This window comes from Bacillus sonorensis NBRC 101234 = KCTC 13918 (genome assembly GCF_001592005.1).
Classification (GTDB): domain Bacteria; phylum Bacillota; class Bacilli; order Bacillales; family Bacillaceae; genus Bacillus; species Bacillus sonorensis.
The window spans coordinates 1-57,671 of record NZ_BCVZ01000019.1; the positions used below are offsets into that span (position 1 = coordinate 1).

General features: G+C 47.0%; 54 protein-coding genes, 1 pseudogene, 1 riboswitch and 1 other annotated feature (1 of these 57 running past the window's edge). Of the genes and pseudogenes, 9 read left to right on the forward strand and 46 right to left on the reverse strand.

Annotated features, from left to right (window positions below):
• Positions 1-293 precede the first annotated feature (293 nt).
• From tnpA to zapA, 14 genes and pseudogenes are all read right to left on the reverse strand, one after another.
• A pseudogene (gene tnpA, locus BTR1S_RS17260) lies at positions 294-783 on the reverse strand (IS200/IS605 family transposase).
• Positions 784-966: 183 nt separating this feature from the next.
• Positions 967-2,199, reverse strand: a complete 1,233-nt coding sequence (locus BTR1S_RS17265) for an aspartate kinase (protein ID WP_029419138.1) — start codon at positions 2,197-2,199, stop codon at positions 967-969.
• A 148-nt stretch (positions 2,200-2,347) separates the two neighbouring features.
• Positions 2,348-2,527, reverse strand: a riboswitch (Lysine riboswitch).
• Positions 2,528-2,591: 64 nt separating this feature from the next.
• Entirely contained in the window at positions 2,592-4,364 is a 1,773-nt protein-coding gene (uvrC, locus tag BTR1S_RS17270; protein ID WP_029419139.1) for an excinuclease ABC subunit UvrC, read from the reverse strand.
• Between the two features lie 155 nt (positions 4,365-4,519).
• Complete coding sequence (gene trxA, locus BTR1S_RS17275) at positions 4,520-4,834, reverse strand: thioredoxin (protein WP_006637910.1); 315 nt, start codon at positions 4,832-4,834, stop codon at positions 4,520-4,522.
• A 211-nt stretch (positions 4,835-5,045) separates the two neighbouring features.
• The gene (locus tag BTR1S_RS17280; protein ID WP_029419140.1) at positions 5,046-6,023 is read right to left on the reverse strand and encodes an electron transfer flavoprotein subunit alpha/FixB family protein; all 978 of its coding nucleotides are present in this window, start codon (positions 6,021-6,023) and stop codon (positions 5,046-5,048) included.
• Positions 6,024-6,076: 53 nt separating this feature from the next.
• Positions 6,077-6,850 carry an electron transfer flavoprotein subunit beta/FixA family protein gene (locus BTR1S_RS17285; RefSeq protein WP_006637912.1) on the reverse strand — a complete coding sequence of 258 codons (774 nt, stop codon included), beginning with the start codon at positions 6,848-6,850 and terminating at the stop codon, positions 6,077-6,079.
• Between the two features lie 31 nt (positions 6,851-6,881).
• Positions 6,882-7,658 (reverse strand): enoyl-CoA hydratase, encoded by a 777-nt coding sequence (locus BTR1S_RS17290; RefSeq protein WP_006637913.1) that lies wholly within the window; start codon positions 7,656-7,658, stop codon positions 6,882-6,884.
• Between the two features lie 2 nt (positions 7,659-7,660).
• Positions 7,661-8,260: a fatty acid metabolism transcriptional regulator FadR gene (gene fadR, locus BTR1S_RS17295; RefSeq protein ID WP_029419141.1), complete on the reverse strand. Its 600-nt coding sequence runs from the start codon at positions 8,258-8,260 to the stop codon at positions 7,661-7,663.
• 136 nt (positions 8,261-8,396) lie between these two features.
• Positions 8,397-10,076 carry an AMP-binding protein gene (locus BTR1S_RS17300; RefSeq protein WP_029419142.1) on the reverse strand — a complete coding sequence of 560 codons (1,680 nt, stop codon included), beginning with the start codon at positions 10,074-10,076 and terminating at the stop codon, positions 8,397-8,399.
• 205 nt (positions 10,077-10,281) lie between these two features.
• Entirely contained in the window at positions 10,282-10,686 is a 405-nt protein-coding gene (locus BTR1S_RS17305; RefSeq protein WP_006637916.1) for a DUF350 domain-containing protein, read from the reverse strand.
• Between the two features lie 17 nt (positions 10,687-10,703).
• Positions 10,704-13,061 carry an endonuclease MutS2 gene (locus tag BTR1S_RS17310; protein ID WP_029419143.1) on the reverse strand — a complete coding sequence of 786 codons (2,358 nt, stop codon included), beginning with the start codon at positions 13,059-13,061 and terminating at the stop codon, positions 10,704-10,706.
• 16 nt (positions 13,062-13,077) lie between these two features.
• A complete protein-coding gene (gene polX, locus BTR1S_RS17315; RefSeq protein ID WP_006637918.1) occupies positions 13,078-14,793 on the reverse strand; it encodes a DNA polymerase/3'-5' exonuclease PolX in 1,716 nt (571 codons plus the stop codon).
• 130 nt (positions 14,794-14,923) lie between these two features.
• Entirely contained in the window at positions 14,924-15,460 is a 537-nt protein-coding gene (locus BTR1S_RS17320; protein WP_006637919.1) for a CvpA family protein, read from the reverse strand.
• A gap of 8 nt (positions 15,461-15,468) precedes the next feature.
• Positions 15,469-15,726: a cell division protein ZapA gene (gene zapA, locus BTR1S_RS17325; protein WP_006637920.1), complete on the reverse strand. Its 258-nt coding sequence runs from the start codon at positions 15,724-15,726 to the stop codon at positions 15,469-15,471.
• A 150-nt stretch (positions 15,727-15,876) separates the two neighbouring features.
• On the opposite strand from zapA, the gene rnhC reads away from it, so the two are divergent.
• Positions 15,877-16,818, forward strand: coding sequence for a ribonuclease HIII (gene rnhC / locus BTR1S_RS17330; RefSeq protein ID WP_029419144.1), 942 nt, complete (start codon positions 15,877-15,879; stop codon positions 16,816-16,818).
• A gap of 373 nt (positions 16,819-17,191) precedes the next feature.
• Here rnhC and BTR1S_RS17335 read toward each other — a convergent pair whose 3' ends face one another.
• Both BTR1S_RS17335 and BTR1S_RS22145 read right to left on the reverse strand, forming a co-directional pair.
• Positions 17,192-17,629 carry an SMI1/KNR4 family protein gene (locus BTR1S_RS17335; protein ID WP_029419145.1) on the reverse strand — a complete coding sequence of 146 codons (438 nt, stop codon included), beginning with the start codon at positions 17,627-17,629 and terminating at the stop codon, positions 17,192-17,194.
• Positions 17,630-17,917: 288 nt separating this feature from the next.
• Entirely contained in the window at positions 17,918-18,145 is a 228-nt protein-coding gene (locus BTR1S_RS22145; RefSeq protein WP_053071197.1) for a hypothetical protein, read from the reverse strand.
• Positions 18,146-18,678: 533 nt separating this feature from the next.
• Between BTR1S_RS22145 and BTR1S_RS17345 the strand changes: the two genes are divergently transcribed.
• Positions 18,679-19,479, forward strand: coding sequence for a zinc-dependent metalloprotease (locus BTR1S_RS17345; RefSeq protein ID WP_006637924.1), 801 nt, complete (start codon positions 18,679-18,681; stop codon positions 19,477-19,479).
• Between the two features lie 50 nt (positions 19,480-19,529).
• On the opposite strand, the gene pheT is transcribed toward BTR1S_RS17345, so the two are convergent.
• The 3 genes from pheT to BTR1S_RS17365 all read right to left on the reverse strand — a co-directional run bounded on the left by pheT (position 19,530) and on the right by BTR1S_RS17365 (position 24,102).
• Entirely contained in the window at positions 19,530-21,944 is a 2,415-nt protein-coding gene (gene pheT, locus BTR1S_RS17350; RefSeq protein ID WP_029419146.1) for a phenylalanine--tRNA ligase subunit beta, read from the reverse strand.
• A gap of 15 nt (positions 21,945-21,959) precedes the next feature.
• Complete coding sequence (gene pheS, locus BTR1S_RS17355) at positions 21,960-22,994, reverse strand: phenylalanine--tRNA ligase subunit alpha (protein WP_006637926.1); 1,035 nt, start codon at positions 22,992-22,994, stop codon at positions 21,960-21,962.
• A 361-nt stretch (positions 22,995-23,355) separates the two neighbouring features.
• Complete coding sequence (locus tag BTR1S_RS17365; RefSeq protein ID WP_029419148.1) at positions 23,356-24,102, reverse strand: TrmH family RNA methyltransferase; 747 nt, start codon at positions 24,100-24,102, stop codon at positions 23,356-23,358.
• Positions 24,103-24,217: 115 nt separating this feature from the next.
• Between BTR1S_RS17365 and sspI the strand changes: the two genes are divergently transcribed.
• Positions 24,218-24,433 (forward strand): small acid-soluble spore protein SspI, encoded by a 216-nt coding sequence (gene sspI, locus BTR1S_RS17370; RefSeq protein ID WP_006637929.1) that lies wholly within the window; start codon positions 24,218-24,220, stop codon positions 24,431-24,433.
• A gap of 32 nt (positions 24,434-24,465) precedes the next feature.
• On the opposite strand, the gene cstA is transcribed toward sspI, so the two are convergent.
• Complete coding sequence (gene cstA / locus BTR1S_RS17375; protein ID WP_029419149.1) at positions 24,466-26,262, reverse strand: carbon starvation protein CstA; 1,797 nt, start codon at positions 26,260-26,262, stop codon at positions 24,466-24,468.
• 180 nt (positions 26,263-26,442) lie between these two features.
• Here cstA and BTR1S_RS17380 point away from each other — a divergent pair, with 180 nt between their 5' ends.
• Genes BTR1S_RS17380 through BTR1S_RS17390 form a run of 3 tightly spaced genes read left to right on the forward strand, consistent with a single transcriptional unit; the run spans position 26,443 to position 28,962 of the window.
• Positions 26,443-27,036 carry a TetR/AcrR family transcriptional regulator gene (locus BTR1S_RS17380; RefSeq protein ID WP_006637931.1) on the forward strand — a complete coding sequence of 198 codons (594 nt, stop codon included), beginning with the start codon at positions 26,443-26,445 and terminating at the stop codon, positions 27,034-27,036.
• An 11-nt stretch (positions 27,037-27,047) separates the two neighbouring features.
• Entirely contained in the window at positions 27,048-27,527 is a 480-nt protein-coding gene (locus BTR1S_RS17385; RefSeq protein ID WP_006637932.1) for a PH domain-containing protein, read from the forward strand.
• Positions 27,514-28,962 (forward strand): PH domain-containing protein, encoded by a 1,449-nt coding sequence (locus BTR1S_RS17390; protein WP_029419150.1) that lies wholly within the window; start codon positions 27,514-27,516, stop codon positions 28,960-28,962. The genes BTR1S_RS17385 and BTR1S_RS17390 overlap by 14 nt, the downstream gene beginning before the upstream one ends.
• 3 nt (positions 28,963-28,965) lie before the next feature.
• On the opposite strand, the gene BTR1S_RS17395 is transcribed toward BTR1S_RS17390, so the two are convergent.
• The 11 genes from BTR1S_RS17395 to BTR1S_RS17445 all read right to left on the reverse strand — a co-directional run bounded on the left by BTR1S_RS17395 (position 28,966) and on the right by BTR1S_RS17445 (position 41,701).
• Positions 28,966-29,367: a hypothetical protein gene (locus tag BTR1S_RS17395; protein WP_255265726.1), complete on the reverse strand. Its 402-nt coding sequence runs from the start codon at positions 29,365-29,367 to the stop codon at positions 28,966-28,968.
• A gap of 89 nt (positions 29,368-29,456) precedes the next feature.
• Positions 29,457-30,965 (reverse strand): arabinosylfuranosidase ArfA, encoded by a 1,509-nt coding sequence (arfA, locus tag BTR1S_RS17400; RefSeq protein WP_029419152.1) that lies wholly within the window; start codon positions 30,963-30,965, stop codon positions 29,457-29,459.
• A 33-nt stretch (positions 30,966-30,998) separates the two neighbouring features.
• A complete protein-coding gene (locus BTR1S_RS17405; protein ID WP_029419153.1) occupies positions 30,999-31,841 on the reverse strand; it encodes a carbohydrate ABC transporter permease in 843 nt (280 codons plus the stop codon).
• Complete coding sequence (gene araP, locus BTR1S_RS17410) at positions 31,842-32,786, reverse strand: arabinooligosaccharides ABC transporter permease AraP (RefSeq protein ID WP_006637937.1); 945 nt, start codon at positions 32,784-32,786, stop codon at positions 31,842-31,844.
• A gap of 30 nt (positions 32,787-32,816) precedes the next feature.
• A complete protein-coding gene (gene araN / locus BTR1S_RS17415) occupies positions 32,817-34,088 on the reverse strand; it encodes an arabinooligosaccharides ABC transporter substrate-binding protein AraN (protein ID WP_269154342.1) in 1,272 nt (423 codons plus the stop codon).
• Between the two features lie 39 nt (positions 34,089-34,127).
• Positions 34,128-35,300, reverse strand: coding sequence for a sn-glycerol-1-phosphate dehydrogenase (locus BTR1S_RS17420; RefSeq protein ID WP_051056679.1), 1,173 nt, complete (start codon positions 35,298-35,300; stop codon positions 34,128-34,130).
• Between the two features lie 39 nt (positions 35,301-35,339).
• Complete coding sequence (gene araD / locus BTR1S_RS17425; protein WP_006637940.1) at positions 35,340-36,026, reverse strand: L-ribulose-5-phosphate 4-epimerase; 687 nt, start codon at positions 36,024-36,026, stop codon at positions 35,340-35,342.
• A gap of 19 nt (positions 36,027-36,045) precedes the next feature.
• Positions 36,046-37,734 (reverse strand): ribulokinase, encoded by a 1,689-nt coding sequence (gene araB / locus BTR1S_RS17430; RefSeq protein ID WP_006637941.1) that lies wholly within the window; start codon positions 37,732-37,734, stop codon positions 36,046-36,048.
• 14 nt (positions 37,735-37,748) lie between these two features.
• The gene (araA, locus tag BTR1S_RS17435) at positions 37,749-39,230 is read right to left on the reverse strand and encodes an L-arabinose isomerase (RefSeq protein ID WP_029419155.1); all 1,482 of its coding nucleotides are present in this window, start codon (positions 39,228-39,230) and stop codon (positions 37,749-37,751) included.
• A 271-nt stretch (positions 39,231-39,501) separates the two neighbouring features.
• Entirely contained in the window at positions 39,502-40,413 is a 912-nt protein-coding gene (gene abnA, locus BTR1S_RS17440) for an arabinan endo-1,5-alpha-L-arabinosidase AbnA (RefSeq protein ID WP_081605374.1), read from the reverse strand.
• A gap of 202 nt (positions 40,414-40,615) precedes the next feature.
• The gene (locus tag BTR1S_RS17445) at positions 40,616-41,701 is read right to left on the reverse strand and encodes a M42 family metallopeptidase (protein WP_029419156.1); all 1,086 of its coding nucleotides are present in this window, start codon (positions 41,699-41,701) and stop codon (positions 40,616-40,618) included.
• Between the two features lie 176 nt (positions 41,702-41,877).
• On the opposite strand from BTR1S_RS17445, the gene BTR1S_RS17450 reads away from it, so the two are divergent.
• Positions 41,878-42,279, forward strand: a complete 402-nt coding sequence (locus BTR1S_RS17450) for a hypothetical protein (protein WP_006637944.1) — start codon at positions 41,878-41,880, stop codon at positions 42,277-42,279.
• A gap of 12 nt (positions 42,280-42,291) precedes the next feature.
• On the opposite strand, the gene BTR1S_RS17455 is transcribed toward BTR1S_RS17450, so the two are convergent.
• From BTR1S_RS17455 to lrgA, 6 genes are all read right to left on the reverse strand, one after another.
• Positions 42,292-42,561, reverse strand: coding sequence for a DUF1294 domain-containing protein (locus BTR1S_RS17455; RefSeq protein ID WP_029419157.1), 270 nt, complete (start codon positions 42,559-42,561; stop codon positions 42,292-42,294).
• A gap of 61 nt (positions 42,562-42,622) precedes the next feature.
• A complete protein-coding gene (rplT, locus tag BTR1S_RS17460) occupies positions 42,623-42,982 on the reverse strand; it encodes a 50S ribosomal protein L20 (RefSeq protein WP_006637946.1) in 360 nt (119 codons plus the stop codon).
• 32 nt (positions 42,983-43,014) lie between these two features.
• A complete protein-coding gene (rpmI, locus tag BTR1S_RS17465) occupies positions 43,015-43,215 on the reverse strand; it encodes a 50S ribosomal protein L35 (protein ID WP_006637947.1) in 201 nt (66 codons plus the stop codon).
• 17 nt (positions 43,216-43,232) lie between these two features.
• Positions 43,233-43,751 carry a translation initiation factor IF-3 gene (gene infC, locus BTR1S_RS17470; RefSeq protein WP_087962510.1) on the reverse strand — a complete coding sequence of 173 codons (519 nt, stop codon included), beginning with the start codon at positions 43,749-43,751 and terminating at the stop codon, positions 43,233-43,235.
• A gap of 68 nt (positions 43,752-43,819) precedes the next feature.
• Positions 43,820-43,953: a sequence feature (ribosomal protein L20 leader region), on the reverse strand.
• A gap of 136 nt (positions 43,954-44,089) precedes the next feature.
• The gene (gene lrgB / locus BTR1S_RS17475) at positions 44,090-44,773 is read right to left on the reverse strand and encodes an antiholin-like protein LrgB (RefSeq protein WP_006637949.1); all 684 of its coding nucleotides are present in this window, start codon (positions 44,771-44,773) and stop codon (positions 44,090-44,092) included.
• 21 nt (positions 44,774-44,794) lie between these two features.
• Entirely contained in the window at positions 44,795-45,208 is a 414-nt protein-coding gene (gene lrgA / locus BTR1S_RS17480) for an antiholin-like murein hydrolase modulator LrgA (protein WP_006637950.1), read from the reverse strand.
• Between the two features lie 252 nt (positions 45,209-45,460).
• On the opposite strand from lrgA, the gene BTR1S_RS17485 reads away from it, so the two are divergent.
• Positions 45,461-47,032, forward strand: a complete 1,572-nt coding sequence (locus tag BTR1S_RS17485) for an alkaline phosphatase D family protein (protein ID WP_029419158.1) — start codon at positions 45,461-45,463, stop codon at positions 47,030-47,032.
• Positions 47,033-47,043: 11 nt separating this feature from the next.
• On the opposite strand, the gene BTR1S_RS17490 is transcribed toward BTR1S_RS17485, so the two are convergent.
• From BTR1S_RS17490 to BTR1S_RS17500, 3 genes are all read right to left on the reverse strand, one after another.
• Entirely contained in the window at positions 47,044-47,766 is a 723-nt protein-coding gene (locus tag BTR1S_RS17490) for a LytR/AlgR family response regulator transcription factor (RefSeq protein ID WP_006637952.1), read from the reverse strand.
• Positions 47,759-49,525 carry a sensor histidine kinase gene (locus BTR1S_RS17495; protein WP_006637953.1) on the reverse strand — a complete coding sequence of 589 codons (1,767 nt, stop codon included), beginning with the start codon at positions 49,523-49,525 and terminating at the stop codon, positions 47,759-47,761. Before BTR1S_RS17495 ends, BTR1S_RS17490 begins: the two co-directional genes overlap by 8 nt.
• A 186-nt stretch (positions 49,526-49,711) precedes the next feature.
• Positions 49,712-49,939 (reverse strand): DUF3923 family protein, encoded by a 228-nt coding sequence (locus BTR1S_RS17500; protein WP_029419160.1) that lies wholly within the window; start codon positions 49,937-49,939, stop codon positions 49,712-49,714.
• Positions 49,940-50,465: 526 nt separating this feature from the next.
• Here BTR1S_RS17500 and BTR1S_RS17505 point away from each other — a divergent pair.
• Complete coding sequence (locus BTR1S_RS17505) at positions 50,466-51,263, forward strand: HAD family hydrolase (protein WP_006637955.1); 798 nt, start codon at positions 50,466-50,468, stop codon at positions 51,261-51,263.
• 45 nt (positions 51,264-51,308) lie between these two features.
• On the opposite strand, the gene thrS is transcribed toward BTR1S_RS17505, so the two are convergent.
• From thrS to nrdR, 6 genes are all read right to left on the reverse strand, one after another.
• The gene (thrS, locus tag BTR1S_RS17510; protein ID WP_029419161.1) at positions 51,309-53,240 is read right to left on the reverse strand and encodes a threonine--tRNA ligase; all 1,932 of its coding nucleotides are present in this window, start codon (positions 53,238-53,240) and stop codon (positions 51,309-51,311) included.
• A gap of 342 nt (positions 53,241-53,582) precedes the next feature.
• Positions 53,583-54,425 carry a putative sporulation protein YtxC gene (gene ytxC / locus BTR1S_RS17515; protein ID WP_006637957.1) on the reverse strand — a complete coding sequence of 281 codons (843 nt, stop codon included), beginning with the start codon at positions 54,423-54,425 and terminating at the stop codon, positions 53,583-53,585.
• Between the two features lie 78 nt (positions 54,426-54,503).
• Positions 54,504-55,136: a TVP38/TMEM64 family protein gene (locus BTR1S_RS17520; protein ID WP_006637958.1), complete on the reverse strand. Its 633-nt coding sequence runs from the start codon at positions 55,134-55,136 to the stop codon at positions 54,504-54,506.
• A 27-nt stretch (positions 55,137-55,163) separates the two neighbouring features.
• Complete coding sequence (gene dnaI, locus BTR1S_RS17525) at positions 55,164-56,096, reverse strand: primosomal protein DnaI (RefSeq protein ID WP_006637959.1); 933 nt, start codon at positions 56,094-56,096, stop codon at positions 55,164-55,166.
• Between the two features lie 20 nt (positions 56,097-56,116).
• A complete protein-coding gene (gene dnaB / locus BTR1S_RS17530; RefSeq protein WP_029419162.1) occupies positions 56,117-57,532 on the reverse strand; it encodes a replicative helicase loading/DNA remodeling protein DnaB in 1,416 nt (471 codons plus the stop codon).
• A 118-nt stretch (positions 57,533-57,650) separates the two neighbouring features.
• Positions 57,651-57,671 carry the final stretch of a transcriptional regulator NrdR gene (gene nrdR / locus BTR1S_RS17535; RefSeq protein ID WP_006637961.1) on the reverse strand. 438 nt of this gene lie beyond the right edge of the window, so 21 of the gene's 459 nt are visible here — the last part of the coding sequence; its start codon lies beyond the right edge, outside the window — the gene reads right to left on this strand; its stop codon occupies positions 57,651-57,653.

A 57,671-nucleotide genomic window follows, 5' to 3' on the forward strand; every position in this document is an offset into this window, starting at 1 on the left:
ATACTTTTTGATTAAGTTCCATATTTTTTCACCCCCTTTATATGGTAACTATATCATACTGTTTATCTTTTGAAAATACTGTTAAGGAAATTTTAAGGTTTTTATCTCCCTTTTTCATACTATTTTTCCAGAGGTAATAGATGAGTTTTTCAAATTTCTAATAAATACTTGATCCAATTTAAGAAATAAATAATCATCACCCGTGATAACAGGGGGTTTTCTCTACGGTTGAAAGCCTTCGTTACTGACCAAACCCTAAAAGGCTTCTGAATGGTTCGCTCTGTGTACTACTTTTACTGGCCAGACCTCAAAGGCCCTCTTCCTATTTTCTTTTTCTTAACCTCTTCGCCTGTAAATGGGATTAATGTATTCCATCATCGTTAATTGTTTCCGTAACGATATCATTTTGTATCTGACTTCATATATATTCTTCTATTACCTTTTTGTTGCTTCCGACTTTTTCTACATAATATCCTGTACACCAAAATTTACTGTTCCCATAACTGTATTTCAAGTTTGAAGACGGGCAAATATTATCAAGCTGCTTTTTCCTTTTAAATATCCTACAAATGAAGACACAATTAATTTGGGTGGAATACTTACCAACATATGTACATGATCTTTATACATTGTCACTTCAATAATCTTCACACCTTTTCTTTCACATAATGTACATAGTATTTCTCCGATGTCTTTTTTAATTTTTCCATAAATAACTTGTCTTCGGTACTTTGCGCAATTACAAGTGATAGCTTTCAATCCAAGTGTGTGTCTCCTAACTATTAGTGTCTTTTGACAAAAACTCCTCCATTTGCTGATATTTTAGTTGGCGAGCCAAAGCACCCAGGGAGAGTTTTTCTTAATACCACACTGAAAGCTTTTTGGAACACTAAACCTTGCCTAGAGTTTTTCTTTTTCATAAAGAGAAAGACTGGAGATTTCTCTCCAGTCTTTCGGAATTGGGTATTAATTCGCGGAAACGCTTATTTTCGACAGTTCAAAAGCATCATGCAGCGCTTCAACAGCTTTCACCATATCGCCTTCGCTGACGACAGTCGAAACTTTGATTTCGGATGTGCTGACCATTTTGACCTGGATGTTTTTTTCCGCCAGCACAGCGAACATTTCCGCTGCTACCCCCGGGTTGGAGATCATGCCTGAACCGACGATCGACACTTTGGCAAGCCTGTTTTCCGTTTCAATCTGTTCATAGTCGAGCGCGTCTTTGTATTCTTCGAGAACTTCGACCGTCCGTTTTAAGTCTTCCGTTTTCACGGAGAAAGAAATCGACGTTTTGCTTGTGCTTGTCACCGATTGAATGATGATGTCAACGTTGATGTTCTGTTTGGCGAGCGTTGTAAAAATCGTTGACAGCGTCGTCAAGCCGCTCGCCAGGCCGCATACGGTCACGCGTGTGATCTGATCTTCAAATGCAATGCCTCTTACGATTAAATTCTGTTCCATAGATGATTCCTCCTCGATTAATGTGCCGGCTTCTTTTTCGGTGCTTGAACGGACTTCCAAAGGCACCTGATAGTTTTTCGCAAATTCAACAGCTCTCGGATGCAGGACGCCTGCTCCAAGATTGGCAAGCTCAAGCATTTCATCGTAGGAGATTCCGGCCAGCTTCCGCGCTGTTTTCACATAGCGGGGATCGGTTGTGAAAACCCCCGGTACATCGGTGTAAATGTCGCATTTATCGGCTTTCAGGGCAGCTGCGAGGGCAACGGCTGTCGTATCTGATCCGCCTCTGCCGAGCGTTGTGATTTCACCTTCCGCTGTGATGCCCTGGAATCCGGCGACAACGGCGATTTTTCCTTCATTCAGGCGCTCTTTCAGCTTGGCTGTATCAATGTTCGTAATCCTTGCGTTGCCGTGAATATTTTCGGTTTCGATGCCGGCCTGCCAACCTGTATAGGAAACCGCATCATACCCCTTGTTCTGCAAAGCCATTGTCAACAGTGAAATCGTCACCTGTTCTCCTGTTGTCAGCAGCATATCCATTTCCCTGCTGCTCGGCTGTCCGGTGATTTCCTTAGCAAGCGCGACGAGGGAGTCCGTCGATTTGCCCATCGCCGAAACGACGACGACAACATCATGACCGCGCTGTTTTTCCTCGATGACGCGGTTTGCGACATTCAATATTTTTTCCACTGACCCTACGGAAGTTCCGCCAAATTTTTGAACGATGAGACCCATCAAAAACCACCCTTTTTGTTTTCGTTCGTGCTTGTTTATGTATGAAGAGGAAAGCTTGACCGGCGGGCTGTACAGTTTTTTCGTACAAAAAAAGCAATGAGAGAATTCCCTCATTGCTTTAACCAACAAAAATGCCGATGATCTTAAACAACGAGATAGCCCTCCAAGAAATGATTTCTTGACAGCCTTACATTTATTCAATGTAAAGCCAGCAGGAAAAACGAATGGATTTTTCCCCGCTTCGGCGACGCTCCCCTTTCGGCTTTCTTCATCGGAATCCATCTTCCTCATCAAGCCTACTCTTGAAGTTCGCACCTCTATCTTCACCATATCACACGATCTTATTATGAAATTAGTACAAATTCTATCAGATTCTTTTTAAAAGTTCAACATTATTTTTTCAAAGCCTCTTCAATCAGCTGCGCCGTTTTCAGAGGTATGCCGAGCTTGCGGATATCTTCGGCGCTCGCTTCCTTCATTTTCTTAACGGAACCGAAATGTTTTAACAGCAGTTTTTTCCGCTGTTCGCCGACGCCCGGTATGCCGTCGAGCACCGATTGAAATGCGCTTTTTCCCCTGAGCTGCCTGTGGAAGCTGATCGCAAACCTGTGCACTTCGTCCTGAATGCGCTGAAGCAGGTAAAATTCCTGGCTGTTCCGCTCAAGCTGGACGATCTCAAGGGGATCACCGATCAAAAGGTTGGATGTTCTGTGTTTATCGTCTTTCACCAGACCGGCAACTGGGACATCGAGACCCAGTTCATTTTCCAGAACGTCAAGGGCAGCAGACACCTGCCCCTTTCCGCCGTCGATCAAAATTAAATCAGGCAGCGGCAGATTTTCTTTCAGCACCCTTGTATATCTTCTTCTGATGACTTCGCGCATTGATCCGTAGTCGTCAGGACCTTCAACCGTCTTGATCTTATATTTGCGGTACTCTTTTTTATGCGGTTTTCCGTCGAGAAATACAACCATGGCCGAAACAGGGTCCGTTCCTTGAATATTTGAATTATCAAACGCTTCAATTCTGTAAGGCGTGTAGATGCCCAGCGCTTTGCCGAGCTTTTCAATCGCGCCGATCGTCCGCTCTTCGTCCCGTTCAATGAGCGAAAACTTCTCTTTCAAAGCGAGCTTTGCATTTTTATGGGCAAGGAGCAGCAGATCTTTCTTCGCTCCTCTTTTCGGCTGGCGCACGTTCACGTCCAAAAGCTCCTCAATCATGTCCTTATCGACGCTGTCAGGCACCAAAATTTCCTTCGGAAGAAAATGGTTGTTTTTTGAGTAAAATTGCCCGATGAACGTCAAAAACTCCTCATCTGCTTCCCTGTATAGAGGAAACATGCTGACATCCCTTTCAATCAATTTACCTTGCCTGATGAAGAAGACCTGGACGCACATCCAGCCCTTGTCATACGAATAGGCAAATACATCGCGGTCAACCATGTCATTCAGCATCATTTTCTGTTTTTCCATCGTTGACTCGATATGGGCAATTTGATCGCGGAATTCTTTCGCCCGTTCAAACTGCAGGTTTTCCGAGGCTTCAAGCATTTTTGCTTCAAGTTCTTTCTTGACTTCATTGTAGCCGCCCTTTAAAAAGCGGGTAATTTCTTCTGTGAGCTGTCTGTTTGTCTCCTCAGACACATCATATACGCATGGCGCCAGACATTGTCCGAGATGATAGTACAAACAGACGCGGTCCGGCAGTTTGGCGCACTTTCTGAGCGGATAGAGGCGGTCCAGCAGCTTTTTTGTTTCCCTCGCAGCCTGGACATTGGGGTACGGCCCGAAATAGCGGCCTTTGTCTTTTTTGACCTTCCTTGTGACAATCAGCTTCGGATGCCGCTCGTTCGTGATTTTAATAAACGGGTAGCTTTTATCATCTTTCAGCATCACATTATATTTCGGATCGTACTTTTTGATTAAATTCATTTCAAGAATGAGCGCTTCGATGTTCGAGGATGTGACAATGTATTCGAAGTCTTCAATTTCACTGACAAGACGCTGTGTTTTGGCATCATGGGACCCGCTGAAATAGGAGCGGACCCTGTTTTTTAAGATTTTCGCTTTCCCGACGTAGATGACGGTATCCTGCCTGTCTTTCATTAAGTAGCAGCCAGGCTGATCCGGGAGAAGGGCCAGCTTTTCTTTGATTTTTTTGTTCATCAAAAATCCTTCCTTGTTTCGGCGTTTTTCATACTTTCAGTTTATCATGACCGACCACATGTTCTCCACAATTGGAGGCCTCACCTGGGAGAAAATCGGCATATCCATATGAAAAAAGCGATCCCTCTGGAATCGCCTTTTTCTCCGTTTATATCTTACAAATGTTTGTTGACAAGCTCTTCAAGCGCTTCTTTTGGCTTAAAGCCGACGGATGTTTCAACAACTTCGCCGTCCTTGAATATGAGAAGAGTCGGGATGCTCATCACACCGTATTTGCCGGCTGTTTCCTGGTTTTCGTCAACATCGATTTTTACGATTTTCAGTTTGTCGCCCATTTCCTGATCCAGCTCTTCAAGTACAGGAGCGATCATTTTGCATGGTCCGCACCAAGGAGCCCAAAAATCGGCGAGAACGACGCCTTCACTTGTTTCAGATGAAAATGTTTGATCAGTTGCTTTTACGATAGCCATTCTTTCATTCCTCCAATTGTGAAATTATGCTTTTTAGTATAGCATCTCCCTTTGGTTCACGCTAACATAATGCTTGAGTATACGTTTCCCTATCCGCAGAGTTTTAGACATACTGATTTTCAGCTGCTGGCAAAAATGCGGGATACCCCATTTTATTTCCGGCTGATGGTGAATGTGCCTAACAAAAAACCGGCCTTGCCGGCCGGTTTTTTCAAGTGCTGACGCTCAGCTTTTTAAATTCTTCAGTCAAAAGAGGGACGATTTCAAACAAATCTCCGACAATGCCGTAGTCTGCAATCTTGAAAATATCAGCTTCAGGATCTTTGTTGATGGCGACGATGATTTTGCTGTTTGACATCCCGGCGAGATGCTGAATCGCTCCCGAGATCCCGCAGGCGATATAAAGATCCGGTGTCACGACTTTCCCGGTTTGGCCGATTTGCAGGGAATAATCGCAGTAATCTGCATCACACGCCCCCCTTGAAGCCCCGACTGCACCCCCGAGCACATCCGCCAGTTCCTGCAGCGGCTTGAAGCCGTCAGCGCTTTTCACCCCGCGTCCGCCGGCGACGATGATTTTCGCTTCGGATAAATCGACGCCTTCGGATGTTTTTTTCACCACGTCTTTAATGATCGTTCTGATGTCTGTTATATTGACCGGCATGCTTTCGACCGCGCCCGTCCGGCTTTCGTCCTGAGCGAGCGGTGCAATGTTGTTCGGCCTGATCGTCGCGAAAATCGTTTCGTCTTCAGAAATGATCTTTTCAAACGCTTTCCCTGAATAGATCGGCCTCGTAAAGACGACATTCCCCCCAGCCACGCTGACGTCGATGGCATCTGAGATCAGCCCCGTCCCTAAGCGGGCCGCAAGCTTCGGAGTAAAGTCTTTTCCCATTGATGTATGTCCGGCGATGATGGCATCAGGGTTTTCTTTTTCGAGGATCGGCAAAAATGCTTGCGCATAGCCGTCCGATGTGGAATGCTTGAGCATCTGATCCTCGGCCGTCAGCACCTTATCAGCGCCGTGCTGAATCAGTTCGGACGCATATTGTGAAACGCTTTCACCGATCAGAACCCCGATCACCTCTCCTCCTTCGGCAATCGTTTTCCCCGCGGCGATCGCTTCAAAGGTGACATTTCTTAATGAGCCGTCCCGGCATTCTCCCAATACGATAACTTTTTTGCTCATACCCATTTCCCCCTGTATTTTGATGACCGTGTTTTGGCTTTCCCTTTTTCGCCTCAAATCACTTTGGCTTCGCTTCTCAGCAGCGACACAAGGTCTGCCGCCTGCTGCTCCGGTTCTCCCGCAAGGATTTTGCCGGCTTCTTTTTGCGGAGGCAGAAAGCGTTCGATCGTCTTTGTTTTCGCGGCAACATCTTCTTCGTCAATATCGAGGTCGTCAAGCTCAAGTTCATCAAGAGGCTTTTTCTTCGCTTTCATAATCCCCGGAAGCGAAGGATAGCGCGGTTCATTTAAGCCCTGCTGGGCGGTTGCGACAAGCGGAAGTGACGTTTGAACCACTTCAAGATCCCCCTCTGCATCGCGTTCCGCTTCAACATCGCTGCCGTTTACCGTCAGCTTTGTGATCGTTGTGACGCACGGAATGCCAAGCAGCTCGGCCAACCGCGGCGCAACCTGGCCCGATCCGCCGTCAATCGCCACATTTCCGCCGAGAATGATGTCGTATTCCCTATCTTTCAAATAATGATAAAGGATGACTGATGCTGTATATTGGTCGGCGTCTTCCAGGTCGTCTTCAATATTGATCAAAACGGCTTTGTCGCACCCCATCGCAAGGGCTGTTCTAAGCTCTTTTTCAGCTTCCTCTTCACCGACGGTGACGACCGTAATCTCGCCGCCGTGCTTCTCCTTTAATTGGAGCGCTTCTTCAATCGCGTATTCGTCGTACGGGTTGATGATGAACTCCGCTCCGTCCTGACTGATTTCCCCTTGTTCAATCTGAATTTTTTCTTCCGTGTCAAACGTGCGCTTCATTAAGACGTAAATGTTCATATTCACTTTATCCCCCTTGTTTTTCCGTTTGTTACTCCCCTTTGAAATGCGGCTTGCGCTTCTCCAGAAAGGCTTGAATCCCTTCTTTTGCGTCTTCTGAACGGAACGCTTCGCCAAAGTGCTTTCCTTCAAGCTTCAGGCTTCCTTCATAGGAATAAACCTTGCTTGAATAGAGAAGCTCGATCACATAAGCAAGCGTCTGCGGGCTTTTTTCGGCAAATTTCCCGGCCAGCTCTTTCGCTTTCTGAAGGACTTCTGCCTCGTCTTTCGCCAAAATGGTGACGAGTCCGTAGGCAAACGCTTCTTTTCCGGAAATCGGCTCAGATGTTCCGATCATTTCAAGCGCCTTGGCCGTGCCAACATACTTCGGAAGCCGCTGTGTCCCCGCAAATCCCGGAATAATTCCCAGGTTCAATTCCGGAAGGCCGAGCTTTGCATCCTCTGTGGCAATCCGGATGTGGCAGGCCATCGCCAGCTCAAGACCGCCGCCGAGAGCAGCCCCGTGAATGGCGGCGATGATCGGCTTTGGAAACGACTCCACCTTTTCAAACATCTGCTGTCCTTTATCGGCAAGAGCCGAATAATCAGATCCGTCCATCAATGAAGTAAATTCTTTAATATCGGCACCCGCCGAGAAAAATCTTCCTTCTCCGTGTATGATGATGCTTCTTATATTCCGGTCCTCGGCAAGCTGGTCAAGACTTGCTGAAAGGTCGTCGAGCACTTTTGTAGAAAGCGCATTTGCCGGCGGATGCTGAATCGTTATGACGGCAACATGGCCGCCTTTTGTCAATGATAATGTACCCATGATTATTTCTCCTCCTTGTTCCCATGGCTGAAACCGTGGATCAGCAATTCGTGAATGCTGTCTGCCAGCTGCGGCAGATCATATTTTTGGTCGTTCATCACCCAGGTTGTCACGGTCTCATCGACGGTTCCGAAAATCATCTGTTTCGCCAGCCGTACATCGAGCGTGCTTTTGAATTCCCCCGCCTCGATTCCTTCGGTGATGATGTCCTCTAAAATCGTTAAATAGCCCTTCAGGATTTCGTTGATTTTCAGGCGGAGCTCCCGATGCGACTGTCTTAATTCAAGCTGGGTCACAATCGCCAGATGCCTGTCTCCGCTGAGCAGCTCAAAGTGCTTTCTGATGAACAACGCGAGCTTCTCAGTGGCCGAGTGCTTTGTTTTCATTTCCTCGTTCATTTGTTCAATAAATTGGCCCATTTTTACTTTGAACAGCGAAATAAGAATATCCTCTTTATTCTTAAAATAAAGATAGATGGTTCCGTCCGCCACGCCGGCCTGCTTGGCAATCTTTGAAACCTGTGCCTGATGGTATCCGTTTTCTGCAATCACAATAACAGCTGCGTCGATAATCTGCATATACTTCGGTCTCTTTTGTTTCAATTGGCTTCGTTCCTTTCCGCTTAATGAATGAGTATTCATTCATAAGTTAATCGTAAATAAATAAATGCGCTTTGTCAAGCGATATAAAGAACTTCGTCCTCATCCGCCGCCAACTGCAGGCGGCAGACGTCGGATCTCATATGTTCGCTTTTTCCCCGTGGACAAGCGCTCTTCTTAAAATCTTCCCCACCGCCGTTTTTGGAAGCTCATCCCTGAACTCGTATACTTTCGGCACTTTGTATGAAGCCAGACGCGATCTGGCATATTCGTCCAATTCTTTTTCTGTAATTGTAACATGATCCTTTAAAACGACAAAGGCCTTAACAGTTTCTCCTCTGTATTCGTCGGGAATTCCCGCTACGACAGCCTCCTGCACAGCTTCATGTTCATAGAGCACCTCTTCGATTTCACGGGGATAAATATTGTACCCGCCGGCGATGATCAGATCTTTCTTCCGGTCGACGATATAAAAGAAGCCGTCCTTATCCATGTAGCCGATATCTCCTGTAAAAAGCCAGCCATCCCGGAGAACGGCTGCGGTTTCTTCATCATTGTTCCAGTAGCCCTTCATGACCTGCGGACCTTTCACAATGATTTCTCCATGCTCATAAGGTCCGAGAAAACCGCCGGTTTCTTCAGAATAGATGGCGGCGTCTGTTCCCGGCCACGGACAGCCGATGCTTCCCGCTTTATTTTGATCCCAAATAAAATTGGCATGTGTGACCGGTGACGCCTCAGACAGTCCGTATCCTTCGACCAGCTTTCCGCCGGTGACCTTTTCGAACTGCTGCTTGACTTCGACAGGCAGTGCGGCCGATCCGCTTAGACAGCTTTTGATGGATGAGAGGTCATAGCGGTGCACATCAGGGTGGTTCAGCAGACCGATATAGATGGTGGGCGCACCCGGAAAAATGGTCGGTTTTTCTTTATCGATCGTTTTCAGAGCCATGCCCGCGTCAAACCTCGGCAGCAGGATCATTTCATACCCCTGCCTGATCGTAAAATTTAATACGGACGTCATCCCGTATACATGAAAAAACGGGACGATTCCAAGCACTTTTTCATTTCCTTTTTTCAAACGGTAAAACCATGCCGCACACATTTCCATATTGGCCAAAATATTCCGATGGGAAAGCATGACGCCTTTCGGTGTGCCTGTCGTGCCTCCGGTATATTGCAGCACCGCTATATCATGAGCGGGGTCAGCGGCGATTTCCGGCGGTTGAGCCGGGACGGGCCGCTTCATGATCGTCCGGAATAGATGTGTCGTTTCATTTTCCGTTATTTCAATGGAAAACTGCTGCTGTTTTTTTTGGACAATCGGATAGAGCAGATTTTTAGGAAAAGGAAGGTATTCTTTTATGCTCGTAACAATGATATGCCTTACATTTGTTAACGCTTTCATTTTAAAAGCCGCCGGGTATAGCATATCAAGGGTGATGATGATTTCGGCTCCGCTGTCTTTCAGCAAATGTTCAAGCTCCCTTTCCGTGTAGAGAGGATTTGTCTGCACGACGATTCCTCCGGAGAAAAGAACGCCGTAATACGCAATGACAGCCTGAGGGCAGTTCGGCAGCATAATCGAAACCCTGTCTCCTTTTTTCATGCCGAGAGACAATAAATAATCTGCCATTTTTAAAGCTTCTTCATATACTTGCCGATATGTTCGTTTCTTTCCGAGAAAATAAATCGCTGGTTTTTCAGAAAACTGTTGGGCGGATTGTTGCAGGATGGATTGCAGTGTTTTGTCTTCAAAGTGAAGATCATGAGGAATTTGCTCGGGATAATGACGCAGCCACGGCTTTTCTGTCGGCATAAGACCCCCCCTTAACAAAATAGTCTCGATTTCAGTATATCAAAACAATATTCAGAAAGTAATAATTTTTTATGTAAAGAAAGAAGACGCCCCTTCAGGCGCCTCCTTTCTTAAGTGTAAAACACAATATAAATAAGTCCGATGATCACAAATATTCCGGCAGCACAGAACAGGATTTTCGCTAATTTCTCCATGGTTGTCCCCTTTAGATTCCGGAGGCCACGACGAATGACAGGCCGACGGAGATCACAAATGAAATGAAGCCGACGGCGCGGTTGTCGTTTTCAATTTCCTTGTCGATTTTGAACCGCGGCGTCAGAAATTCAAAAATGAAATAGCCGATCAACAGCAGTGCGAAACCGAATAGTCCCCAGCCCATCATTTGCAGCAGTGAATTATGCTGGCTGATCGATTTTTGGAGCACGTTGGCGATGCCTAAAATTTTTCCGCCTGTGGCCATTGCCACCGCCACATTTCCTTTTTGAATTTCCTCCCAGTTTTTGTACGAGGTGACGAGCTCAAAAATGCTCAAGAATATCACCAGACAAAGAATAGAAACGCTGTAATAGGCGGCGATCTCCACAAGGTCGTTTTCCCAAAACTCTTTCATGTTTCCAGACTCCCTTTTTATTTTAGTTCGACAATCGTAACTCCTGATCCTCCCTCTCCCGCTTCGCCGAACCGGGAGTTTTTCACATTGCGGTGGGATTTCAAGAGATCTTGAACACCCTTCCTAAGAGCGCCGGTTCCTTTTCCGTGAATGATCGATACCCGTGGATATCCTGCAAGCACCGCGTCATCCAAATACTTTTCAACCCGGTGAAGCGCGTTTTCATAGCGCTCTCCCCTGAGGTCGAGTTCCAGTGAGACGTGATAATCCTTGCCTTTGACTTTGGCGATCGATTGTTGTTTTTCGGGTTCTGGCGCTGATTTCAAGAATTCAAGATCCTTTTCTTTCACTTTCATCTTCAAGATGCCGATTTGCACATTCCATTCATTTGCGTCCGTTTTTTCAAGCAGCGTTCCTTTTTGGCCAAAGGTCAGGACCTTTACTTCATCACCCGGTTTTAGTGCGCGCTTGTCCGTTTTTTTCTGAACGGGCTTTTTTGTTTTTTCAAACGAAGGCACCGCTTCTTCAAGACGTTTCTTAGCGTCAATCAATTCGTGGTCTTTAAACGCTTTATGATCTTCTTTTATCATTCTCAGCGACTGGATGATTTCATCTGCTTCTTTCACGGCTTCCCTGACTTTTTCGGCCGCTTTTTGTTCGGCTTCTTCATAGAGCCTGTCTTTTTTCTCCTGCCACTCGCTGATTTGCCTTTTCAGGTCGCGGTGAAGGGTTTCGGCTTCCGCCCGGATCGCTTCTGTTTCGGCAAGCTCTGTTTCCGCGCGTTTCTTGCTGTCTTCCAGCGACGCGATCATCGTGTCGACTTCATTGTGTTCGGCCGTCATTTCAGCTTTCGCGCGGCCGATCAAATGATCAGGCAAACCGAGGCGCTTTGAAATTTCAAACGCATTGCTTCGCCCCGGCACCCCGATTAACAGCTTATACGTCGGAGATAAGGTTTCGATGTCAAATTCGACGCTCGCATTGATGACATTGTCGCGGTTGTAGCCGTAGGCTTTCAGCTCCGGATAATGGGTCGTCGCAATGACGCGGGCGCCGGTCTGGTACACTTCGTCAAGGATGCTGATGGCAAGGGCCGCTCCTTCCTGGGGATCAGTACCGGCCCCGAGCTCATCAAACAGCACAAGGCTGTTTTCCGTCATGTCCTTTAAAATATCGACGATATTCACCATGTGTGACGAGAACGTACTCAAGCTTTGTTCAATCGACTGTTCATCCCCGATATCTGCAAAAACCTGGTCAAATACAGCGGTTTCCGAACCTTCCCCGGCCGGAACGTGAAGTCCGGACTGCGCCATCAGGGTCAGCAGGCCGAGTGTTTTCAGCGTAACCGTTTTTCCGCCCGTATTCGGACCGGTGATGACAATCGTGGTATATTCCCCACCGAGCTCAATATCATTCGGAACGACCTGATCGGCGGGCAAAAGCGGATGGCGGGCTTGAATGAGGCGGACATAGCCGTCCGCATTGACGATCGGCTTAACCGCCTTTGTCGCCTTCGCGTATTTCGCTTTTGCGAATATAAAGTCAAGGGTCTGCAGGACCTTGACATTGTGAAAAAGCTCATCTGTATGCTCTGCCGTCTTGTCTGTCAGCATGCGCAAAATCCGTTCGATTTCCTGCTTTTCATTTACTTTTGCCTGGCGAAGCGAATTGTTCATATCCACAATCACCTGAGGCTCGATAAACAGCGTCGCCCCCGAAGATGACTGATCATGCACAATTCCCCCGTAGCTTGACCTGTATTCCTGTTTAACAGGAATGACGAAACGGTCGTTTCGAATCGTAATGATCGTGTCTGAAAGCATTTTCTGCGCGGAAGAGGAGCGCAGCATCGCTTCCAGCCTGTCCCTGATTCTTGATTCAAGCGTCCTCAGCTGCGTCCTGATCCCCCTTAAGCTCTCTGATGCATGGTCAAGCACTTCTCCATGGTCATCGATGCATGAGTTAATGTCTTTTTCCAAGTCTGACAGCGGAATCAGCTTTTCCGCATATTGATGGAGAAACGGGATCTCAACGCCGTCTTCAAACAGGCCCTCAAGAAAATGCTTCATCTGTTTGGCAGCATATAACAGGCCCGATATTTCCGTAAACTCAGCCGGGCTTAACAGACTGCCGATTTCGGCACGTTTTAACGCTTTTCTGATGTCTGACAGGCCGCCAAAAGGGGCGCTGCCTTTTAGGCGCAGGACAGTCCCCGCCTCATCGACTTCTTCCTGCAGCTTTTTGACCTCCTCCAATGAACGGGAAGGCTTAAGGTCAAAGAGCATCTCCTTCCCTAATGAAGATGCCGCATGCTCTGCAAGCTGCTCTTTTACTTTATGAAATTCAAGTGCTGATAGCGCTTTTTGCTGCAAAATCAATTAAACCTCCTTAAGATCGGCGGCGAGACAAAAATGCACGGACTTCGTCAAGAGAACGGGCATTCAATACGTTCGCTTTTCCGGTCCATCCTTTTCTCGCTGCCGTCACGCCCGTTTTCATATCTTCAAGCATCGCGGTGCTGTGGGCGTCCGTATTAATGACAAGCGTGACCCCGGCGGCATTTGCTTTGAGCAGATGCTCCATTCTGAGATCGAGCCGAGCAGGATTGGCATTCAGCTCCAACGCTGTATTCGTTTTTTTCGCCAGCTCGATCAGCCGGTCGATATCCACTTCATACCCAGACCTTCTGCCGATGAGCCGGCCGGTTGGGTGGGCGATAATATCAACGTGCTGATTGTTGAGCGCGTTTTCGAGCCGCTTCATAATGACGTGCTCGGGCTGTGAAAAGCTTGAATGGATAGATGCAATGACAAGATCCATTTCCGCCAGCAGCTCATCGTCATAGTCGAGAGAGCCGTCAGGCAGTATATCCATCTCAACGCCTTTAAATATGTGAAAATCGGTAAATTCCTTGTTCAATTCATCAATTTCTTTCGCCTGCATACGAAGCCTTTCCGGCGTTAAGCCGCCTGCGACTTTTAAATATTGCGAGTGATCGGTGATCGCCATATACTGATACCCTTTTGCCATGCAGGCCTCAGCCATTTCCCTGATCGAAAACGCACCGTCGCTCCATGTCGAGTGCATATGGAGATCTCCTTTAATATCTTGCTCGGAAATCAGCCCGATATCGTCGCTGTACTGTTCGACTTCTTTCCCCGTTTCCCTCAGCTCGGGCGGGATAAAAGGAAGGCCAAAATGGGCGAAAAACTCCTTCTCGCTTGAGAAGGTTTGGATGTCCCCTGTTTCGATCGTCTCGACTCCGTACTCGCTGATTCTTTCGCCTCTTTCTTTCGCAAGCTGGCGCATCTTTATATTGTGATCTTTTGACCCGGTAAAATGATGCAGCGTCGTCGGAAACTGCTCTTCGGTCACAAGCCTGAAATCGGCGCTGATTTCGTATTCAAACGCAAATGTCAGCGATACTTTCGTATCTCCGCTGGCAATGACCTCTTTTATATTTGAAAGCTTCAGAAGCCCTTCGCGGACAAGAGCAGGGTCTGTGACAGCCATAATATAGTCAAGATCTTTCACTGTTTCTTTGGCACGTCTGAGGCTTCCCGCGCGTGAAAACTTGATAAGGCCCGGCAGCCCCGCAAGCTGTTCTTCAATGACATCGGCGACGGCAAGAGCCACAGCGATCGGATACCGTTCAGGACGCTTTCCGGCTTCCCCCAGAGCCTGGAGGATTTTTTCTTCCGTTTTTTTGCCGAATCCGGCGAGCCCCTGAACCTTTTGCTGTTCACACGCTTCTTTTAACGATTCCGCGTCCGTAACACCCAATTCCTGATACAGTTTGGCTATTTTTTTGCCGCCGAGCCCCGGCAGCTTCAGAAGCGGAACAAGCCCTTCCGGAACCTCCTCTTTTAAACGCTCCAGCGTGCTGGATGCACCATGGTCCATATATTCCTTAATGACGGCGTACGTCCCTTTGCCGATTCCGGAAAGAGACATCATATCGTCGATTTCGGAGAGGCTGCGGTCATCTTGTTCAAGTGCCGCGGCGGCTTTTCTGAAAGCGGATATTTTAAACGGGTTGTCCCCTTTTAGTTCCATATAAATCGCAATCGTTTCAAGCAATCTGATAATATCTTTTTTATGCAACTTTTTCACCTCTTGTTTCCCCGTGTTCACCCTGTTTCCATCATACAAATTTTTGGCTGATCCTACAATCTTTCGACAAGCGAGAGGCACATTCAGCCGGAAAAAAAACTTCTCCAAGAACAGAGAAGTTTTAAAAAGATCCGTGCTGAAGCGGTAGATTGTTTAACAAGTTTGATAAATACGGGGTTTTATTGACAATGACATCCGCCAGTGCAGAGTGGGCCATCATGTTTTGCAGAACGTCGATCGGCAGAAGCGACCCGACGAACAGGACGATGAACACGAACAGGTAAATTTCCGCAAAACCGAGCACAGCTCCGAGAATTTGGTTGATTTGTTTCAAAATCGGGATTTGTGCGACAGCATCCAAAAATGACGCTGCAATCCTCAAAAGGATAATCGTCAGGAAAAATAGAATCAGAAACGCAATCATATTATAATAGGCATTTTCAATGCTTCCGCTGACAAATGTCAGAGCCGTCTGACCGCCCGTAAAGTCAGGGGACGGAATCCAGCTCAGCTTAGGCGCGAGGTCGCGACAATAGGCCCCCGCCACAGCAATCGCCGCAATAAATGTCACCAAGCGGATAAACTGGCGGATAAATCCTCTTTTCAGACCGATGAACAGACCGGACAAAAGCAAAATGATAATGATGATATCTAGCATCGTGATGTTCAATCCTTTTCTTTAATTTGTCCTTTCAATCTTTCAAATTCTTCCTTCAGCTTCAAATAATCATGCACCACATTCACCGCCGTTAATACGGCGAGTTTATTTATGTCAAGATACGGATTTTTTTCATTGATTTCTCTCATCTTATCGTCGACAATTGAAGCAACGTGCCTCATATGGCTTTTCGTTTCATCGCCGACGATTGTAAATTGCTGACCGTAGATGTCAACTGTTGTTTTCGTTTTGCGACCATCAGACAACGTTTCTCCTCCATTCCTTCCGCGAGAATCCTAGACTCTATCATAACATGTTTAGAGATTGAATGGAAAGACGAGCCCTCGGCTGTTATGATACACTTATAAAAACATCGAAAACGCCTGTTTTTATCAGCTAAAAAAGGAGATTAAACCGTGTCACATTCCGTTTTAAAAGTTCCCCAATCTGTTATTGAACGCATGAAAAGCTATTACCTGTCCGACATCACCTCTCTTTCAGTCCAGGGAGCGGTTTTTCAGGCTAAGCCCGAAGGCTGCACGATTACAGCATATCAATCCGGAAAGGTTTTGTTCCAGGGAAAAAACGCCGCAAAGGAAGCTGAACGCTGGACAGCATCGGCCGAAGCCCCGGCCGACAAAAAAACCGCCGCAAAGCCGCGCACCCCTTCCGCCTATCAGCCGCCGGAAGGTATCGGCTCCATGTCTGTCATCGGCTCCGATGAAGTCGGCACCGGCGATTATTTCGGCCCGATGACCGTCGCATGCGTTTACGCCGACAAGGCGAAGCATCCGCTTTTGCAAGAGCTCGGCGTCAAGGATTCCAAGCACCTGAAGGACCCGCAAATCGTCCAAATCGCCCGCGACCTGATCAAGACGGTGCCCTACAGCCTGCTCGTCTTAAAAAATGACAAATACAATGAACTGCAAAAAAAAGGCATGAGCCAGGGAAAAATGAAAGCCCTCCTGCACAACCAGGCGATCACACACCTGCTCAAAAAATTGGACGGAACCCGGCCTGAAGCGATTTTAATCGACCAGTTCGCAGAACCGGCCGTTTATTTTAAACACCTCGCCGGCAGAAATGCCGTTAAAGAGCGTACATATTTCAGCACTAAAGCGGAAGGCATCCACCTGGCCGTCGCCGCCGCTTCGATCATCGCGCGCTATTCATTTTTAATGGAAATGAACAAGCTTTCAAAAGAAGCCGGCATGACGCTTCCGAAAGGAGCAGGGCCGCTCGTCGATGAAGCCGCGGCAAGGCTGATCAGGAAACACGGCGAAGCAGCGCTCGGCCATTTCACGAAACTTCACTTTGCGAATACACAGAAAGCGAAGCGGCTGGCGTCGAAAAGCTGAATACGCCAAAAAGCGGGAGCTCCTGACTTTCAAGGGTTCCCGGCGATTTTGGCAGGAAGTTCGAGGACCAGTTCACGGAGTTCCAGGGAGCATTTCCGCTCGCGGCTATATCCTGCATTCATCCCGGCTCTTCGCAATAAAACTGACGATATTCTTATCTTCGATCCATTCACAGTAAATATTTGAAACGGAATCGTGTATCGTCTGGGCAGGACGTAATGAACTTCATGCTCTTACCATTATAAGGGCTATTTCTCTGTCATTTTATCTCCTGATTAATAGAATGTGATGAGGCTTTTCTTTATTAAGGTATGTACTTAGTTATATTAGAATCACTGAGATCTTCCGCATAAAAATACGCTCCGAGGCATATTTAATCTATTATATTTTCAAAGTATCGATCATCTTGATCAACTTTTTTAATAAATTCCTCCAACGAGTCGGCTATTTTTGCATTAAAAAAGAATACTGGAGATCTATCGGTTTTATTTACATTAAGTGTTAAATATACGCCTTCATTTACCTCATAAAAAACAAGCCTGTCTTCATCTTCGTATATATCATCTAAATCCGGATCAAATTCGTAAATATCTTCTCTTAAAGTAATATTTGCAATAGTATGCGGATCCAACAGCCTGTTAATTGCGCTCCCATTATTACTTCTTATAAATCCGTATCCAATTTCCAAATAAAATTCCCTCAGTTCATTAGGAAATGAAAATCCTAATCTTCCTTCTGCTTCTGTAAGATCGTTTTCTTTTAACGCATAAAACGCATGCTTGCTATTTTTTATAAAATCAAATTTGCTCATTATCGTTTACCTCGCTGAAATCTTGGATAGGCCGCGGGAAACTTGTCTATTATTCCTGCTAGTTGTTCAGTGACTTATCTTATTATATGGATGCGCTCATCCTGCCGGTAAGATGACTAGGAGCCCGACGAGATTGGAGAGGAAGATGAAGAGGCAACAAACGTTGCGTCCTGAGGTCATGGCCTATTGGCATCCCGGCATCATAATCAAGTAAAAAAGCAGACCACCCGGCCTGCCTTTTTTATGTATACTGTCTGTCCCGGATTCCCGTTATCGCTTGAAATGAATTTAATATCCGGCGGTAGCCATTCCTAATACAACACCAAATAAACCACAAGCGATAGCTGCGATCATCATAATTGTGCCGTGTTGTACTTTCCCATTACTTCTTACTAGATATCCAAAAATAACTCCTCCTGCACCAAATAAAATCGGAATAAGCAGCAGTGATATACCGGTACATATCCAGCCTAAAATGATAAATGTTTGAGTATTATTGCTTGGGTTTTTTGTCATAGTCCCGATCCTTTCTGAATGGTTATTTTGCACTATTAATGATTTTATACTAAAAAAAAGAAATATGAAATAGTTTTTTCCAGCGATCCAGAAGAAAGCGATTTGATTAAAATTTATGATAGAGGGCATAAGCTGGCAAATGGCCAGGTTTTCCGGGTATCAAGGATTACAAAATAAGGCTCATAGAGGCAACGTTAATGTGAAGCAACAATGATATAGTCAGGCAGCGCCTTTCTCTTGCTTTTTTTGACGCAGGCAACACAAAGCGGCGCAACCTTTGCTGAATTTCGATCTTTTTGCTGGAGATTATTACAATTTATCAGAAGATTAGCAAATAAAAGGCCTATAGATCTGTTTGAAAAACCCTGTCAAACTGCAGATTTCTTGTCGAATTTTAGCGATCTTCGTAGTTAGATTGAAAGGCCTGTAATAAGAATCTATGTATATCTTCCTCTTTTTGGATGAAAAGCAGGGATTTTTAGTTTACTAGAAGAAATCTTTAATTTGTTAAAAAATACGGAGGGATTTGTAAAATGAAAAAACGGTCTTTATTCTTTACTTTATTACTTTCTGCAAGTTTAATACCCGGGGCGGCCGGGGTCGCGGAAACGGGCGGTCATGGGCATCCTCATGAAGCAAAAGGGATTCATATTGAAGCATTGCCTAAACCTAAGGATGGTTTTAAAGATTTAGCCGGCAAAGTTCACGTTGAAAAAACAACGAAAACAAAGGTGCTGGATGAAAAAGGAAACACAGCTGGAACGATGACATTTGAAAAGAATGTAAACAACAGCAAATTTTCGACTCAAGCCAGCACGGGCAAACAAAAGGTAAGCGTATTGGCAGTGGCTGATAAGCAATTTCGGACGAAATATAAGGATTGGAAAACGAGAATCGTCCAAATTGTTGAGGAGGCGGATGAAATGTTCAACCGCGACCATGATATTGACTTTGTCGTGGAAGCCGTTGCCCCTTGGAATTCTTCCGGTAAGAACGCCTCTGACATTCTTGACAACCTTGCAGCCAAATTTGAGGGCCAGCCTTATAAATTTGTAGCCGGCTTTACAGCCAACGACAATTTTGAAGCGGGCGGCATCGCTTTTCAATATCCTGTTAAGCCGGACGGTCCCGCTTTCAGCGTCACGCTCGACATGGGAACGGAAAATTCGGCAAAAGCGGCAAGACACGAATTTTCCCATAACTTCGGCGTGGAACACGATCCGCAAGGAAGCGGAATCCGCTGCATTATGAACTACGACTACGCATACACAGTCGATGTCTGGGATGAGGCTCATAACGAGCTTATCGAGAAAAATAAAGTTTGGTATCAATAACAAAAAATAACCGGTCCCTGATACATGGGAACCGGTTATTTTTTTAAGTTTTATCCTCTTAACACAGCCTGATACGTATCCTCCAGTGCTTTCAGCACTTGGTCGTGGACTTTTGTCACTTCTTCTTCTGTCAGCGTTTGTTCCGGGTTTAAATATTGGAGGCTGAAAGCGACCGATTTTTTGCCTTCTTCCATATGCTCGCCTTCGTAGACATCAAAGACGTGCACTTCCTTCAATAATTTTCCGCCGGCTTTTTTAATGGCGCTCTCCAGCTGGCCGCTCGTGATGTCTTTGTTCACGACAAGCGCGATGTCGCGTGTGACGGACGGATATTTCGGAATGGCCGTGTACGTGATGGCCGGTACGTCCAGCGTGAATAGCGCGTGCAGGTCTAGCTCAAATACGTACGTTTCTTTCAGATCGAGCTCTTTTTCGACCGATGGATGGAGCTGGCCGATGAAACCGATCAGGCTGCCGTTGTGCAAAATATTGGCCGTCCGCCCCGGATGAAGCTCTTTTCTTTCAGATTGAACATACTCGATGCCTTCCTGTATGCCGAGTTTTTCTAAAAGGCCTTCGACAATGCCTTTGACAACGAAGAAATCAACCGGCTTCTTCTCGCCCTGCCAAAGGTTTTTGTGCCACAGACCTGTCACAGCGCCAGCTACATATTCTTTTTCAACCGGTTTTGTCTGTTCTTCGACTTTTAGGAAAACCGAGCCGATTTCGTAAAAGGCTGCGGAATCGGTCTGCCGCGCCAGGTTGTAGGCGACAGAGTCAAGCAGGTTTGGAAGCAGGCTGTGTCTTAATACGCTTCGCTCCTCGCTCATCGGCAGAGAAAGAATCGTTTTGAACGATTTTTCAAGAGCGAAGGCGGTCGCTTTTTTATCGTTTGTCAGCGAGTACGTGATCGCCTGTGAAAGCCCCGCTCCCTCCAGAAAGCGTCTCACTTTTCTCCGCTTTTCTTGATAAGGGGTGAGTCCGCCGGTAAAGCCCGTCACTTCAGGCAGTGTAGACGGAATATTGTCATAGCCGTACAGTCTTGCAACCTCTTCGATTAAGTCCTCTTCGATCGTAATGTCGCCTCTTCTTGTCGGAACGGTCACGATCAGCTTGCCGTCCGCTTCTTCGACGGAAAAACCGAGCTTCTTGAAAATATGGACCATTTCCTCTTTGCTGATGGACATGCCGAGCACCTTCGCCACTTTATCAGCGGAAAGGCTGATGACAGCCTCTTGGATGTCAAGGTGATTTTCGTCCACTGTCCCCTCCAACACAGTACCGCCCGCATATTGGCTGATCAGGTCGGCTGCCCGTTCTGCGGCGAGTCGCACGCGTGCGGGGTCGATTCCTTTTTCAAAGCGGATGCTTGATTCGCTGCGAAGTCCGAGGTCTTTTGAAGCCTTGCGGACAGTCTGTCCGTTAAAGTACGCCGCTTCGAGCAAAATCGTCGTCGTATCTTCGCGGACTTCTGACTCGGCACCTCCCATAACACCTGCGACGGCTTGCGGCGTGGAGCCGTTCGTAATGACAAGATGATCGGCTGATAATGTTCTTTCCTCATCATCAAGTGTTACAATCGTTTCATTTTCCGCCGCTTTGCGGACGACGACCTCTTTTGAACCGAAGCGGTCATAGTCGAAAGCGTGCAGCGGCTGGCCGTATTCGAGCAGCACAAAGTTCGTAATATCGACGACATTGTTATGCGGTCTGATTCCGGCATTGATCAGCTTCGTCTGCATCCAGAGCGGTGAAGGGCCGATTTTGACATCTTTAATGATTTTTGCCGCGTATAGCGGATTCGCTTGCTGGTCTTCGATTTTCACCGAAATGTAGTCTTCCGCTTTTTCGCCGCCAGGTTGATAGGACGTCTCAGGAAGCTTCACATCGCGTCCGAGAATCGCCGCCACTTCATAGGCGACGCCGAGCATGTTCATCGCATCGGCGCGGTTTGGCGTCAGACCGAGCTCAAGGATCGCATCGTCAAGTGCAAGGCTCTCCAGCGCGTCCGCTCCCGTTTCGGCATCATTCGGGAATACGAAAATGCCCTCCGCATATTCTTTCGGCACAAGCTTGCCTTGAATGCCGAGCTCCTGCAATGAACAGATCATGCCGTTCGACTCTTCGCCGCGGAGCTTGGCTTTTTTGATTTTGAAGTTGCCCGGCAGTACGGCGCCGACCGTCGCAACGGCCACTTTTTGGCCTTTGTCGACATTCGGAGCGCCGCAAATGATTTGTACAGACTCATCTCCGCCGATATCGACAAGGCACTTGTTTAATTTATCGGCGTTCGGGTGCTGTTCGCGTTCAAGGACATGTCCGATGACAACGCCTTTGATTCCTTCGCCTTTATATTCGACGCCTTCCACTTCAATCCCGCTTCTCGTAATCTTTTCAGCGAGAATATCAGGCGTCATTCCGTCCAAATTCACGTATTCTTCCAACCATTTATATGAAACAAACATCACGCGTCCTCCTCTTTAAGCCTGTTTAAATTGAGATAAAAATCTAACATCGTTCGTATAGAAATGACGGATGTCATCAATGCCGTATTTCAGCATCGCGATGCGTTCAACACCCATTCCAAACGCAAAGCCCTGATATTGTTTGGAATCGAATCCGGCCATTTCAAGCACGTTCGGATGCACCATTCCGGCGCCGAGAATTTCAATCCAGCCTGTTTGTTTACAAACGGAACAGCCTTTTCCTCCGCATTTGAAACAGGAAACATCGACTTCCACGGATGGTTCTGTAAACGGGAAGAAGCTTGGACGCAATCTGATTTCGCGTTCTTCGCCGAACATCTTTTTAGCGACGGTTTCAAGCGTTCCTTTCAGATCGCTCATGCTGATGTTGTGATCGACGCAAAGCCCTTCAATCTGCATAAACTGGTGAGAGTGTGTCGCATCATCATTGTCGCGGCGGTACACTTTGCCGGGACAGATGATTTTGACAGGACCCTTTCCTTTGTGCTTTTCCATCGTCCGTGTCTGAACCGGTGAAGTCTGCGTTCTCATCAGGGTGTCTTCAGTGATGTAAAAGCTGTCCTGCATATCCCGCGCCGGATGGTCTTTCGGAAGGTTCAGCGCTTCGAAATTGTAGTAATCCGTTTCCACCTCAGGCCCCTCTTCCACAGAATAGCCCATGCTGATAAACAGGTCTTCAATATCCTCGATCACGATCGTCAGCGGGTGCTTTGATCCCGTTTTGACGGGACTTCCCGGAAGCGTCACATCAATTGTCTGTTCTTTCAGCTTTCTTTTGACTTCTTCCTCTTCAAGACGGGCATTTTTTTCAGCAATGGCGGCGGCAATCGTTTCTCTCACTTCATTTGCCAGGGCGCCCATTTTCGGCCTTTCTTCAGCAGAAAGCTTTCCCATTCCCCTGAGCACTTCTGTGATCGGCCCTTTTTTCCCAAGATACGCCACGCGGACATCGTTGACTTCTTTTAATGACTGTGCGCCTTCAACTTTGGCAACCGCTTCTTTTTCAAGCTGTTTCAGCTGTTCCTGCATGTTTTTCATTTCCTCCTTTTATCTGGACAAACTTGTTAATTGACAATAAAAAAAGCCCCTCTCTGTATGAAAGGGACGAATTGTGGCCCGCGGTACCACCCTTTTTAAGAAAAGCAAAACAAGCTTTGCTTCTCACTTCATTGACATAACGGATTGACTCCGGTTCACCTTTACACATGGCATGCATGTGGTCCCGGTGACAACTCAAGAGGTGAAACGTTTTTTAAGCCGGCCATAAAAATGCTCTCAGTCTCAGGCATTTTCTCCCTGAATGGCGGCACTCGCAAAAAACCGCTCCTCTATCACTGTTTTTCAACATATTATATTCATTATAGTGAATTAGATCATCCTGTGCAACCGGTTATCCGCGCAGGTGATAAAGCAGTACCGCCGCTGCGGCCGCCACATTCAAGGATTCGGCTTTACCGTAAATGGGAACGTACAGGTTCTTGTCCGTCCGGCCGAGAAGATCCGGATCAACTCCAGAGCCCTCATTTCCGATTAGAAGCGCAAATGACCGCGACGGCTCCGCCTCCCTAAATGGAACGGCATTTTGCAGGGCCGTTCCGTAAACGGGAATCTGCTTTTCTTTGAGCTCTTCTATCAGTCCGGAAAGCTCCGCTTTGATGATCGGGATGTGAAAATGCGAACCTTGGGCGGATCTGAGCGTTTTCGCGTTGTACGGGTCTACCGTCCCGTGTCCGACAACAACAGCATCGATTCCTGCCGCATCAGCCGTCCGAATGATCGTCCCTAAATTGCCGGGGTCCTGTACAGCGTCTGCAAGGAGCAGCTTTTCATATTGAAAAGGGCCTTGTTCAGGCATTTGGCAGACGGCGGCCACAGCCTGCGGTGTCTCTGTTTCCGTAATGGCTGAAAAAGCTTCAGCGCTCAGAATATAACAAGAAACAGATACATCAAGTCCCGCCGGAAGATCGGCTTCCTCCATGACCATAATTTCTTTTACGTTCCCGGGCGTTTTCATCGCCTCTTCAACAAGGTGCTCACCTTCTATTAGAAAAGTATTGGTTTTCGTCCGTTCCTTTTTCGTATGAAGCTTTTTCCAATCCTTCACTTTTTGATTTTTAGCTGATTCAATTCGTTTCAAATCATTTTGACTCCTTTGTCTGGCAATAGTCACATTATATCTCATGAATGATACATAATAAACCCGCAAACGAGACAGAATATAGAAAATCAGATATGGAAATGGAGTGAAAAAAGTGGATTTGAATTTGCGACACGCAGTCATTGCGAATGTTTCCGGAAACACGCAGGAGGAGCTTGAGCACACGATCGTCGATGCGATCCAAAGCGGAGAAGAAAAAATGCTGCCTGGATTGGGCGTTTTGTTTGAGGTCATTTGGCAGAACGCTTCAGAATCAGACAAAAATGAAATGCTCGAAACGTTGGAACAAGGTTTGAAACCAAAACAATAAACCGGAGGCCCGGATGGCCCCGGTTTATTTTATCAGCCCGGAATGGATGGCTCCATTCTCAAAGCCGGATCACGCCAAAGCACCGTCCACTTCTTAATGGCGGCAATCATGATGACCAATCCCAACATCAGCATGATGATCGACAAAATGCCGTTTAAAATGCTGTAGCCGGTCGCTTCCGCATTAAAGTAGACGTGTCTGATCATCCAGTATCCCGCATAGTTGACGGTTACATATAAATAGGCGAGCGGAATAAGGCATGTCAGCATATACCGCCGTTTATCGGCGATTTTCAAGACGACGGTCGCGCCGATGATGAGGCCGACAGATGCCATCAGCTGATTGGAAACGCCAAACAGCGCCCAAATGGAGCTGATATCGCCTGAATACAGCAGGTATCCCCACATCAAACAGGCGAGCGCGCTGGCGGTGACTGAACCTGGAAGCCAATCGGTTTTTTTGAGCGGTCTGTACACTTCGCCGAAAAAGTCCTGAATCAAGTAGCGGGCCACCCTCGTTCCGGCGTCAATCGCCGTTAAAATAAAGACGGCTTCAAACATGATGACAAATTGAAAGAAATACGAGGCTAAGTGGCTGAAAAACGGAATGTCCGTGAAAATATAGGCCATGCCGACGGCAAGCGTAACGGCTCCGCCCGTTCTTCCTTCCAAATCAAGCCCGATCTCCCGGCTGAGCTCAGATAAATGGACGGTGTCCATCCCAAGCGTCCGAAAAACCTCAGGCGCGCTGTTAATCGCAAAATAATCGCCCGGCTGCAATGCCGTCGCTGCAATCAAAGCCATAATCCCGACAAGGCACTCCACAAGCATCGCGCCAAAGCCGACGAATTTCATATCGCTCCATTTATCGAGCATTTTCGGCGTCGTGCCTGAGCCGACAAACGCGTGGAAGCCGGAAATCGCGCCGCATGCGATCGTAATGGAAATAAACGGCCAAACCGGACCTGGCGAGACCGGGCCGCCCCCTTCCGTAAACTCGGTAAACGCCGGAAACGGAATCGCCGGATTCACGACAAACACCCCTGCAATCAACGCGATAAACACGCCGATCTTCATAAAGCTGCTCAAATAATCCCTCGGCGCAAGCAGCAGCCAGACCGGAAGCGCCGCCGCAAAAAACGCATAGACCGGAAGCGCGATCGCAAGCGTTTTTGCATCAAGCGTCAGCGCCTCGCCAAGCGGTGTACTTGCGACAGACGGTCCGATGAACACGCCGATCATCAGCAGGATAAACCCGCCGGTTGATGCCAGCTTTAAATTGCCCGTTTTTTTATAAAATAAACCGACTCCCATGGCAATTGGTATCGTGATAGCTACAGCAAACGTCCCCCACGGATTGCGTTCGAGCGCATGGAGCACAACCATCGACAGCCCCGCCATTGTGATCGTAATAATAAACAGCATCGCAAGCCCGGTGCAAAACCCGGCGACAGGTCCGAGCTCTTCTTTGGCGACTTCTGAAAGCGATTTTCCATTTCTGCGCATGGATGCAAACAAAACAACGATATCGTGAACGGCTCCCCCGATAACCGCTCCGATCAACAGCCATATCAGGCCGGGCAAATAGCCGAATTGCGCGGCCAAAATCGGCCCGACAAGCGGTCCCGCCGCCGCAATCGCCGCAAAATGATGGCCGAAGGATACCCATTTATTTGTCGGCACATAATCTTTGCCGTCTTTTTGAAGATGGGCAGGAGTCGGTTTTTCGTCATCCACCTTCAGCACTTTCACCATCATAAAAGTTCCATACAAACGGTAGGCGATCGCCAATATGCAAATTGAGGCGATCACAATCGTAATTGCATTCATCCCAATTCCTCCCCCCTTTGTTTCCTTTTTAACATAGCTTATCTTTTATGTAAGCGCAATCATCATTTTTAAAAAAGCCCCCCCTTATTTTTTGTTTCTGTATTTTAGACTATTAGATTCCATTTCATATAGAATCATTTTTAAATTGACACTTTAGCACGATCGTACTAAAATGAAACCATGAATACAAAAAGACAAAAGCGAAGACTGCAAATTATTGAAGACGCCATTCAAGTGCTTGCGGAAGAAGGCTATGCGAATGCCTCGATCGGCAATATCGCAAAAAAGGGGGGAATCAGCAAAGGAGTCGTCACGTATCATTTTCCGAATAAAATGCAGCTGATGAAGGCTGTTGTGGAGCATTCCTACGGACTTGCAGCGCCTTATATGGAAAAATTCATGGACGGTTTGGACAGTGCACCGGCTACACTCCGTGCCTATATTGAATCAAATCTCAGATTCATGTTTGAGCACCCCAAATACGTTACCGCAATCATTGAAGTGGTTTCCAACTTACGAACAGAAAGCGGTGAGCTGTATTATAAGGATGAAGATGAATCAATATATGAACCGCTGATTGACATTTTGAAGTGGGGACAGGAAATGGAAGAGAGTTTCAGGGAGTTTTCCCCGCTCATTATGGCCAGAACCGTGCGAAGCGTAATCGATTCATTGGGACCAAAAATCGCAAATCATGATATATCAGACATGGAGAGCACGATATCTGAAATTGTTGATACATTCGATTATGCAACGAGAAAAACAACTAAATAGGGGGGACTATCATGAGAACTGGCAAATTGCAGAAATTAGACAAAAAAATTGTTGACGCAAGGAAGCTTGAAGGTGTGATCACGTTATGCGTGTATACATGCGTTATCCTTGCCTTGCTATACTGTACTTTAACATTCGGCTGGCCAAAATGGATATTGGCTGGAGCATCGTGTTTGGCTATTGCCTCTGTACCATTTGAACTTTATCTTTTGCCAAGGTGGAAATATCGTTTATGGCGATATCGGATCAGTGAATTAAGCATCCAAATCCATAAAGGGATCTTTTTTAAGCGAAAAGTATTAATTCCCATGGGAAAAGTCCAGCATGTCGAAGCAAAACAAGGCCCTATTTTAAAAAAGTACAATTTATATACAGTGACTTTATCAACGGCAGCCGGCAGCCACGACATTCTGGGATTGGCCGAAGGAACCGCCGAATCTATCCGCCAAGATATTGAAGCCTATGCGAGGTTAAGCGATGAACAAGTCTGAAACATTAATAAAACATCGTCTCCATCCTGTTTCGATCCTTTATTTTGTCATGATAGCGATCAAGGAATCGTTGTCCTTCATTTGGCTGGTTCCGCTGCTCGTACTATTTATTCATAAACTGGGCAGCCACATCCCCGCTTTCATCATCAATATTGCTCTAGGTTCTTTGCTTATTATCGCGTTTTTCATAATTGGTGTATTGAAATGGCGGGCATTTACCTACCAAATACATGAGAAAGCGATATATGTTGAATCCGGTTTACTTGTCGTCAAGAAAAGATGGGTGCAGCCGGACCGCATTCAATCCATCGATTCTACGATCCGTGTATATGACCATTTATTCTCTACACGAACGTTAACAATTGAACTTGCCGGAGGTGATGAATCCAGCATCATTCTCAGCTGCATTTCAAAAGAAGAAGAACAGCGCATTCGGACGGCTTTAAAAACAGAAACAAAAGTCAGGCCGCGCGAACATGCTGAAGACTCAATGTTTCAATTATCTAAAAATGATCTCATTTTACACAGCCTGCTATCGCCTAAATTCGGGATTGTGTTTACGCTATTATTGCTTGGATTGCTAAAATATTTGGATATATCGAAAGAAGGAGACCGGGACACTTTGTTCACCTACTTATCCGGCTGGTTCGGCCCCAACTGGATCATGATCACGGTGGTCTTGATGGCTATTCTATCATTCGCGCTTTCGCTATTACTCACATTTGCAAGTGATTTTCAATTCACATTAAGGAAAAATAGCAAAGGAGAAATTGAGACTGAACAGGGTCTGTTTGAGAAGAAAAAACGAACGATCGCCCAAAACCGGATCCAGGCCATTCTTATCATCGAGCATCCGATTCACCGCCTCTTAGGGTATGCAGCAATCAAAGCTGTTGTGATTCGCAATCGTTCAAATGAGCAAAACAGTAAAACCGTTACCATTCTTCCTTTTGTAAAAAAAGAAAAAGCCCAATCCATGCTTGAACCGTTTACCGGTTACCGCAAGGGCAGCCATCTGCACATGCTCACAAAGGAGGCCAAAATTCACTATATGGTTATGCCATTTATAGCCGGCTGTCTACTTGCCGTACCGATATGGCTGTTTGTGCCTTCTGACTATCACAATCTGGCCGCAGTTCTGCCGCTCGGATTATTCAGTCTGGGATGGATGGGGTATCGAATGATTGGCTGGAATCAAAGCAACCGTTTTTTAACTTTGCAATACGGAATTTTATCCCGGAAAACGGCAATTATGAAACGCGGGCGCATTCAATGGGCATCATTAGGCCAAACATTTATGCAAGAGAGAAAAAACTTGGCGTCAATTAAGCTGGCTGTTGCTTCAGGAAAAGAAAATGTGAAGTTTTCGATCAACCACATTCCAATAGAGAATGCAACAGATCTTTATCAACATGCCCTTAAAACAAAGGAATGATTTTCAAAATTTCTCAAAACCAAGTTGACTAATAGGAATAATAAGAATAAAATAGACACAAGCTTCATCTGCTGCCTTTTCAAGGCGTAATTGGCGGGTATCATCGGATATCCGCCCTTTTTCTGTTAGCACAACGGAACGACAAAAAAATGAACGGCCATGACTAGACAAAACGCGGCGATCCCCCGCGATTCGATTGACTTTTGTTTTGACAAGCGAAACTGAGAAATGGTGAGACAGTGAAAAAAACAAAATGGTGCCGATCAAGATGACGCCTGCCTCTAAAAATGAGTGACTGAGAAACCGGGCCCGATCAAGGATCGTCGTGATAAACAGAAGCCAAAGGTACGCTAAAAACCCGTACATCAAAAAGCAGTATGCAGCCGAAAAAAACGCCTTCATCATATCCTCCCTCCTGTTTTATAGTATTCTCCGGCATAATGCGCACACCTTTTCACACCTAAAAAACCGGCACAGCGGCCGGTTTTTTTACATCATCGTTTTTTCAGTCTGATCACATTCCAGGAAAGCTTCGGAAGATGAGCCGTCAGCCTGCCGTCGCATACTTTGGCGTCTCCGCCGCTGTGGGGAACGACATTGTTCCGGTCCTGTTCATTTGTCGCTTTGTTGTCTTCATGTTCAAGGACGATGTGCTCGCTTACGGCATAGCCTTCAAAGCTTCTGACATCCGCTTCAATTTGCAGGCCGCCTTCCATGTCGCGGTTCACTGCAAATATTGTCAATTCTTCCGCTTCTTCATTGAACACAGAGACTGATTCCAAGTACGGAACATCTGTAAAGTCTTTGCTGTCGTACTTCGGTGATGAGACGACCGTCTGCAAAGCCGTTCCCCGGCCGTAGACGGAGGCGTGCATGAACGGATAGAAAATCGTCTGCCGCCACGCTTCCCCGCCTTTTTCTGTCATGATCGGCGCGATCACATTGACAAGCTGTGCGAGACAGGCGATTTTCACGCGGTCCGCATGCTTCAGCATCGTAATCAGCATACAGCCGACCAAGAGCGCATCTTCGAAATTGTAGATGTCTTCAAGAAGATGAGGCGCGCGCTCCCAGCGCTCGACCAGTTTGTCTTTTTCATTTGAATGATACCAGACATTCCATTCATCATATGAAAGGTGAATCGTCTTTTTGCTGCGTTTTTTCGCTTTCATGTAGTCGCAGACGGCAACCACCGTGTTGATGAAATGATCCATATCAAGCGATCTCGCCAAATAGTTTGGAAGGTCATTATCACGGTTTCCATAATACGAGTGAAGCGATATATACTCCACATGATCATACGTATGATCGAGCACGGTTGTTTCCCAGTCGATGAACGTCTGCATTCCGCTCCCTGAGCTTCCGCAGGCGACCAGTTCGATGGAAGGGTCGGTCCATTTCATGACCTTTGCGGCTTCAGCGGCAATCCTTCCATATTCGGCGGCGGTTTTATGGCCGATTTGCCAAGGACCGTCCATCTCATTGCCGAGGCACCATGTTTTGATCTTATGCGGCTCTTTATAACCGTGGGATTTTCTAAGATCACTGTAGTATGAGCCTGACGGATGGTTGCAGTACTCCACGAGATTTCGGGCCGCATCAATTCCCCGTGTGCCCAGGTTGACGGCCATATTCACTTCGGCGCCGACAAGCTTCGCCCAATCCATGAATTCGTTGGTACCGACCAGGTTCGGTTCGGTTGTCGCCCATGCCAAATCCAGCCTTGTCGGCCGCTTTTCGACAGGTCCGACTCCGTCCTCCCAGTTGTATCCCGATACAAAGTTTCCACCCGGGTATCTGATAAACGGCACCTTCAGCTCTTTCACCAGTTTGATGACATCTTTCCGAAAGCCCGATTCATCAGCCTCAGGATGATCCGGTTCATAAATGCCTTCATAGACGGCTCTTCCCAGATGCTCGATGAATGAACCGTACAACCGTTTGTCAACCTCTCCCACCTTGTACTCCTTATCAATCGTCATTTTCGCTTGTTTTACGGTCATTTCCATCATTCCTCCCCACAGAATATATATTGATCAGCCTTTAATTCCGCCTGCCGTCAAACCTGAAACAAAATATTTTTGGAAAAACAAGAAAATCAATATAACAGGCAGAATCGCCAGCACCGACCCTGAGATCAGCATGTCGTAGTTGTTACCGTACGGACTGAGCAAAGCCGACAATCCGATCGGAAGCGTAAACATTTCCTTTGATCGCAAAACGATTAACGGCCATAAAAAATTGTTCCAGCTGTTTAAGGACTGAAGGATGATCATCGCCCCAAAAGCGGGCTTCATCAGCGGCGCCATAATCCGGAAGTAAATGCCGAATTCGGTGCACCCGTCCATTCTCGCCGAGTCGAGCAAGTCTTTCGGCAGGCCGAGCGCATACTGCCGGAAGAAAAAGACGGCGACGGGCGAGACGATAAACGGGAGGATCACTCCGGCGTACGTATCGACGATGTGCAAAGAGACCGTCATTTTAAATAAAGGCAGCATTAAAATCTCGATTGGCACCATCATGATCAAGAGCACAAACACAAACAGCAGATTCTTCCCTTTAAATTGATAAACAGCGAGCCCGTAGCCGACCATTGATGAGAATAAAAGCGTTAAAACGGTGGAAATAACCACAAGAAGCAAACTGTTTGAAAACCATTTAAAATAAATGCTTCCTCCGTTAAACAAATAAGTATAGTTGTCTAGACTTAAAATTTCCGGGCTCAGCTTCAAATTCAGCCCGAACCGCAGCAATTCCGAAGATGGTTTCAGCGAGCCGAGCAAAAGGCAGAAAAGCGGAAATACAAACAAAAAGCTTAAGGTCGCAAACAGGAAAAACGCAGCGATTTTCGCAATGTGCAAGCCTCTGGCAGGATGCATTTAATAGCCCTCCTTTTTAAAGGATCCAGACAGCTTTAATGAAATCAGGCTGGCGATAAAAATAATGATCAGGAGCACGATTCCGAGAGCCGATCCGTAGCCCATGTTGTTGTAGGCAAGCCCCTGCTGATAAATGTAGCCGACCATTGTCAGCCCGATATTGCCCTGGGAATTGTTTTGCCACAGCACATAGCTTTCTTCAAACATCCGGAAGCCGCCGATGATGCTGATCGTCAGCACGTAGACGGTGACGGGCTTTAAAAACGGCAGGGTGATATGATAAAACTTCTTCAACGTGCCTGCGCCGTCAATTTCGGCTGCTTCATACAATTCCTTTGGAACATTTTGCAGACCGGCCAAAAAATAGAGCACATTGATTCCCATCCAGCGCCAGGATGCGAGCATCACCATTAAAAACATCCCTGTATGCTCATTGTTCAGCCAGTTTTGCGGAGAGGCCCCGAGCTTCATCAAAATCGAGTTTGCGAGAGATGTTTCCATTTCTCCGAAAATCAGCCTGAAAATGATTCCCGCTACAATCGTAGACGTTAAGGCAGGTATAAACAAAGCAGATTTAAACACATTTTTAAACTTCACCAGTTTTGAATCCAAACAGACTGCAAGAATAAGAGGAACCGGTATTAAAATCAACAATGTCCAAAAGGTGTATTTCATTGTATTGAATAATGCGGTATAAAAAGTGGGATTGTTTAAAGCTTTATAGTTTTCCAGCCCGATGAAACGGATTTCTCCGGGGAGGATGCTTTGAAAGCTCATGATGACGACGCTGATAAGCGGATAAAGAAAAAATATACAAAAGGAGAGTACGAAAGGTGCTGTGAAAATATAAGGTGCGGCTTTTGCTGAGTATAAAAAGCGAGTCATCTTTCTTTTTCTGCTCACCGGTGGAAATGAATGCACGGTATCTGTTTTAACAGTCTTCAAGTTATCGCCTCGCTTTACAGTAATGAAAGACTATTGTCCCTTCACTTCGGCGGCTGCTTTGTCCAATGCTTCTTTCGGTGTTTTGCTCTTCGTTTTGAGCGCTTCGTACAGTACGTTTCTGTTGACGAGATCTGAAGTTTTCGCATAGTCCTCAGTAAGATAAAGCGGATTGATCTCATCTTTCACCTCAAGGAGCACGGAAAAAATCCGGCTGCCGTTTTGAAAATATTCAGTATATTGATTCGGTTTTTTCAACTCTTCCGAATCCCACACATCCCATCGCAAAGGATCAAAACCAAGCACGGTCCACAGCTTGATATTCCCTTTTTTTGATACTTTGGCGAACTTTAAAAATTCCTTGGCCAAACCGGCTTCCTTCGCTTGTTTCGGGATGACGGTGGCTGTCCCGCCCAAACCTGCCGAGCGGTCTCCGCCTTCCTTCCATGCCGGCAGAGGCCTGATCGCGATCTTCCCTTTTAGATCAGGCATGTAATCCAAAAACCTTCCCATATACCAGATCGGCATCAAAACGGAGGCAGCTCCGCCCTGGTTCATGAAACCGTAATATTCCTCACTATGATGATTTCCGCCAGGCGTTGTGATCGCAATTTTATCTTTTTCGATTAAGGTTTTCAGGAATTCGAGCGTTTTGACACTTGTTTCATTGTTTAATGTCAGGCGCCCCTTTTCATCAAAGTAGCCCGACCCCTGCTGGGAAATCAGCGGCAAAAATGAATTCGGATCTGTCGTTTCAATCGTCGTCATCGGTTTGCCGGTAGCCTCTACGACCTTTTTGCCCGCATTTCTGTAATCTTCCCAGGTTTTGATGTCATCCGGATCAACGCCCGCTTTGTTTAACATATCCATGTTGTAATACATCACGGTCGTTCCGACATGGGTATCGAGACCGTACAGTCTTCCATCTTTGCTGTAAAGGGTGAGCCTTGCTTCCACAAACTTGTCGCGTTCTTTTTCCACCAGGGAGGTTAAATCTGTCAAAGGAATGTCAGAGCCTTTCAAAAAATTGGAGAAACGGGCGAGTTCGACATCGGCAATATCCGGAACCCCTTTTCCCGCCAAAAGTGAAATCGAAAGATTGTCATGCATCTGTCCGTATGGATAAACGACCGTATTTAATCGAATCTTTCGGTCCGGATATGCTTTGTTCCATTCTTTTACCATTTCCGTGTAAAATTGTTCGTGCAGCCCGTTGAACGTCCAAAATGTCAGTTCTGTCGCACCAGACTCCTTGCCTGCTGTGGGGCTCGCCCTGCAGCCCGTTAAAAGCAAGCTTAGAGCCATGATCGTCAGGAGAAAATACGAAAGGACCTTTTTCACGTTTTAACCCCTTCCATGTTTGACATATTGCCTGATGTCAGGCAAAAGACCATATTGATTCATGATTTTCAGTCCCGTATAGCGGTCCCTGAGATTATGGGCATGGGCCATCGCCTCCTCAAGAAGCGGCGCATCAACATCCAGTTCCTTGAAGGATACCGGGCCGCCGACATGTCTCATCCATTCGGCCATCTTCTCCCCGGCCGGGAGCTGTTCATAGGCGGAGCGCATCGTGTTTCCGACACGTTCATCGCCGATATCCCGCTCCGTCAGAGACCGGTATACATCAGCCAGCATAATGGCGGCGCATCCCACTTTTGCTCCGTGGAGCACCTGCCGTTTATGGTTTTCCAGCGCTTTCATCTCAAGATAATGCGAAAGGTGATGCTCTCCCCCTGAAGCGGGTCTTGAATGATCGAGCATCAGCATGACAAGGCCTGAAAGGATCAACGACTCCATCAAACTCGTAATGCCTTCGCACGTTTTTGCCGATATGTCGTCCATCCGGGACAGACATTGGTCAAGCGCTTTTCTCGTGATGCCGGCAGCGGTCGGACAGTATGGTTCATCACGCAAACGGGAGATTTCCCAATCGGCGAGAGACGTTATTTTGCCGAGCATATCGCCAAAACCGGCGGCAATCATCTTTTGCGGCGCGTTCCGCAAAACCTCAATGTCCGCAAATAATGCAAGCGGCGCCTTTGTTTGAATCGTCTGCTTCGTGCCGTTTACAATCAGCGGGGCTCCGGCTGATGTAAAACCATCAACCGACGGAGCCGTGGGCACCGAAATAAACGGGATGCCTCGCTGAAAAGCGCAAAACCGGACGATATCATGAATTGTCCCCGCACCCGCCGCAATTAGCACGTCCGCATCAATCGGCACATCGATCAAGGCCTTGACCAATGTTCTCTCATCTGCGGTGACATCGCCGGCCGGATTGGCCTCAAGCTTGATCCGGGACACATTTGCTGTTCCCGCGAGAAGCGACTCCAGCCGGTTTCCTGCAATCCGGCCGGTCGTCTCATCGCAAATGATGGCGATGTGTTGAAATGATGAAGCTTTTATATAGGCCGGCAGCTCTTGATCAACGGCATGTTCCCCAAGCGCAATTTTTTCGATGGTAAGCGGAAAATGAACGGCTCCGCATTGACAGGCGCCTAAAGTATTGTTCATATAAGAGATCAGATCATTCACGATAGTCCACGCCTCCTTCTATTGGCCGTAATACGCGTCAGCTCCATGCTTCCGGAAAAAATGCTTATCAAGCAAAACATCGCTGATCGGATGTAAGGACGGATTCAGCATAAGCGAATGGTAGGCCATCTTTGCGACCTCTTCCAGAACGACGGCATTGTGGACAGCCGTCAATGCATCCTCTCCCCAGCAAAACGGACCATGGTTGTTGACGAGAACGCCCGGAATGTCGCGCGGATCAAGACGCTGGAACGTCTCCACGATAACTTTTCCGGTATTTAATTCATACTGTCCCGCGATTTCATCAGCATACATTTCTCTCGTACAAGGGATATCGCCGTGATAATAATCGGCATGGGTCGTTCCCAAGGAAGGAATGTCCCTTCCCGATTGTGCCCAGCTTGTCGCCCACGGGGAATGCGTGTGGACAATCCCGCCGATCGTCTGAAACTCTTTGTAAAGATGCAGATGAGTCGGGGTATCTGACGACGGCTTCAGCTTCCCTTCTACAACTTCTCCTTCCATGTTCAGTACGACGAGATCTTCCGCTTTTAATTCGCTGTATTTCACACCGCTCGGTTTGATGACGACCAGCTCTTTCTCGCGGTCAATCCCGCTGACATTTCCCCATGTAAACGTGACGAGCCGATGCTCTTCAAGCTGTAAATTCGCTTGTAACACTTGTTCTTTCACAGCCTCCAGCACAAGTTTCTCCTCCTTTTGATTAGCCTTTTACCGGACGGCGTAGCTCTGCGGACTGGATGTTTTTTAATTTTTTGAGCCGCTTCATGACATCATTTTGTTTTCCGAAGTATGTGTAAAGCTCCTTATACTCCGCATAGAGCTGATCGTACAATGTTACATTTTCCGGGATCGGCTTGTACGTATGATTTTTCACTTTCCCCATATGCTTGACGGCCTCTTCAATCTGATCATATCCGCCTTTTTCACTTCCGGCGGCAAGCGCCGCGAATATCGCCGATCCTAAAGCAGGAGCCTGCGGAGAACCGGAAATTTTAATTTCCATGTTAGTCACATCAGCGTAAATCTGCATGATGAACGGATTTTTTTCAGCAATTCCTCCGGCGGCATACAGCTCTTCGATCGGCACGCCGCTCTGCCGGAATGTTTCGATGATGATTCTCGTCCCATATGCGGTCGCTTCAACTAAAGCACGGTATATTTCTTCAGGCTTGGTTGACAGGGTCATCCCGAGCATCATCCCCGTCAGATCCGCATCGACAAGCGTCGAACGGTTTCCGTTCCACCAGTCAAGTGCAAGCAGGCCGCTTTCACCGACGCGCATGTTGTCCGCTTTTTGTGACAGCAGCTCATATATGGATACACCTTTTGCTTCAGCTTCTTTCATATACGCTTCCGGGACGAAATGCTTGATAAGCCAATGAAAATGGTCGCCGACACAGGACTGGCCCGCCTCATAGCCGACATACCCCGGTAAAATGCCGTTTTCTACAACTCCGCACATTCCCGGCACCATGCGGACATCCTCACCAAGCAGTACGTGGCAGGTGGATGTGCCCATGATCATCAGCATTTTTCCCGGTTCTGTGATACCGACCGCCGGAACGGAAACGTGCGCATCGACATTGGCAACAGCAACCGCCGTTCCCGGCAAAAGACCGGTTTTAGCGGCCATTTCCTCAGTCAGTCCGCCGGCTCTTTCCCCTACCTGATAAATGTCTTCTGTCAATTTTTCCTCAACAATTGTTTTCAGCTTCGGATGCAAAGCCGCGAAAAAGTCTTCCGAAGGGTAGCCGTCGGTACAGTTCCAGATTGCTTTATAGCCCGCTGTACAATTGTTTCGTTTGACTCTTCCGCACAGCCGGTATACGATCCAGTCGGCGGCTTCCATGATTTCGGCGGCTGCATCGTATATGTCCGGTGCTTCTTCCGCGATTTGCATTGCTTTCGGCACCAGCCACTCAGAGGAAATCTTTCCGCCGTATGTTTTAAGAAATGCTTCATTTCTTTTTTCAGCGATTCGATTCAGCCTGTTCGCCTGCTCCTGTGCGGCATGATGCTTCCATAACTTCACATAGCTGTGGGGCTCACCCGCATATTCCGCCCTCATGCAAAGCGGTGTTCCATCCTTATCGACAGGCAGAATCGTACATGCCGTAAAATCGATGCCGATGCCGATGATTTCTGTCGGATCGACTTTCGATTGGCGCAAAAGGCTTGGAATCGTCTCTTCCAGCACTTCAATGTAATCGGCGGGATGCTGAAGCGCCCAGTCTCTCGGAAGCTTTTGCTTTGTCCCGGGCAATTCATGATCGATTACGCCGTGCGTATATTCTTTTACCGCTGTCGCGATTTCTTCCCCTGTCCGGACATCCGCCAGGACGGCTCTTCCTGATAATGTTCCGAAATCAACCCCGATTGTAAATGCCATAATCGAGCACCCCCTTAAAACATGCGAAGCCGGTATGCAGCTTCACTCCATTTGAGTTCATTCCGCAGGTTGACGATCGTCGTATCCCGGTTGATCAAAACCCCTTCAATGCCCGTCATTTCAGCCCAGTCCAGCATTTGTTCGGACGTCAGCTGATAGGAAAGGCATGTATGATGCGCCCCGCCCGCCAATATCCACGCTTCCGCAGAGGTTCTGAGAGAGGGCTGCGGCTTCCAAAGGACGCGCGCCACCGGAAGGTTCGGCATCTCATGCGGAACCTTTTCAGCCTCGACTTCATTGACGACCAGCCGCAAACGACCGCCCATATCGATTAAAGAAACATTGACCGCAGACCCTGCGATTCCGTCAAAAACCAAACGCGCCGGATCTTCCTTGCCGCCGATTGACAGAGGATGCACTTCAATTCTCGGTTTGTTTTCGGCAATCGACGGACACACTTCAAGCATGTGTGAACCAAGAATCATTTCATTGCCTGGTTCAAAGTGATATGTGTAATCCTCCATAAATGAGGTTTCTTTTCCGTCAGCCATCGCTTTCATCATCCGGACAAGCGCGGCCGTTTTCCAATCTCCCTCTCCGCCGAAGCCATAGCCTTCAGCCATCAGCCGCTGAACGGCCAAGCCCGGAAGCTGCTTCATGCCGTGCAAATCTTCAAAGTTCGTCGTAAATGCGGTATAGCCGCCGGCTGTTAGAAAGCGCTTTAATCCATGCTCGATCCGCGCCTGTTCTTTTACGGCTTCACGGGCAGCGCCGTCTTCAGGACATTCATAGAGCTCTTCATACTCTGCCAGCAGTTCGCTGACGCTTTGCTCGGATACTGCGTTGATCTCCCGGACTAGATCTCCGATCCCATATCCGTCGACAGACCAGCCAAGCTGAATTTGGGTTTCTATTTTATCGCCTTCCGTCACCGCCACATTCCGCATGTTGTCTCCAAACCGTGCCACCTTGATCTGGCGGTTTTCAACAGAGGCGACTGCGGCGCTCATCCATCGGCCGACCGCCTTTTTCACCTCGGCATCTTCCCAGTGTCCGACAATCACCTTACGCTGAAGACCTAATCTTGTTCCGATAAACCCATATTCGCGGTCTCCGTGTGCTGATTGGTTGATATTCATAAAGTCCATGTCGATTTTGTCCCACGGGATGTCCCTGTTAAATTGAGTATGGAAGTGAAGCAGCGGTTTTTTCAGTTCTGTGAGACCTTGAATCCATATTTTGGCCGGTGAAAACGTATGCATCCAAGTGATGACACCTGCGCATGCATCGTCGCTGTTCGCTTCTCTCATAAGCTTCGTCACGCCATCAGGCGAAGTGACAACCGTTTTATATTTGACACTGAACCTCAGTTGGCTGTCATTTAACCCTCTGCACATGATTTTTGAATGTTCTTCGACTTCCCTGACAGCTTCTTCTCCGTATAAATGCTGGCTGCCCGCAACAAACCAAAATTCGTACGTTTTTGATTGAATCAAGATTTTTCCTCCTATGCCCCGGTATGATGAAACATTATGAAACCATTAAAATAAAACGCTTACAAAAACATTTGATGAAGAGCCTTCGGCACCAAATCTTATCCTAATACGTACGTACATCTATAAACAAGTTTTATATTCATACGAACAAGTTCATTATATTCTTAACACCATATACTGTCAATTCAATTTCCAGCATGTTTTTAAATTTTTTTTGACACATTCGAAAAGAAAAAGCCAAGCAGACTGACATCTGCTTGGCAAGCGGAAGCTAGTACGTTGGCCAGCCTGCTGAATCCCAATACAAATCATTGATTAACAATTTTGAAATCCCGTTATCAAGAGCATCATAGCCGTGTCTGACAATGACCGAATTGCCCATAATATCGGAATGTCCCGGCCCTTTCCAGCGTTCATTTCCGGCGTCCAATATCGTCCCTCCTCCGGCCATCATGCTTTTTCCATTTTTATCATAGTAAGGCCCGGTAATATTGGTTGAACGGCCGTAGGCCATTTTATACGTGCTGTTGACCCCCTTGCAGCAGCTGTCAAATGAAACGAATAAATAATAGTAGCCGTCTTTATACGTAATGTGCGGCGCTTCAACCGCCCCGCCGTTATTCGGCCTTGAGGCGATCGAATAAAGGCTTCCCGTCGGTTTCATTGTGGTTTTATCGAGCTTTGTCAGCTTGATGCCGCTCCAAAAGGAACCGAAGGACAACCACGGGTTTCCGTCTTTATCAATTACTAAATCCCCGTCAATCGCATTATAGTTATCAGCCGAAGTCGTCCTGATGACAAGTCCGTGGTCGCGCCATTGCCCTGAGGCGATCCGGTCTGTGGAAGCAAGCCCGATCGCCGAGGTGTTTGAGCCGAACGAAGAGACGGAATAATACAGCCAGTACCGTCCGTTATAATAACTGATATCCGGCGCCCATTGATTTTCTTCATGATTTGGTACGTACATTTTCCACCATGATAATGGAGTTGGAAAGATACTCGGTGCTGCACTCCATGTGATTCCGTCATTCGATTTGATGACGCGCAATCCGTTTCCGATTCCCGTGCCAAAGGTGTACCATGTATTCCCTTCTTTAATCATAGAAGGATCATGAATGATGTTGTCCCCTTTTGTGTCCCAAAATGCGGCTGAAGCAGATTGATCCGTCGAAAACATCAGCATCAGCGCGGTTACAAATGCCGCCGCCAATGAAAACCATTGTGAATATCGTTTCACAAAACCACTCCCTTCAAAATATCAAAAGCCAAGTGAATATTCCTTTTATGGAATTTTACGGAACATTCTAACTTTTTATATGTAAGCGCTGCCATAAACATTCCAAAAAAAGCCGACAGCTGTTTGCCAAGCTGCCGGCTTTTTTGAATCAATCATACGTAATGTTTTGCACCGTTTCATTGTCCAGTCGTTTGATCACTTCGGTGATCAGTTTGACGGCATTTTCATAGTCATCGCGATGAAGCATCGCCGCATGTGTATGGATATAGCGGGTTGCAATCGTTATCGAAAGAGCGGGTACTCCGTTTGCGGTCAAGTGGATCGATCCTGAGTCGGTCCCCCCTCCCGAGAGGGCATCAAATTGGTATGGAATTCCCGCTTCATCGGCTACATTTGTGACAAAATCGCGAAGCCCTTTATGGGAAACCATTGAAGCGTCATACAAAATGATTTGCGGACCTTTACCCATTTTGCTTGTCGATTCTTTTTCCGTAATCCCCGGTGTATCTCCAGCGATTCCGACGTCGACTCCAAAAGCGATGTCCGGCTTGATTGTGTGTGCAGCGGTTTTGGCACCGCGCAATCCGACTTCTTCCTGAACCGTCCCTACGCCATACACGATATTTGGGTGGTCGGCGCCTTTCAGACGTTTCAAAACGTCTATTGCGATGGCACAGCCGATACGGTTGTCCCATGCCTTGGCAAGCAGCATCTTTTCATTTTTCATGACTGTAAATTCAAAGTAAGGTACGATTTGATCTCCGGGAAGAACGCCCCATTCCATCGCTTCCTCTCTGCTTGAAGCGCCGATGTCGATAAACATGTCTTTAATGTCCACCGGTTTTTTGCGGGCGTCAGGGGAGAGAACATGAGGCGGCTTTGAACCGATGACACCGGTGACCTCCCCTTTTTTCGTCACGATTGTCACACGCTGCGCCAGCATGACCTGTGACCACCAGCCTCCGACCGTCTGAAAACGGAGATATCCCCTGTCATCAATGCGCGTTACCATAAAACCGACTTCATCGAGATGACCGGCAATCATGATCTTCGGTCCGTCGGCCCGGCCGGTCTTTTTAGCAATCAGACTACCGAGTCTGTCTGTCGTTACCTCATCGGCAAACGGCTCTATGTATGATTTCATGACTTGTCTGGGTTCTTTTTCATTTGCTGGTATCCCTTTTGCGTCTGTCAATTCTTTTAGCATGGTAAGCGTTTCATCAAGCTTTGCCATATCATTTACAGCCTCCTTTAATTAACCCTCAATTACTATTATACAAAAACAAACCTTTTCAATACGATCAATATCGGTTGCAGTCGTTTTTTTTTGAAAAAAATGAAACGTTTAATGAAGTGGTTCGTATATATTCAGATATACCTGAATTTCTTTCATGGGAGGTTCTTTTGAACATGCTTGTCCTTATATTGAGATTCGCTTTGCTGGCGCTATTAATTTATGTCGTATACAAGACCGTTCAGTTTTTGGGCGATCCGAAACGGAGACTGAAATCCGCACAGGCAAAAGAACATTTCTATTTTTTGGACGAACAAAAAAATACGCGCAAAAATTTCAAATTAGCGTTTAAGGGCGTTCTCTTCGAAGGGGAAAAACACATTCCCTCCAAAGACCATCCTCTGTTTATCCATACGATTTTCGTGTGGTCGGATGCCCCGGAAGAAAAGCTCAAGTCTTTTACGGAAGAGGATTTTCTCGAATTGGAAAACAAAATCAAAGCACACTACCCGGACTGCAAAATCGATTGGGATTCATCCCTCAAAAAATTTAAAAACAAAAAAGCAGAACAGCGATAAGCTTTTCTGCTTTTAGTTCATGACATATAGCAAAACAACCGCCAATACGGCTTGAATCATCAGCAGGAAGGGGATCCCCAGCTTAAAGGAGAGATGCTTCGTTTTATGTCTGAAGTAGAGCATTCCAAGCCAGACGCCAGCCGAGCCGAACAGAGCGGCAGTCAGCCAGATGCGGCGTTCAGATATCCTCCATTTGTTTTGGACGGCTCTTTGTTTGTCGATGTTCATCAGCGCGAAACCATATCCGTTGATCAGGATGAAGGCTGTCAGCATCATACTCATTTGTCATTTTCCCCCCTTGCCGTTGACATCAAATAAAAAAAGGCCGTGAACGGCCTTTTTATTATTTGTTTAATTGAGCTTTTGCAGCATCAGCAAGCTGATTGAATGCAGAAAGATCGTTTACAGCAAGATCAGCAAGCATTTTGCGGTTGACTTCAATGCCGGAAAGTTTAAGACCGTGCATTAAACGGCTGTAAGAAAGACCGTTCATACGAGCTGCGGCATTGATACGAGTGATCCAAAGCTTGCGGAAATCACGCTTTTTCTGACGACGGTCACGGAAAGCGTAGTTTCCAGATTTCATGACTTGCTGGTTAGCTACTTTATATAATGTATGTTTTGAACCAAAATAACCTTTTGCTAATTTAAGAACCTTTTTACGACGTTTGCGTGTAACAGTTCCGCCTTTTACTCTTGGCATTAGATTTCCCTCCTAATTATCCCTTTTCCGAATTACTTAATGTTGGCAAGCTGCTGCTTGATGCGTTTGAAATCGCCCGCGCTGACGATCGCGCTTTTGCGAAGCTTGCGTTTTTGTTTTTGAGATTTATTTGCGAACAAGTGGCTAGTATATGCATGAGAACGTTTCAGTTTCCCGGAACCTGTCTTTTTAAAACGTTTCGCAGATCCGCGGTGAGTTTTCATTTTTGGCATGGATGTTTCCTCCTTAATTACTTTTCATTTTTAGGTGCGAGCACCAGGAACATGCTGCGGCCGTCCATTTTCGGCTTCGTTTCAACGGTTGCAACTTCCGCGCAGGCTTCCGAAAAACGGTCGAGAACGCGCTGTCCGATTTCTTTATGCGTGATCGCGCGGCCTTTAAAGCGGATGGATGCTTTTACTTTGTCCCCTTTTTGCAGGAACTTGATGGCGTTGCGAAGCTTTGTATTGAAGTCGTGTTCTTCAATACCCGGGCTCAGCCGCACTTCTTTTAAGTTAATGATTTTTTGATTTTTGCGTGCTTCTTTTTCCTTCTTCTGCTGCTCGAATCTGTACTTTCCATAGTCCATAATCCGGCAGACAGGCGGTTTTGCATTTGCCGCAACTAACACAAGGTCAAGATTTGCGCGACCGGCAATCTCCAGTGCTTCCTGGCGGGATTTGATCCCCAGCTGGTCGCCATTTTGTCCGATCAAACGAACTTCACGCGCACGGATACCCTCATTAACCAATTGATCTTTGCTAATAATGAGCCACCTCCATAGAATCTTTGAATTGATTTCACAACTCATTTTGACCGCTTCATTGCATTTCCACAGGCAAACAAAAAGTGTGGGCATAACAACACCCACACTGCGAACATCTGCATAAAAAAATAAGAAATGTACGTTTAACCTGCCAACTACAAGAATGTGTCAATCAGGTGAGAAGCGGGTGCTTCTGCTTGTTGATATATATTCAATTCATTATCAATCTTACATAAACATATCCTGTAAGTCAAGATATAAAATTTATCACAACATTTGCTATTATAGCAGGTCATATTTGAAATAGCAACGATGATCTTTATTTTCTTCTTTCTCCATGCTTACCCGCCGATCATTTGAATGAACACCGGAATGACAAAAACCGTCACAACGCCGACGACAACCACTGCAATGCTTGCCATGGCCGCTTCGACTTCCCCCATTTCAATTCCGACGGCAACGCCGAGGGCATGTCCTGATGTTCCAAGCGCCAAACCTTTTGCGATCGGATTTTTCACATGAAAGATTTTTAAGAACAGCGCCCCAAGTGCATAAACGATAACAGCGTTAAAAATGACTGCAAAAGCTGTAATATCGGTGATGCCGCCGATTCCCTCTGATAATGGAAGAGCAATCGCCGTTGTGGCGGCCTGCGGCAGCATGCTTTTCATGACGGCCTCATCCAGATGAATTCCTTCCGCGATGAGATACACGACGGCAACCGAACAGACTGAGCCTGCGATAATGGCGGAGAGGATCTGCCACCAGTATCTTTTCAATTTATCCGCCTGTTTATATAGAGGAATCGCAAACGCGATCGTAGCAGGCTCTAAAAAGAATTTAATGATGTCTCCGCCGCTGCTGTAATCCTCATACGAAAAGCCCCCGATTTTCAAGAATGCGATCCCGAGCACCATGGCGACAAACAAAGGCGTAAACAAGAAAAATCCGTTTGTCTTCTTGAACAGATAAGTGCCGATGCCAAAAGCGGCAAGTGATACGACAATGCCGAAATATGGTGTCATAAAGAAAACCTCCTTTTTTCATCAAGAAGCTGTTTTTTTAACCGTTTCAGGCGGTGCAGCCTGCCGCTTTTTGCCCCCGGCAGTCAAAATCAGCTGTGAAAACAGTCCTGTTGCACCAAGCAGAATGACGGTAGCCAGAAAAATAACGAATACGATGAGCAGGCCGTATTCCTGCATCACACCGAGCGAATTCATGACAGAAATTCCCGATGGAACAAATAAAAATCCGATAAGAGAGGTTAATGCTGTACCGAGCGACTCAACCTGCTCAAGCTTGATCACCTTCGTGCACAGCAGCGTGAATAATAGAACCAAACCTATGACTGATGCCGGAATCGGGATGGGCAGCATGCCTGCGATTCCGTTAGAAACAAGCATAATGACAGCAAAAATAAAAGCCTGTGTCAAAAAACCGAATACTTTTCTCCCACTCATTTCGCTCACCTCTTTGGCTTTGTTGGCATCATTATATAAAACAAAGCCCCTTGAAAAAGCGCTTACATTGAAACTCGCCTAATATACAGGTTCAGTTGCAGGAATCGGACGCTGAAATACAAATAGCCTCCATAGCGGAGGTTTGAATGGCACTTATCATTTTCACAGCGGAATTTTTCCAATATGTGCTAATGAAGAAGCGTTCATCGTATAGTTAATAACGTGAAAAAAAGTAAGGGGGCCAAGAACAATATGCACACCGGAAATCAGCTCGACATGCACGGACGCCGCTCGAAGCCGTCTGCTGAGCTTACATCCTTGATCGATCGCGGATTATTGCCGGAAGACGCTTCACTCGCCGCAGAAGCGCCCGCATTTACAGACAATCCATTTCAGCTGGGGATCGCCTCAGGCGAACCGCACCCGGACGGATTTGTGATATGGACGAGGCTTGCACCTGATCCGCTTGCTGAAGATGGCTCGGGAGGCATGCCGAACAGGAACGTACCAGTGAGATGGGAGGTCGCCGAAGATGAACATTTCCGCAAAATCGTCAAACAAGGTACGGCGACGGCTCTGGCGGAGCTTGGCCACTCTGTGCATGTGGAAATCCACGGATTGAAACCGGCAAGATATTATTGGTACAGATTCAAAGCCGGTCGGGAGATCAGCCGGACAGGCCGGACGAAAACCGCGCCTCCCCCATATGTCGATCTAAGCGGAATGTCGTTTTCCCTTGCATCATGCCAAGCCTGGTATCACGGCTATTTTACTGCTTATCGGCACATGGCCGAAGATCACCCCGACGTTGTGTTTTTCCTTGGAGACTATATTTACGAATACCCTATAAACGAAAACAACCTTTACCGGGACGTCAAGCTGTCCAGTGCTCACAATGCAAAGACGGTCACCCTCAGCCAATACCGGCTGCGGTACTCCCTTTTCAAGACCGATCCTGACCTTCAGAACATCCATGCATTGGCTCCTTGGGTCACAACCATGGATGACCATGAAGTCGAAAACAATTATGCCGGCATCTACTCCCAATACAATCCTTCTCCAGAAGCGTTTCTCAAGCAGCGCGCAGCCGCCTACCAAGCCTTTTACGAGAACATTCCGGTCAGGCGCGCCTCGCTTCCAAAAGGGCCGGATATGCTGATGTACCGCCGCTTCCGCTATGGAAACCTGGCAGAATTCAATGTCCTTGACACAAGGCAGTACCGGAGCAATTATCCGGCAAACGAGGATGAACGGCTCGATCCCGAAAGATCAATCCTCGGAAAAGCCCAAGAACAATGGCTGTTTCGCGGGCTGAGCAGGTCGAATGCGATTTGGAATATGCTGGTGCAGCAGGTCGTTTTGGCGCAGATTGACCGTGACACAGGACCAGGCACGGAGTACAGCGTCGATCAATGGGACGGCTATCCTGCTTCGCGCGACAGGCTGTTCTCCGCCTATCAAACGTGCGGCATCCAAAACCCCGTCGTGCTGACAGGAGATATCCACAGACATGCCGCCGCAGACCTTAAAACAGATTTCAATGATGTTCAATCAAAAACGATCGGCACAGAGCTGATTGCCACCTCGATCGCTTCTGACGCCGATGGCGCCGAAACCGATTCCCTCGCACCGATCTGGCTGGGGAATCCCCATGTCAAGCTATATAATGCACAGCGGGGCTATGTCCGCTGCACCATGACTCCTAAACAGCTTCTGGCCGAATTTCAGGTTCTCCCTTATGTCACCCGCCCCGGTGCCTCTGTTTCAACCTATGCCAGCTTTTTAGTAGAAGCGGGCCGCCCTGGGCTGCAAAGGATTCATTAACATCAGCTGTTTCACATCATATGTAGCAGTTTTTTCAGTTCTTTTGCATATGTACGGCTGACAGGAATGGTTGAACCGTCTTTCATGAGCAGATTATACGTTGAATTAAACCACGGCTTTACCTCTTTCATATGGCCCATGTTCGCCAGAAAGCTTCTGTGAACCCTGATAAACAAGGATTGCGGAAGCTTTTGCTCAAGCACGACCAGCGTGTCATGCACGGCGTAGGCCGCTTCAAAGGTTTTGACGATGACCCGGCCGTCTCTTAATCCGGCATACACGATTTCATCAGCGTCAAGAATGACAATCGATTCATCAACATGAAAAGCCAGCTTCTGATGGCCGGGCAGCGGCTGCTCCTCTTTGCCTTTCTGATGCATCCTTTTGTATTTTTTGATCGTCTGTCTGATGCGCTCCTCATCAAACGGTTTTGTCAAATAGTCAATAGCATCGACTTCAAATGCTTTCAGCGCGTATTCGTCATATGCGGTGGCAAAAACAACGGCCGGAGGGGCTGACATTTTTTTCAGGCGCTTGGCGATGTCAAATCCGTTTTCCCCGGACAGATCAATATCTAAAAAAAGAATATCAGGCTTTTGATCAGCCATTTTGTCAAACGCCTCTTCGATATGTTCAGCTTCATCGATGGCATCTACTTCTTTCGTCCGCTCCAATAAATATCTCAATTCATCCCTTGCAAACATTTCATCATCAACGATTAACACCTTAAGCATTTGCTTCTCCCCCTCTTCCGGTTTGAAAAGGAATCTTGAATAAAACCTCAGTCCCTCTGTCAGGTTGACTTGTAATGTTTAAAGCCGCCTGCTGTCCGAACAGCCCCGTCAGCCGCTGGTTCAGATTATACAGCGCGGTCCCGTTTCCTTCCTTTGAAGGCGACGGCGCTTTTCCCAATTGTTCCAGTACGCCCGGTTCAATTCCTCTGCCATTATCTGCGACCTTCATCAGGACGCCGTCCGGCTCTGAACGGACGCAGACTGTCACCCTGCAAGATTTCTGCTTTTTCGGAAAAGCATGGCGCAGCGCGTTTTCAACAAGCATCTGCAAGATAAATGGAGGGATTTCCATGCGCTCCAGCCCTTCTTCGATATGAAAATCGATTGAATATTTCCCCGGAAAACGCGCCTGTTCCAAAGACAAATATGCTTCGAGATGATTCAGCTCCTTTGAGAGCGGAATCAGCAATTGCCTTGCCCCCTGTAAGTTCGAGCGGAAATAGACGCTGAGCTGAAGCAGCAGCCTTCTCGTTTTTTCAACGTCTGTCCGGCACAGTGCGGAGATCGTATGGATGGCATTAAATAAAAAATGAGGATTGACCTGCGCCTGCAGCGCTTTGATTTCGGCATCCTTCAACAGCTTGCTTTGCAGCTCAGCCTCCCCGAGCTCAAGCTGAGTGGAAAAAAGCATGGCAAGACCTTCGGCGAGCTCTTCCGTCACGCGGTTAAGACCGGACGGGTGCTTAAAGTACAGCTTCAGCGTGCCGATCGTTTCTCGATTGGAGAAGAGCGGCAGTACGATCGCTGCCTGGAGCGGACAAGAACGGTGCGTACACTCGATCTCATCGCGCGACTTCACTTTCATGACCTTACCTGTGTGAATGACTTTTTTCGATAAACCGGTGATCAGGTTTTTTGAAGGAATATGATGGTCGGCTCCTTCTCCGACATGAGCGAGAATGTTCTTTCTGTCCGTAATCGATACGGCATCCGTCCCCGTCATCCGGTGAATAATGAGAGCGGCGCTTTTGCAGGAATCCTCATTCAGCCCCCGGCGGAAAAAAGGAAGCGTCTGATCAGCTATCGAAAATACCTTATGGGTCTGAACGGCCCGCTCCTGTTCTTCTTTGCGGATAATAGATTGAATGATCGATAGAAATATAAAGCTGCCTGTCCCGTTGACAATCATCATCGGAATGCCGATCATCTGAACGAGCGCCAAAGCCTCGGCCTGCGGTTTTGCAAGCACGAGAATCATAAGCATCTGCAGGCCCTCCATGCAAATGCCAGCAAGAGCGGCTACCCGCGGCGTCACCATCTGGTGCCGTTTTCTGAAAAAGCTGCCGATATAACCCGCGATGATGCCTGCCAGCACTGAAGAAACTGCGCAGCTCAAAGCCGTCGTCCCTCCCAGTGAAAAACGGTGAATGCCTGACAAAAGCCCGACACCCGCTCCGACAAACGGCCCTCCGATCAGGCCGCCGATTTCGACACCGAGAATTCTCGTATTGGCAATCGAGCTTGACGGATCGATCGCAAAAATCCAATCATTGTTCAAAATCTCGTGTTCTCGGATTTCAATGCCTGTATAGTTGCTGATGATGCTGAACAAGGAAAAAATGAAGATAAGAACTCCCTTTCCCTTATACCCTTCCGGATGCTGAAGGTGCTGACGGAACACCTTCATATGGGCCAACATAAAGCCCAGAATGACGATGATCCCCACTCTCTCCAGCATCATGATCATGAGTTGGATCATGTACTTCCCCTTGCTTTCTTTCGGAATCTGCTCTTATTCTATCATACCTCTCTTTATTCACACTTTGACGCAGCATGGCTTTAAAATCTTTTACGGACAAAACCGCTTAATAAGGAAAATAAAAAGGACAGCAATTGTTTGCCGCCCTTCTTCATTTTTTTCACTCCAACAATCGCGCCCGCTCGCTTATTTGTTACTGCTAATTCTTAAATTAACAATCAGCCACACAATTTGAATAATGAATGGAAATATAAACGCAATCAATAAAACGATAAATGCTATTAATTTAAGCTCAGGTGTTTGAGTAACACCAGCACCATCAACATTTCTAAGCCAAACAACAGCTGCTCCTACTACAAAAATGGTCATCCAAAATATGTTGCAAACCCACCAAAATACCCACCGTTTTTTCATCATACCATTCCTTCCATTTTCCCAACTAATGTTGTTACAATATATCCACTTCTTCCGACCGTTCCAACAAATATCTCAATTCATTCCATGCAAACATTTCATCAAGCATCCAATTCCCCTTCTGTTTGTTTAAAACGCGGGCGGAGATTCACACTTCTGCGCCAGCAAACAGCCTCCCGATTCTATCGAACTTGACGGCTTAACTGAAAAATCCAGTCATTGCTCAGCATCTCGCGGTTATGTATTTCAATGCGTATAATAAAAAAAAGGAAAAGATACAGACCCCTTATAACCTTCAGAATGCCGCAGATGGCGGCGGAATCCCTTCAAATGAGCCAAACATCATGATCTAAAATGAATCATAAAAATCCCCTTGCTTTCCAAACAATAGAATTTTCGTTTTATTTTATCATATGGCTTTCACACTTTGACACTGCATTACATCAAATTCATTTCTTTCACATCCCTTTGATCTATTGTAAAATAAATGAGAGAATTCTATAAATTAATGGCAGAGGAGAAGATCATGAAAGCCGTATTTTTTGATTTAGACGATACATTGCTCTGGGATGAAAAAAGCGTCAGCACAGCATTTGCCGAGACATGCCTTAAGGCGGAAAAAAAATACGGGATCAATGCGGGCGAATTTGAAGCGGCCGTTCGCCAGGCGGCGCGGGACCTTTACACGTCTTATGAAACGTATCCTTACACCGTGATGATCGGCATCAATCCGTTTGAAGGGCTGTGGTCAAATTTCAGCGAACCGATCAGTGAAGGTTTTCAAAAGCTGAACAAGATCGTCCCTGAATACAGAAAACATGCATGGACAAACGGGCTGAAAGCATTCGGAATCGATGACCCGGTTTTCGGGGAAGAGCTTGGCCAATGCTTTGCGGCTGTGCGCCGGAAGCGTCCATTTGTCTATGAAGAAACCTTTGCCGTTTTGGAAGAATTAAAAGGAAAGGTCGAGCTTCTTTTGCTGACGAACGGAGATCCGAGCCTGCAAAAAGAAAAATTGGCCGGTGTTCCCGAGCTTGCCCCTTATTTCAGCGAAATCGTCATTTCCGGAAATTTCGGAAAAGGGAAGCCTGATCCGAGCATTTTTGAACACTGTCTTGATCTTCTCGGCATTACGAAAGACGACACCGTGATGGTCGGGGACAATCTAAACACGGATATTCTCGGCGCTTCAAGAGCCGGCATACAGACCGTTTGGGTCAACCGAAAAGGCAAAGAAAACGGAACCGATGTAAAGCCGGACTACGAAATCCGCCATTTAACCGAATTGCTTGACATTCTGGCCGAAAAGCAGCAATCGCTTTAACATGTAAAAAGCATGACTCCAAATGGAATCATGCTTTTGTCTTGCTTATTTTCTTGCTTCAGCAACGGCTTTTTTCACGAAGTCTTCAAGTGAAACCGTTTCTGATTTTTGCTCTCCGTATTTGCGGATATTAACCGCTTCGTTTTCAGCTTCCTGGTCGCCGACGACGAGCATGTACGGAATTTTTTGCATTTGCGCTTCACGGATTTTATAGCCGATTTTTTCATCACGGCTGTCGACTTCAACGCGCAGACCTTCTCGCTGCAGGCGATCCTGCACTTGTTTTGCATAGTCAAGATGCACTGACGGCGATACAGGGATGACCTGGAATTGAACCGGTGCAAGCCATGTCGGAAGCGCTCCTTTATGCTCTTCAATTAAGAATGCTACAAAGCGTTCCATCGTAGACACGACACCTCTGTGGATGACGACCGGACGGTGCGGTTTTCCGTCTTCCCCGACATATGTCAGGTCAAACTTTTCAGGAAGAAGGAAATCGAGCTGTACGGTTGACAGTGTTTCTTCCTTGCCAATCGCTGTTTTGACTTGAACGTCAAGCTTCGGCCCGTAGAACGCCGCTTCGCCTTCCGCTTCATAATAGTCATGCCCCATCTCATCCATCGCTGCTTTCAGCATCGATTGTGCTTTATTCCACATCTCATCATCATCATAGTATTTCTCTGTATCTTCAGGGTCGCGATAAGACAGGCGGAACGTGTAGTTATTTAATCCGAAGTCTTTATAGACATCCTGAATCAAACGGACGGTGCGGATGAATTCGTCTTTGATCTGATCCGGACGGACGAAAATATGAGCGTCATTCAGGGTCATTCCGCGGACGCGCTGCAGCCCTGAGAGCGCACCGGACATTTCATAGCGGTGCATCGTGCCGAGCTCAGCGATTCTGATCGGCAGCTCGCGGTAGCTGTGAATGTCGTTTTTATAAATCATCATATGGTGCGGACAGTTCATCGGACGGAGCACAACCGTCTCATTATCCATTTCCATTGGCGGGAACATTGTATCCTGATAATGATCCCAGTGGCCTGATGTTTCGTAAAGTTCCTTGCTTCCGAGCACAGGTGTATAGACGTGCTCATAGCCGAGTGCGAGCTCTTTATCAACGATATAGCGTTCGATTACGCGTCTGATTGTGGCGCCCTTTGGCAGCCAGAGCGGCAGCCCTTGGCCGACTTTTTGAGAAATGGCAAACAGCTTGAGCTCTTTTCCAAGCTTTCTGTGGTCGCGTTCTTTTGCTTCTTCAAGCAGGCGCAGATGCTCTTCAAGCTCAGCCTTTTTGAAGAAAGCAGTTCCATAGATGCGCTGCAGCATCTTGTTATTGCTGTCTCCGCGCCAGTATGCTCCCGCAAGGCTCAGCAGCTTAAATTCCTTGATTTTTCCTGTTGAAGGGACGTGGACGCCCCGGCACAAATCAAAGAATTCGCCCTGCTCATAAATGGATACCGCCTCACCTTCCGGAATCGCATCAAGCAGTTCCAGTTTCAAGTCGTCGCCGATTTCGGCAAACCGTGCTTTCGCTTCTTCGCGGCTGACCTCTTTTCTGACGATCGGCAGATTTTCCCCGATGATTTTTTTCATTTCTTTTTCGATTTTCGGGAGATCCTCGGGTGTGAGCGCTTCTTCCAGGTCAACATCATAGTAGAAGCCGTTTTCGATCACAGGGCCGACGCCGAGCTTCACATTTTTATAAAGCCGCTTGATCGCCTGAGCCATTAAGTGCGCGGTGCTGTGGCGCATAATCTCAAGCGCTTCGTCGCTGTCTTCCGTAATGATTTCAATCGCACCGTCCTCAACAATCGGTGTGCGCAGATCGATTTCTTTGCTGTTTAATTTTCCGGCAATTGCTTTTTTCTTTAAGCCGGGACTGATCGATGCCGCGATATCTTCTGTCGTCGTTCCTTTGGCAAACTCCTTAACCGCTCCGTCAGGAAATTTGATTTTTACCATATCTGACATCCTAGTCACTCCTTTTTTTTACAAAATAAAAAATCCCCGTCCCCCTATGAAAGGGACGAGGATTGATAAACGGAATTCGTGGTTCCACCCTTTTTCCCGAAAACGCAAAAAATCCTTGGCGCTTTCGGCTTTCGATTCTGTAACGGGAAGTCCCGTCAGTCATTACTGGACAAAACGCCGTTCACAACTGATGTTCAAAGGTGGTAAAAAAATGACCCTTGGTTTAGGAGACTTGCAGCCCCGGCCTCCCTCTCTGTCAAACCGGTGTTCATTTTTCCATGTCCTTATCAATACATTGCATCTTAAGTTTATACCGTATTATAAATCGTTTTGCGAGCAAAATCAAGAATGCTCTTCCAAAATGTTTTCCTGCGGATGGAAGGAGTCGAGAGAAAAAATCCGCACCCGCTCCTGAAAAATGTTTTGGATCGTCTGAACCATGGCATGCTCCCGGTCTTTCGTATAAAGATCGATTTTTTTCGGAGCGATCGAAACGAGCGGCGCCAGCAGGCGGGAATCAATATACATCGGGTGTTCTCTTACGAACCGCCTGTCTATGTATTTTTTTTGTTCCCGTTCCGAAATATACTTTAATTCCCATAATACGAAATGATCGTCATGCACGATGTGTACATGATCAAGCATCGGCTCTTTCGAGGTGACATAGTCCCTGAGCGATTGAATGAACGTCTGGTATTCCTGTTCCATTTTGTATTCGTCAATCGCAGCCTCGACGTACCCCCTCAGACGTTGATAATATTTTCCGAGCCGAAACGTCATAAAGGAGCGGATCGACAGAACGTTTTCTTCAAGACAGATGGCTTGAAGCTCCTGATTGATGAAATGTTCACGAGGGGTGTCGTCCTGATTAAGCGGAAGCCCTTCAAGTTCACCCTCCATGATGCTGTGGGCCAGCTGGAGAATCTGCTGCTGTTCATCCCTGTCCAAAAAGTAATAATCGCCTTCAATGACCGAAAGCATGTATTCATCTTCTTTGCATTCTGTAAAAAATTTCGTCAGAACAGGCTGAATCAATGCCTGAATCCTGACAGAGGAATGTGTTTTTTCAATTCCGATCTTCCCTGGCGCCTCGTGAATCTTGATATGCCGGTTCACATCAGCATTGCGAAGCAGATGCAAAAACGCGGCTGTATCATAATCATCTTCAAATGTAATTTCGAGCATGTTTGTCCCCCCTAACAACATCTGATACATGTATATGGGCGGGACAAATAAAATAGACTCAAAAAAATGGATAAGCCTTTAATCAAACAGCTCCTGCACTTTTTTTCTGAATAAAAGCGGAACGGTGATAAAAAGAAGATAGATCATGGAAACGATCACGATTGCCAAGAGGTCGCCGGACAGCAGGCTTGATCCGAGCGCATTTAAAATGACGGTTCCCGGAATGATGCCACAAGCCGTGGCCGCCAAAAACGACAGCGGCCTCACTTTTGAAACGCCTGCCGCATAGCTGACCGCATCAAAATGAATCGGAGCGAGCCTTAACAGCAAAATGCCGTAAAAACCGTTTTTTTGCAAAAGGCTGCGAACCGCATCAAGCTTTAGGGGCATTTTTTTCACATTTCCGCCGAGTCTATAGGCAACGGCAAATGATAAAAACGCTCCGCCTGCGGCCCCTGCAAAAGAATACAGAGATCCAAACAGCGGACCGAACGCAAGCCCGCCGCCAACGGCGAAAACGGAAGCGGGCAGCAGAATAAACGGCCTGATCATTAATAATCCGATATAAATCAGCGGTGCGAAAGCGCCGAAGGATAAAACCCCTTCCCTGATATGGCGGGGATTCAGGTTCAAATATTTTGCGTTGAACCACAATCCGGCTGACGCTATCGCAATCACCGCCGCCCACTTGCCGAGGGCTTTTTTTGGCATGTCCTCATCTCCCTGATTCATAGGCGATTATTGTCGGCGGTTTTTCCCATCAAGACGGACGGGAGTAGCCAGGTACAGCACCCTTTCCATCAGTCTTGCCGCCTTTACCTCTTCTTTTTCTCCCCTTTGGGAATATGTGAAATGATGCTTCAGCTCATCCGGATCAAAGTTCGAAGAGAAAAACGTCGGCAGCTGCTGGGACATTCTGTGCTGAAGAATCGTGCCGATTACTTCATCCCTGACCCAGCTGGACATGGACTCCGCTCCGATATCATCAAGCATAAGAATCGGAGTGGATTTCACCATATCGAGCTTTTCTTCCAATGACTGGTCATGAATGGCGTTTTTCAGCTCTCTGACAAATTCGGGGACATAGACGAGAATGGACGGGTGATCCTTTGCTGCAAGCTCATTAGCGATGGCTGCCAGCATAAAGGTTTTGCCGACGCCGAATTTCCCGTGGACATAAATTCCTTTTCCTTTTCCCGTCTCGTTATAGTCATGGAAAAATTGCGTCACAAGCTGAAGCACCTTCAAGCGGCTGGGGTCGTCCCCATCAATATCCGCAAATGTGGCATCCAGCAGATCCCTTTGAATATAGATGCTTTTGATTAGCGAACGCTGTCTTTCCCTTTCATCAGCTTTGCGCTTTTCAGGACAGATGTCATACTTGATATCAATCGTTTTTCCGTTCAGCACAAGCTTTGGATAATAGCCCTTAAGCAGATTTTTGCATTCATTCAGACTGGGGCAGTTGCTGCAGGCTTTGCTTTGCTGTGTATATTCATAAAGCTTGTTCAAGCTTCTGTCGATCATATGATCGTCCACTTCCGACTGATGTTGTGCGAGAAATTCCTGAACATCCTTGTCAGAAAGAACTTTTTCTTTCATATCCTCAAGGCGCTTTTTAAAATCAGGCCTTGCCGTCACGCCTTGCAAAGCTCGTTTAATCGGCTCCATAACTCTTGTTCACCTCACATTTAAAGGGCGGAATGGTTTCTCAGTTTTTTCATTTCCTCCAGCAGTTGTTGCTTCTGCTGATCAAAATCTTCCTTGCTTGCCGCGGCCTGCTCCCCTTCGGGATGAGCCCCGGAAGCTTCACCTTGCAGCCAATCCGGCAGCTTTTCTTCCCTGATGACTTTTTTGCTGCGCTGCGTTTTCTTTCCTTCCGCCCATTCAAGATACTGACGGTTTTCTTCCTTGGCAAGCTTCATGGCTTCCCTTACCGTCTTCACTTTTTTTCTGGCCCAGTGGGAAGCGATTTTTTGCGTGTAGTTTTTTGAAAGCTTCATATCGGTTTTCAGCATGACATAATAGATCAGGACATTGATGACGCCCGGCTCCAGCTTTTGGTCAAGCATGATTTCCTCGATGATTTTCAAATCGGCTTTGGACGGTTCGGCCCCGCCTGCAATATCCTGCAGCAATTTTCTCGGGGATACCTGTTCAAGGAGCGCGATCAAGTTTTCTTCCTTTGATGACGGCTTTGGCGGCTGTTCATTCGAATAATCACGCAGCCTGAGCGGCTGCACTTTGTCGACAAGCTCCGGAAGCAGGCCGCTTCTTTCGATCTGATACCAGTCGCTTGCCGCTTTTCTGAGCGCTTCCGTCGTGATTGTATCATGTTCATCAACAGCTGACATGACGACGTTTTGCATTTGCAGCGGTTCGATGCCGTACAGAAAGGCGAGTTTTTTGATCGTCTCTTTTACTTGCCCGGTCAGCGCTTTTCTCGGGATCAGCGCCTCAGACAAACCAGCCAGAAACAACTGAAAGTCAAAAGCATCATCCGTCACCTCGACCGGCTTGCTTTGCCCCTCTTTCATCAATTCCTGGCCGTCTTCAAGCTGCATGGCGTCGGCCATATCATCTGACAGCTTCCATTCGCTCGGCTGCACAGCTGCAAAGACTTCATTGAACGAGCGTGTGATATCACGGGCCTCTTCAGGAACGGCAGGATGTGAAAAATAATCTTTCAACTGCTGAAACCTTGCTTTTCCGACGCGGTTGTACAAAAAAACGTTCAGCATACCGTCTTGAAAAAACTCATCCGGCCTGAGCGGCGGAATCAGTTCATATATAAATAAACGCTCCTGTTCGGTTTCTTTTACATATGTTTTTAACAGACCTATTCCCTCGAGCTTTTCCTTTTCGGCGTAAATCGTTTTCAGGCTTGTCTGCATCGCCCCCATCAGCTGCCTGTGGGTCGAGCTTTTCCCCCATACCCTGTTTTGCTCCAGCTCTCCCCAGAGCGTAAAAAACAGGCTGAGCGGGAAAAAGCCGATCAAAGGCTGGTACAGCAGGGTCACAATTTGCCGGTCCAAATCCTGAAGAAGCCCGTGGCTCTTGACGATGTAAGGATCGACAGGAAGCAAGTCTTTCCAATAATTACTCATATCTTTTGTCAACCTTCCAATTTGTTTCTTGTCCTCATTTTACACCTTTTTTCGGTCTTCATGTCATCCACCTGAAATCTTTATCATGAGAAAAGAGCTGGATCAAGTTTTCAGCTCTTTACCGTTCTTTCTTTATTAA

What these genes read in the sequence shown, in the direction of transcription:
- BTR1S_RS17455 (WP_029419157.1), bottom strand. Translation starts at nt 42,561, where the DNA reads ATGAGTATGATGCTGACAGCCTTCATCCTGATCAACGGATATGGTTTC.
- BTR1S_RS17320 (WP_006637919.1), bottom strand. Translation starts at nt 15,460, where the DNA reads ATGCTAGATATCATCATTATCATTTTGCTTTTGTCCGGTCTGTTCATC.
- BTR1S_RS17495 (WP_006637953.1), bottom strand. Translation starts at nt 49,525, where the DNA reads ATGATCCAACTCATGATCATGATGCTGGAGAGAGTGGGGATCATCGTC.
- pheS (WP_006637926.1), bottom strand. Translation starts at nt 22,994, where the DNA reads ATGCAGGAACAGCTGAAACAGCTTGAAAAAGAAGCGGTTGCCAAAGTT.
- dnaI (WP_006637959.1), bottom strand. Translation starts at nt 56,096, where the DNA reads ATGGAGCCGATTAAACGAGCTTTGCAAGGCGTGACGGCAAGGCCTGAT.
- araN (WP_269154342.1), bottom strand. Translation starts at nt 34,088, where the DNA reads ATGGCTCTAAGCTTGCTTTTAACGGGCTGCAGGGCGAGCCCCACAGCA.
- BTR1S_RS17385 (WP_006637932.1), top strand. Translation starts at nt 27,048, where the DNA reads ATGAGAACTGGCAAATTGCAGAAATTAGACAAAAAAATTGTTGACGCA.
- BTR1S_RS17450 (WP_006637944.1), top strand. Translation starts at nt 41,878, where the DNA reads ATGCTTGTCCTTATATTGAGATTCGCTTTGCTGGCGCTATTAATTTAT.
- cstA (WP_029419149.1), bottom strand. Translation starts at nt 26,262, where the DNA reads ATGAATGCAATTACGATTGTGATCGCCTCAATTTGCATATTGGCGATC.
- BTR1S_RS22145 (WP_053071197.1), bottom strand. Translation starts at nt 18,145, where the DNA reads ATGACAAAAAACCCAAGCAATAATACTCAAACATTTATCATTTTAGGC.
- BTR1S_RS17420 (WP_051056679.1), bottom strand. Translation starts at nt 35,300, where the DNA reads ATGAACAATACTTTAGGCGCCTGTCAATGCGGAGCCGTTCATTTTCCG.
- lrgB (WP_006637949.1), bottom strand. Translation starts at nt 44,773, where the DNA reads ATGACACCATATTTCGGCATTGTCGTATCACTTGCCGCTTTTGGCATC.
- BTR1S_RS17390 (WP_029419150.1), top strand. Translation starts at nt 27,514, where the DNA reads ATGAACAAGTCTGAAACATTAATAAAACATCGTCTCCATCCTGTTTCG.
- BTR1S_RS17520 (WP_006637958.1), bottom strand. Translation starts at nt 55,136, where the DNA reads ATGCCAAAAAAAGCCCTCGGCAAGTGGGCGGCGGTGATTGCGATAGCG.
- BTR1S_RS17405 (WP_029419153.1), bottom strand. Translation starts at nt 31,841, where the DNA reads ATGCATCCTGCCAGAGGCTTGCACATTGCGAAAATCGCTGCGTTTTTC.
- dnaB (WP_029419162.1), bottom strand. Translation starts at nt 57,532, where the DNA reads ATGAGTAATTATTGGAAAGACTTGCTTCCTGTCGATCCTTACATCGTC.
- thrS (WP_029419161.1), bottom strand. Translation starts at nt 53,240, where the DNA reads ATGTCAGATATGGTAAAAATCAAATTTCCTGACGGAGCGGTTAAGGAG.
- trxA (WP_006637910.1), bottom strand. Translation starts at nt 4,834, where the DNA reads ATGGCTATCGTAAAAGCAACTGATCAAACATTTTCATCTGAAACAAGT.
- uvrC (WP_029419139.1), bottom strand. Translation starts at nt 4,364, where the DNA reads ATGAACAAAAAAATCAAAGAAAAGCTGGCCCTTCTCCCGGATCAGCCT.
- BTR1S_RS17335 (WP_029419145.1), bottom strand. Translation starts at nt 17,629, where the DNA reads ATGAGCAAATTTGATTTTATAAAAAATAGCAAGCATGCGTTTTATGCG.
- BTR1S_RS17305 (WP_006637916.1), bottom strand. Translation starts at nt 10,686, where the DNA reads ATGAAAGAGTTTTGGGAAAACGACCTTGTGGAGATCGCCGCCTATTAC.
- BTR1S_RS17285 (WP_006637912.1), bottom strand. Translation starts at nt 6,850, where the DNA reads ATGAACATTTACGTCTTAATGAAGCGCACGTTTGACACGGAAGAAAAA.
- pheT (WP_029419146.1), bottom strand. Translation starts at nt 21,944, where the DNA reads ATGTTTGTTTCATATAAATGGTTGGAAGAATACGTGAATTTGGACGGA.
- BTR1S_RS17395 (WP_255265726.1), bottom strand. Translation starts at nt 29,367, where the DNA reads ATGATGAAGGCGTTTTTTTCGGCTGCATACTGCTTTTTGATGTACGGG.
- BTR1S_RS17505 (WP_006637955.1), top strand. Translation starts at nt 50,466, where the DNA reads ATGAAAGCCGTATTTTTTGATTTAGACGATACATTGCTCTGGGATGAA.
- arfA (WP_029419152.1), bottom strand. Translation starts at nt 30,965, where the DNA reads ATGACCGTAAAACAAGCGAAAATGACGATTGATAAGGAGTACAAGGTG.
- BTR1S_RS17380 (WP_006637931.1), top strand. Translation starts at nt 26,443, where the DNA reads ATGAATACAAAAAGACAAAAGCGAAGACTGCAAATTATTGAAGACGCC.
- araB (WP_006637941.1), bottom strand. Translation starts at nt 37,734, where the DNA reads ATGGCATTTACAATCGGGGTTGATTTCGGAACATTATCAGGAAGAGCC.
- lrgA (WP_006637950.1), bottom strand. Translation starts at nt 45,208, where the DNA reads ATGAGTGGGAGAAAAGTATTCGGTTTTTTGACACAGGCTTTTATTTTT.
- abnA (WP_081605374.1), bottom strand. Translation starts at nt 40,413, where the DNA reads ATGCTGATGTTTTCGACGGATCAATCTGCTTCAGCCGCATTTTGGGAC.
- rpmI (WP_006637947.1), bottom strand. Translation starts at nt 43,215, where the DNA reads ATGCCAAAAATGAAAACTCACCGCGGATCTGCGAAACGTTTTAAAAAG.
- BTR1S_RS17345 (WP_006637924.1), top strand. Translation starts at nt 18,679, where the DNA reads ATGAAAAAACGGTCTTTATTCTTTACTTTATTACTTTCTGCAAGTTTA.
- BTR1S_RS17300 (WP_029419142.1), bottom strand. Translation starts at nt 10,076, where the DNA reads ATGCCGACAGAAAAGCCGTGGCTGCGTCATTATCCCGAGCAAATTCCT.
- BTR1S_RS17265 (WP_029419138.1), bottom strand. Translation starts at nt 2,199, where the DNA reads ATGGGTCTCATCGTTCAAAAATTTGGCGGAACTTCCGTAGGGTCAGTG.
- BTR1S_RS17490 (WP_006637952.1), bottom strand. Translation starts at nt 47,766, where the DNA reads ATGCTTAAGGTGTTAATCGTTGATGATGAAATGTTTGCAAGGGATGAA.
- ytxC (WP_006637957.1), bottom strand. Translation starts at nt 54,425, where the DNA reads ATGCTCGAAATTACATTTGAAGATGATTATGATACAGCCGCGTTTTTG.
- BTR1S_RS17290 (WP_006637913.1), bottom strand. Translation starts at nt 7,658, where the DNA reads ATGGGTACATTATCATTGACAAAAGGCGGCCATGTTGCCGTCATAACG.
- BTR1S_RS17485 (WP_029419158.1), top strand. Translation starts at nt 45,461, where the DNA reads ATGCACACCGGAAATCAGCTCGACATGCACGGACGCCGCTCGAAGCCG.
- rplT (WP_006637946.1), bottom strand. Translation starts at nt 42,982, where the DNA reads ATGCCAAGAGTAAAAGGCGGAACTGTTACACGCAAACGTCGTAAAAAG.
- BTR1S_RS17280 (WP_029419140.1), bottom strand. Translation starts at nt 6,023, where the DNA reads ATGAGCAAAAAAGTTATCGTATTGGGAGAATGCCGGGACGGCTCATTA.
- BTR1S_RS17445 (WP_029419156.1), bottom strand. Translation starts at nt 41,701, where the DNA reads ATGGCAAAGCTTGATGAAACGCTTACCATGCTAAAAGAATTGACAGAC.
- BTR1S_RS17500 (WP_029419160.1), bottom strand. Translation starts at nt 49,939, where the DNA reads ATGAAAAAACGGTGGGTATTTTGGTGGGTTTGCAACATATTTTGGATG.